Annotated in this window: 48 protein-coding genes and 2 tRNA genes (2 of these 50 running past the window's edge); 29 read left to right on the top strand and 21 right to left on the bottom strand. The window is 72.5% G+C overall.

Annotation, left to right across the window (positions count from 1 at the left end; genetic code table 11):
• From ACIQZN_RS25845 to ACIQZN_RS25830, 4 genes are all read right to left on the bottom strand, one after another.
• On the bottom strand, positions 1–199 hold the 5' portion of the coding sequence (locus ACIQZN_RS25845; protein ID WP_391259297.1) for a hypothetical protein. 71 nt of this gene lie to the left of the window's left edge; only the first 199 of its 270 coding nucleotides appear in the window; the start codon lies at positions 197–199; the stop codon falls past the left edge of the window.
• 190 nt (positions 200–389) lie between these two features.
• Positions 390–617: a DUF3107 domain-containing protein gene (locus tag ACIQZN_RS25840; protein ID WP_328902193.1), complete on the bottom strand. Its 228-nt coding sequence runs from the start codon at positions 615–617 to the stop codon at positions 390–392.
• Between the two features lie 131 nt (positions 618–748).
• On the bottom strand, positions 749–1,390 hold the full coding sequence (locus ACIQZN_RS25835; protein WP_018105511.1) for a TetR/AcrR family transcriptional regulator: 642 nt from the start codon (positions 1,388–1,390) through the stop codon (positions 749–751).
• A gap of 168 nt (positions 1,391–1,558) precedes the next feature.
• Positions 1,559–1,774, bottom strand: coding sequence for a hypothetical protein (locus ACIQZN_RS25830; RefSeq protein WP_403998348.1), 216 nt, complete (start codon positions 1,772–1,774; stop codon positions 1,559–1,561).
• A 110-nt stretch (positions 1,775–1,884) separates the two neighbouring features.
• Here ACIQZN_RS25830 and ACIQZN_RS25825 point away from each other — a divergent pair, with 110 nt between their 5' ends.
• From ACIQZN_RS25825 to moeZ, 7 genes are all read left to right on the top strand, one after another.
• The gene (locus tag ACIQZN_RS25825) at positions 1,885–2,850 is read left to right on the top strand and encodes an alpha/beta fold hydrolase (RefSeq protein WP_403998345.1); all 966 of its coding nucleotides are present in this window, start codon (positions 1,885–1,887) and stop codon (positions 2,848–2,850) included.
• Complete coding sequence (locus tag ACIQZN_RS25820) at positions 2,835–4,160, top strand: DUF3152 domain-containing protein (protein WP_403998342.1); 1,326 nt, start codon at positions 2,835–2,837, stop codon at positions 4,158–4,160. The genes ACIQZN_RS25825 and ACIQZN_RS25820 overlap by 16 nt, the downstream gene beginning before the upstream one ends.
• A 180-nt stretch (positions 4,161–4,340) precedes the next feature.
• Entirely contained in the window at positions 4,341–6,080 is a 1,740-nt protein-coding gene (locus ACIQZN_RS25815) for a glycosyltransferase (RefSeq protein WP_403998339.1), read from the top strand.
• Complete coding sequence (locus tag ACIQZN_RS25810) at positions 6,073–7,353, top strand: hypothetical protein (RefSeq protein WP_403998336.1); 1,281 nt, start codon at positions 6,073–6,075, stop codon at positions 7,351–7,353. The genes ACIQZN_RS25815 and ACIQZN_RS25810 overlap by 8 nt, the downstream gene beginning before the upstream one ends.
• A 161-nt stretch (positions 7,354–7,514) precedes the next feature.
• Positions 7,515–8,480: an NAD(P)-dependent oxidoreductase gene (locus tag ACIQZN_RS25805; protein WP_073964087.1), complete on the top strand. Its 966-nt coding sequence runs from the start codon at positions 7,515–7,517 to the stop codon at positions 8,478–8,480.
• Complete coding sequence (locus ACIQZN_RS25800; protein ID WP_403998333.1) at positions 8,468–9,304, top strand: spherulation-specific family 4 protein; 837 nt, start codon at positions 8,468–8,470, stop codon at positions 9,302–9,304. Before ACIQZN_RS25805 ends, ACIQZN_RS25800 begins: the two co-directional genes overlap by 13 nt.
• A gap of 85 nt (positions 9,305–9,389) precedes the next feature.
• On the top strand, positions 9,390–10,568 hold the full coding sequence (gene moeZ / locus ACIQZN_RS25795) for an adenylyltransferase/sulfurtransferase MoeZ (RefSeq protein ID WP_403998330.1): 1,179 nt from the start codon (positions 9,390–9,392) through the stop codon (positions 10,566–10,568).
• A 65-nt stretch (positions 10,569–10,633) separates the two neighbouring features.
• On the opposite strand, the gene ACIQZN_RS25790 is transcribed toward moeZ, so the two are convergent.
• The 3 genes from ACIQZN_RS25790 to ACIQZN_RS25780 form a co-directional block, all read right to left on the bottom strand.
• Positions 10,634–12,160 (bottom strand): alpha/beta hydrolase, encoded by a 1,527-nt coding sequence (locus ACIQZN_RS25790; protein ID WP_403998328.1) that lies wholly within the window; start codon positions 12,158–12,160, stop codon positions 10,634–10,636.
• Positions 12,161–12,233: 73 nt separating this feature from the next.
• Complete coding sequence (locus tag ACIQZN_RS25785; protein WP_403998325.1) at positions 12,234–13,835, bottom strand: alpha/beta hydrolase; 1,602 nt, start codon at positions 13,833–13,835, stop codon at positions 12,234–12,236.
• 116 nt (positions 13,836–13,951) lie between these two features.
• Positions 13,952–16,666 carry a lysylphosphatidylglycerol synthase domain-containing protein gene (locus ACIQZN_RS25780; RefSeq protein WP_403998322.1) on the bottom strand — a complete coding sequence of 905 codons (2,715 nt, stop codon included), beginning with the start codon at positions 16,664–16,666 and terminating at the stop codon, positions 13,952–13,954.
• Positions 16,667–16,897: 231 nt separating this feature from the next.
• Between ACIQZN_RS25780 and ACIQZN_RS25775 the strand changes: the two genes are divergently transcribed.
• Both ACIQZN_RS25775 and ACIQZN_RS25770 read left to right on the top strand, forming a co-directional pair.
• Positions 16,898–17,284 (top strand): MGMT family protein, encoded by a 387-nt coding sequence (locus ACIQZN_RS25775; protein ID WP_403998319.1) that lies wholly within the window; start codon positions 16,898–16,900, stop codon positions 17,282–17,284.
• Between the two features lie 276 nt (positions 17,285–17,560).
• A complete protein-coding gene (locus tag ACIQZN_RS25770) occupies positions 17,561–20,914 on the top strand; it encodes an ATP-dependent helicase (protein WP_403998316.1) in 3,354 nt (1,117 codons plus the stop codon).
• Here ACIQZN_RS25770 and ACIQZN_RS25765 read toward each other — a convergent pair whose 3' ends face one another.
• Complete coding sequence (locus ACIQZN_RS25765; protein WP_403998313.1) at positions 20,915–21,820, bottom strand: SAM-dependent methyltransferase; 906 nt, start codon at positions 21,818–21,820, stop codon at positions 20,915–20,917. It abuts the gene before it with no gap.
• 142 nt (positions 21,821–21,962) lie between these two features.
• On the opposite strand from ACIQZN_RS25765, the gene ACIQZN_RS25760 reads away from it, so the two are divergent.
• Genes ACIQZN_RS25760 through nudC form a run of 3 tightly spaced genes read left to right on the top strand, consistent with a single transcriptional unit; the run spans position 21,963 to position 27,632 of the window.
• Positions 21,963–25,235 carry an ATP-dependent helicase gene (locus tag ACIQZN_RS25760; RefSeq protein ID WP_403998310.1) on the top strand — a complete coding sequence of 1,091 codons (3,273 nt, stop codon included), beginning with the start codon at positions 21,963–21,965 and terminating at the stop codon, positions 25,233–25,235.
• Positions 25,236–25,245: 10 nt separating this feature from the next.
• On the top strand, positions 25,246–26,640 hold the full coding sequence (locus ACIQZN_RS25755) for a dipeptidase (protein WP_403998307.1): 1,395 nt from the start codon (positions 25,246–25,248) through the stop codon (positions 26,638–26,640).
• A gap of 44 nt (positions 26,641–26,684) precedes the next feature.
• Positions 26,685–27,632: an NAD(+) diphosphatase gene (nudC, locus tag ACIQZN_RS25750; protein WP_403998304.1), complete on the top strand. Its 948-nt coding sequence runs from the start codon at positions 26,685–26,687 to the stop codon at positions 27,630–27,632.
• Positions 27,633–27,695: 63 nt separating this feature from the next.
• Here nudC and ACIQZN_RS25745 read toward each other — a convergent pair whose 3' ends face one another.
• Entirely contained in the window at positions 27,696–27,953 is a 258-nt protein-coding gene (locus ACIQZN_RS25745; protein ID WP_403998301.1) for a mycoredoxin, read from the bottom strand.
• Between the two features lie 270 nt (positions 27,954–28,223).
• Here ACIQZN_RS25745 and ACIQZN_RS25740 point away from each other — a divergent pair, with 270 nt between their 5' ends.
• The 4 genes from ACIQZN_RS25740 to ACIQZN_RS25725 all read left to right on the top strand — a co-directional run bounded on the left by ACIQZN_RS25740 (position 28,224) and on the right by ACIQZN_RS25725 (position 31,874).
• Entirely contained in the window at positions 28,224–30,470 is a 2,247-nt protein-coding gene (locus tag ACIQZN_RS25740; RefSeq protein ID WP_403998298.1) for an ATP-dependent DNA helicase UvrD2, read from the top strand.
• Positions 30,471–30,635: 165 nt separating this feature from the next.
• Positions 30,636–30,974 (top strand): hypothetical protein, encoded by a 339-nt coding sequence (locus tag ACIQZN_RS25735; RefSeq protein ID WP_018105531.1) that lies wholly within the window; start codon positions 30,636–30,638, stop codon positions 30,972–30,974.
• Between the two features lie 172 nt (positions 30,975–31,146).
• Entirely contained in the window at positions 31,147–31,515 is a 369-nt protein-coding gene (locus ACIQZN_RS25730) for a WhiB family transcriptional regulator (protein ID WP_018105532.1), read from the top strand.
• A gap of 29 nt (positions 31,516–31,544) precedes the next feature.
• Complete coding sequence (locus ACIQZN_RS25725) at positions 31,545–31,874, top strand: hypothetical protein (protein ID WP_073964864.1); 330 nt, start codon at positions 31,545–31,547, stop codon at positions 31,872–31,874.
• Between the two features lie 176 nt (positions 31,875–32,050).
• On the opposite strand, the gene ACIQZN_RS25720 is transcribed toward ACIQZN_RS25725, so the two are convergent.
• Both ACIQZN_RS25720 and ACIQZN_RS25715 read right to left on the bottom strand, forming a co-directional pair.
• The gene (locus ACIQZN_RS25720) at positions 32,051–33,574 is read right to left on the bottom strand and encodes an ABC1 kinase family protein (protein WP_403998294.1); all 1,524 of its coding nucleotides are present in this window, start codon (positions 33,572–33,574) and stop codon (positions 32,051–32,053) included.
• A 41-nt stretch (positions 33,575–33,615) separates the two neighbouring features.
• Positions 33,616–34,764, bottom strand: a complete 1,149-nt coding sequence (locus ACIQZN_RS25715) for a ThiF family adenylyltransferase (RefSeq protein ID WP_403998291.1) — start codon at positions 34,762–34,764, stop codon at positions 33,616–33,618.
• A 210-nt stretch (positions 34,765–34,974) separates the two neighbouring features.
• Between ACIQZN_RS25715 and ACIQZN_RS25710 the strand changes: the two genes are divergently transcribed.
• The 4 genes from ACIQZN_RS25710 to ACIQZN_RS25695 all read left to right on the top strand — a co-directional run bounded on the left by ACIQZN_RS25710 (position 34,975) and on the right by ACIQZN_RS25695 (position 38,831).
• Positions 34,975–35,595 carry a M48 family metallopeptidase gene (locus ACIQZN_RS25710; protein ID WP_073862912.1) on the top strand — a complete coding sequence of 207 codons (621 nt, stop codon included), beginning with the start codon at positions 34,975–34,977 and terminating at the stop codon, positions 35,593–35,595.
• Positions 35,596–35,726: 131 nt separating this feature from the next.
• Complete coding sequence (locus ACIQZN_RS25705; protein ID WP_403998287.1) at positions 35,727–37,364, top strand: TerD family protein; 1,638 nt, start codon at positions 35,727–35,729, stop codon at positions 37,362–37,364.
• Between the two features lie 11 nt (positions 37,365–37,375).
• Positions 37,376–38,056 (top strand): AIM24 family protein, encoded by a 681-nt coding sequence (locus ACIQZN_RS25700; RefSeq protein WP_018105538.1) that lies wholly within the window; start codon positions 37,376–37,378, stop codon positions 38,054–38,056.
• A gap of 19 nt (positions 38,057–38,075) precedes the next feature.
• Positions 38,076–38,831 (top strand): AIM24 family protein, encoded by a 756-nt coding sequence (locus ACIQZN_RS25695; RefSeq protein ID WP_403998284.1) that lies wholly within the window; start codon positions 38,076–38,078, stop codon positions 38,829–38,831.
• Positions 38,832–38,900: 69 nt separating this feature from the next.
• Here the strand turns inward: ACIQZN_RS25695 and ACIQZN_RS25690 are convergent, their stop codons facing one another.
• Together ACIQZN_RS25690 and ACIQZN_RS25685 are read right to left on the bottom strand one after the other, a co-directional pair.
• Positions 38,901–39,449, bottom strand: coding sequence for an NUDIX hydrolase (locus ACIQZN_RS25690; protein WP_403998281.1), 549 nt, complete (start codon positions 39,447–39,449; stop codon positions 38,901–38,903).
• Entirely contained in the window at positions 39,446–40,909 is a 1,464-nt protein-coding gene (locus ACIQZN_RS25685) for a zinc-dependent metalloprotease (protein ID WP_403998278.1), read from the bottom strand. Before ACIQZN_RS25685 ends, ACIQZN_RS25690 begins: the two co-directional genes overlap by 4 nt.
• A 189-nt stretch (positions 40,910–41,098) precedes the next feature.
• On the opposite strand from ACIQZN_RS25685, the gene ACIQZN_RS25680 reads away from it, so the two are divergent.
• From ACIQZN_RS25680 to ACIQZN_RS25665, 4 genes are all read left to right on the top strand, one after another.
• On the top strand, positions 41,099–42,241 hold the full coding sequence (locus ACIQZN_RS25680) for an SDR family oxidoreductase (protein WP_403998275.1): 1,143 nt from the start codon (positions 41,099–41,101) through the stop codon (positions 42,239–42,241).
• Positions 42,242–42,330: 89 nt separating this feature from the next.
• Positions 42,331–42,792 (top strand): molybdenum cofactor biosynthesis protein MoaE, encoded by a 462-nt coding sequence (locus tag ACIQZN_RS25675; protein WP_403998272.1) that lies wholly within the window; start codon positions 42,331–42,333, stop codon positions 42,790–42,792.
• A 127-nt stretch (positions 42,793–42,919) separates the two neighbouring features.
• Positions 42,920–43,108, top strand: coding sequence for a hypothetical protein (locus ACIQZN_RS25670; protein ID WP_073964066.1), 189 nt, complete (start codon positions 42,920–42,922; stop codon positions 43,106–43,108).
• Positions 43,109–43,201: 93 nt separating this feature from the next.
• The gene (locus ACIQZN_RS25665; protein WP_403998269.1) at positions 43,202–44,290 is read left to right on the top strand and encodes a PDZ domain-containing protein; all 1,089 of its coding nucleotides are present in this window, start codon (positions 43,202–43,204) and stop codon (positions 44,288–44,290) included.
• 27 nt (positions 44,291–44,317) lie between these two features.
• On the opposite strand, the gene ACIQZN_RS25660 is transcribed toward ACIQZN_RS25665, so the two are convergent.
• On the bottom strand, positions 44,318–44,887 hold the full coding sequence (locus ACIQZN_RS25660; protein ID WP_403998266.1) for a PPA1309 family protein: 570 nt from the start codon (positions 44,885–44,887) through the stop codon (positions 44,318–44,320).
• 128 nt (positions 44,888–45,015) lie between these two features.
• Here ACIQZN_RS25660 and ACIQZN_RS25655 point away from each other — a divergent pair, with 128 nt between their 5' ends.
• The 4 genes from ACIQZN_RS25655 (at position 45,016) to ACIQZN_RS25640 (ending at position 50,634) form a co-directional block, all read left to right on the top strand.
• Positions 45,016–47,994, top strand: coding sequence for a UPF0182 family protein (locus tag ACIQZN_RS25655; protein ID WP_403998520.1), 2,979 nt, complete (start codon positions 45,016–45,018; stop codon positions 47,992–47,994).
• A gap of 52 nt (positions 47,995–48,046) precedes the next feature.
• Positions 48,047–48,120 (top strand) — tRNA-Met (locus ACIQZN_RS25650).
• A gap of 292 nt (positions 48,121–48,412) precedes the next feature.
• Positions 48,413–50,413, top strand: a complete 2,001-nt coding sequence (locus tag ACIQZN_RS25645) for a sel1 repeat family protein (RefSeq protein WP_403998263.1) — start codon at positions 48,413–48,415, stop codon at positions 50,411–50,413.
• Between the two features lie 147 nt (positions 50,414–50,560).
• Positions 50,561–50,634: transfer RNA gene (locus ACIQZN_RS25640), tRNA-Met, on the top strand.
• Between the two features lie 100 nt (positions 50,635–50,734).
• Here ACIQZN_RS25640 and ACIQZN_RS25635 read toward each other — a convergent pair.
• Positions 50,735–51,154: a Fur family transcriptional regulator gene (locus ACIQZN_RS25635; RefSeq protein WP_026171852.1), complete on the bottom strand. Its 420-nt coding sequence runs from the start codon at positions 51,152–51,154 to the stop codon at positions 50,735–50,737.
• A gap of 175 nt (positions 51,155–51,329) precedes the next feature.
• On the opposite strand from ACIQZN_RS25635, the gene ACIQZN_RS25630 reads away from it, so the two are divergent.
• Positions 51,330–52,781 carry a catalase gene (locus tag ACIQZN_RS25630; protein WP_403998260.1) on the top strand — a complete coding sequence of 484 codons (1,452 nt, stop codon included), beginning with the start codon at positions 51,330–51,332 and terminating at the stop codon, positions 52,779–52,781.
• A 64-nt stretch (positions 52,782–52,845) separates the two neighbouring features.
• On the opposite strand, the gene ACIQZN_RS25625 is transcribed toward ACIQZN_RS25630, so the two are convergent.
• The 6 genes from ACIQZN_RS25625 to ACIQZN_RS25600 all read right to left on the bottom strand — a co-directional run.
• Positions 52,846–53,247, bottom strand: coding sequence for a cyclic nucleotide-binding/CBS domain-containing protein (locus ACIQZN_RS25625; RefSeq protein WP_018105551.1), 402 nt, complete (start codon positions 53,245–53,247; stop codon positions 52,846–52,848).
• 185 nt (positions 53,248–53,432) lie between these two features.
• The gene (gene hisN, locus ACIQZN_RS25620; RefSeq protein WP_403998257.1) at positions 53,433–54,233 is read right to left on the bottom strand and encodes a histidinol-phosphatase; all 801 of its coding nucleotides are present in this window, start codon (positions 54,231–54,233) and stop codon (positions 53,433–53,435) included.
• Between the two features lie 52 nt (positions 54,234–54,285).
• Complete coding sequence (locus ACIQZN_RS25615; protein WP_403998255.1) at positions 54,286–54,609, bottom strand: DMT family transporter; 324 nt, start codon at positions 54,607–54,609, stop codon at positions 54,286–54,288.
• 111 nt (positions 54,610–54,720) lie between these two features.
• Positions 54,721–55,737 carry a ribosome small subunit-dependent GTPase A gene (gene rsgA, locus ACIQZN_RS25610; protein ID WP_403998253.1) on the bottom strand — a complete coding sequence of 339 codons (1,017 nt, stop codon included), beginning with the start codon at positions 55,735–55,737 and terminating at the stop codon, positions 54,721–54,723.
• Positions 55,738–55,740: 3 nt separating this feature from the next.
• The gene (gene aroA / locus ACIQZN_RS25605; RefSeq protein ID WP_403998251.1) at positions 55,741–57,090 is read right to left on the bottom strand and encodes a 3-phosphoshikimate 1-carboxyvinyltransferase; all 1,350 of its coding nucleotides are present in this window, start codon (positions 57,088–57,090) and stop codon (positions 55,741–55,743) included.
• 46 nt (positions 57,091–57,136) lie between these two features.
• Positions 57,137–57,267: the 3' portion of a M50 family metallopeptidase gene (locus ACIQZN_RS25600; protein ID WP_018105556.1), read on the bottom strand. The gene runs 583 nt beyond the window's last position; only the last 131 of its 714 coding nucleotides appear in the window; its start codon lies off the right edge, out of view; its stop codon occupies positions 57,137–57,139.

The raw sequence follows: 57,267 nt of genomic DNA, 5'->3' as shown, positions 1-57,267 counted from the left end.
TCAGCACGGCGCCCACGATGACGGCCGCCGTGTGGTCCCCGCCGAGCACCGAGTGCATCAGGGACGCGCCGAACAGGCCGCCGAGGGCTCCCGTGCCGAACACGGTCCGGCGGGCCGGGAGCCGGCCGGGGAGCGAGCGCAGCGCCGCCCAGGAGAGGGCCACTCCGAGCACGACGGCGCTCACGGTTTCCAGGATCACGGACGATCACCTCGCAGCTATGCGGAACGGGTCCTTCGGTGATGCTGGTACTACCCGTGAGCGACCGCTCACAACCCTCCCGCGCACAGGCTTCGCCCAGCCGCCGCACAGCCGGCCCCGGGTGCGGGCACCGAAACGAGGAGCGGCCCGGTGGGAAGTCCCACCGGGCCGCTCCTCGCGTTCGTACGCTCTACAGCGCGCCGAACCCCACCCGTCGGGTGCTGGGCTCGCCGATCTCCACGTAGGCGATCCGGTCGGCCGGCACCAGGACCTTGCGGCCCTTCTCGTCCGTGAGGCTGAGCAGCTGCGCCTTGCCGGCGAGAGCCTCGGACACCGCGCTCTCGACCTCTTCGGCGGAAAGCCCGCTCTCCAGAACGATCTCCCGGGGCGAGTGCTGCACCCCGATCTTGACCTCCACGGCTATGTCCCTCCGACGGTCAGTCCCTGCGCGGCGAACCGCGCCGTACGCAGCACACATTAGCCCGCTGAAGGGACTCGTCAGGGCGCCCCCGGCCACGCCCGCAGCGAACACGGGCGGCCGCCGGGCGGTCAGTGCTGATCGATGCCGTGCAGGGGGAAGCCGGCGATACCGCGCCAGGCCAGCGAGGTGAGCAGCTGGACCGCGGTGTCACGCGGAATGGCCGACCGGCTCGACAGCCAGTAGCGGGCGACCACCTGGGACACCCCGCCGAGGCCCACCGCGAGGAGCATGGACTCGTCCTTGGACAGGCCCGTGTCGCCCGCGATCACGTCGGAGATCGCCTCGGCGCACTGGAGCGAGACCCGGTCCACGCGCTCGCGCACGGCGGGCTCGTTGGTCAGGTCGGACTCGAAGACCAGTCGGAAGGCGCCGCCCTCGTCCTCCACGTACGCGAAGTACGCGTCCATCGTCGCGGCCACGCGGAGCTTGTTGTCCGTGGTCGACGCCAGCGCCGTGCGCACCGCCTGGAGCAGTGACTCGCAGTGCTGGTCGAGAAGGGCCAGGTAGAGCTCCAGCTTGCCCGGGAAGTGCTGGTAGAGCACCGGCTTGCTGACTCCGGCGCGCTCCGCGATGTCGTCCATCGCCGCGGAGTGGTAGCCCTGCGCGACGAAGACCTCCTGCGCGGCTCCCAGCAGCTGGTTGCGTCGGGCGCGGCGGGGCAGGCGAGTGCCCCGCGGGCGCGCCGCCTCGGTCTGCTCGATGGCTGTCACGCCGCCTCCCAAATTCGTGGTCCGACACAGCCGTTCCGTACGTGCCGCGCCATACCGACATCGTACTTTTGGGTAACCCCGGTATGCGCGGCGCGGACGCAGAATTTCACGGACCGGACGGCTGCGGAAGCCGCAGACGGTCCGCTTCCGTGCGCAGAGCGGGACGTATCAGCGGTAATCGTCCTCATCCTGTGGAACCACGCGGGCCTGGTCCGCCGCGTCCGCCTCGCTGGCGCCGCTGCGGTCGAGGTCCGTGAGCGGTTCGTCGCCCTCCGGACGGAGGTCGGTGTGCTGCTCGGCGGCGTCCGCCTCGGGCGTCTCCTGGTCGGGTTCGTCCGGCTGGACGTCCTCGAAGGTCTCCGGGTCCCTCGGGTCGACCGTCATGGTGACTCCCTTCCTCGGTTCGAGCCTATGAGGTACCCCGTGAAGCCGCTATGCGATCGTGTGACGGCGAACACATGAACCCCGGTGTGATCATCTCGTAACATTGCCGCATGTCTTCGACCGAGCTGCCGGGAGTCCGCGCCGCCGCCGCGGCGGTGTCACCCACGGTGAGCGCCGTCAGGGTCGCGGAGGGGGAGCGGTTGCGCTCCGTCGAGCTGCCCGGGCTGACGCTCACCGTCCGTTCGCGGCCGTCCCGGGGCCCCGGGCTGCCCGCCGCCCTCTTCGTGCACGGCCTCGGCGGCTCCTCGCAGAACTGGTCGGCCCTGATGCCGCTCCTGGAGGACCTGGCCGACTGCGAGGCGGTCGACCTGCCCGGATTCGGCGACTCACCGCCCCCGGACGACGGCAACTACTCGGTCACCGGGCACGCCCGCGCGGTCATCCGCCTGCTGGACGCCCAGGAGCGCGGCCCCGTCCACCTGTTCGGCAACTCGATGGGCGGCGCGGTGGCCACCCGGGTCGCCGCGGTCCGTCCCGACCTGGTGCGTACGCTCACGCTGATCTCGCCCGCGCTCCCGGAGATCCGGGTCCAGCGCACGGCCGCCCCGACCGCCCTGCTCGCACTGCCGGGCGTCGCCTCCCTGTTCGCCCGGCTGTCCCGGGACTGGACCGCGGAGGAACGCACCCGCGGAGTCATGGCACTCTGTTACGGCGATCCGGCACGGGTCTCCGAGGTGGGCTTCCGCGATGCGGTGGCCGAAATGGAGCGCCGGCTGGAACTGCCGTACTTCTGGGACGCCATGGCGCGTTCCGCCCGTGGCATCGTCGACGCGTACACCCTGGGCGGACAGCACGGGCTGTGGCGCCAGGCCGAGCGGGTGCTCGCGCCGACCCAGCTGGTGTACGGCGGACGGGACCGGCTCGTCTCGTTCCGGATGGCCCGCAGGGCGTCCGCGGCCTTCCGCGACGCGCGCCTGCTGACACTGCCCGATGCCGGGCACGTGGCGATGATGGAGTACCCGGAGACGGTCGCCCAGGCGTTCCGGGAATTGCTCGACGAATGCGGCGGGAGCTGATCCAGGGCGTGGGACGACACAGCCGGAAGGGCCCTGCGCCCAGCGCGCCCGCAACCGGGCAGGCGGAGCCGGACGGAGCGGGGCGCGAGGCCGCCCGGCCCGTCACCGGCACCGGTCGGCGCAGACGGCAGGCGGAACCCGCCCCCTTCGCGGGGGCGCCCGAGGTGCGCGGCGGCCACCCCGAACAGCGTGAACCGGGCGGCGGTTGGGGCGCGGGCCCCATGCGCGCCCCTTCCCGCCCGGGCCTCCAGGCGCCCGCGCCCGGCGCGCGCCCCGGCGCCCCGCGCCCCCCGCACCACCAGCAGGCCACCGGCACCCGGCCGCTGATACCGGGCCCCCGGCGCGAGTTCGTCGAAGCCTTCGACAGCCCGTCCGCGCCGACCGCCCCGCGCCGTCGCGGCCCGGTGGCCGAGGACCCGTACCGCTCCGTCACCGACGGGGAGACCCGCGAGCCGGAGACCCGGCGCGAAGAGGCCGCCGCCTCCGCGCGGGAGGCCAAGGGCGGCAAGGGCCGTACGTTCACCGGGATCGCGGCCGCCGCGGTGACCACCGTGCTCGCGGTCGTCGTGGCCGGTCAGGTCGCCCACGACAGCACCTCCGGGAGCGGCGCCGCGCAGGCCGCGGGGGTGGACCGGGACGACGCGGGCGACGCTTCCCGTTCGGACAGCCGGACGACGCCCTCGCCCAAGGCGGCCGTCAAGCCCCTCACGTACGCACAGAAGATGGCCAAGCCCTATCCGCTCTCGCCGGCGCTGACGGGCTCGGGGAAGTTCGAGACCGTGCCCGGCTCCGCCGAGGCGCCCGGCAAGGGGACGGTCCACCGCTACCGGATCGACGTGGAGAAGGGGCTCGGGCTCGACGCCCAGCTGTTCGCGCAGGCCGTGCAGAAGACCCTCAACGACGACCGGAGCTGGGCGCACGACGGCGATATGACCTTCGAACGGGTCTCCGAGGGCAAGCCGGACTTCGTCATCACGCTGGCCAGCCCCGGCACCACCGGCAAGTGGTGCGCCAAGTCCGGCCTGGACACCATGGAGGACAACGTCTCCTGCGACTCGGCCGCCACCGAACGCGTGATGATCAACGCGTATCGCTGGGCGCAGGGTTCGGCCACCTTCGGACCGGACAAGCTGTACTCGTACCGGCAGATGCTCATCAACCACGAGGTCGGCCATCGGCTCGGCCACAACCATGTGAGCTGCCGGACGGAGGGCGCGCTCGCGCCGGTCATGCAGCAGCAGACCAAGACGCTGGACCTCGACGGCATCAAGTGCCGCCCCAACCCGTGGGTCTACCCCACCGCTGAGTAACCCTCAGTTTCTATAGCGCGACAGAACGCTATTCCGCCGGGAAAGTTACGCCGGTTCACCCCTTTCGGTGGCGCGACGGACAACCGTCCGTCGCGCCACCGGCGTATCCGCTTACGGTCGTCCCGCCGCGAGTCGCCGAAGGAACGGCGGCCGCTCACAAGGGAGATCGGGGGTGCGCTCGTGCGGATCGGACTGCTCACCGACGGTGGTTATCCGTACGCGACCGGTGAGTCCAGGCTCTGGTGCGACCGGCTCGTACGCGGGCTCGCACAGCACGAGTTCGACCTCTTCGCGCTCAGCCGCTCCGCCGAACAGGAGGCGGCCGGCTGGGTCCGGCTCCCGGCCCAGGTCGCCGGCGTGCGCACCGCGCCCCTGTGGACCGCCGACGAGGACACCCTCGGCCTGCACGCCCCCCGGGGGCCGCTGGCCCGGCTGCTGACCGGCGGGGGCGCACGGACGTACGCCCGGCGCGAACGGCGGCGCTTCGCCGCGCACTTCGCGGACCTCGCGGCCTCCGTCTGCGCCGCCGCGGGCCCGGAGCGGGGCCGCGCGGACGCGGGCCGCGCGGAAGGCGGCGCCGAATCCCGCCTCGCGGACGAGCGGTTCACCCTCGGGCTCTACGGCCTCGCCGAACTCGCCTGGGAACACGGCGGACTGCCCGCCGCCCTGCGCTCCGAGACGGCTGTGCGCATCCTGGAGGCCGCCTGCCGCGCCCCCGGCACCGGACGCACCGTGCAGACCGCCACCGTCACCGACCTGCTCGCCTTCACCGCCGAGCTGGACCGGGTGCTGCGCCCCCTCTCCCTCGACTGGTACGAGGAGGACGGCCTCGGTGCCGTGGACCTCTGCCACGCGACGGCGGGCGGTGCCGCCGCGCTCCCGGGGCTGCTGGCCAAACGCTTCTTCGGGGTGCCGCTGCTGGTCACCGAGCACGCCGTCCGGGTGCGGGCGCACTACCTCGCCTCGGGCGGTGCGCCGGTCAGTGCGCCGGTGCGCGCCCTCCTCGCCCATCTGCACGGACGGCTCGCCACCGAGGTGTACCGGCAGGCCGCGCTCATCACCCCCGGCAACACCCACGCCCGCCGCTGGCAGGAGCGCTGCGGGGCCGACCCCGCGAAGGTGCGGACCGTGTACCCGGGCATGGAGGCGTCCCGGTTCGCCGCGCTCGGTGAGAGCGAGGACGACGGCGGGCCCGACACGCTCGTCTGGGTCGGCCGCATCGAGCCCGCCAAGGACCTGATCGGCCTCCTGCACGCCTTCGCCGAGGTGCGCCTGGCCGAGCCGGACGCCCGGCTGCGAATCATCGGCGCCCCGGCCCCGGGCCCGGCGGGCGCCGCCTATCTCGCCCGCTGCCGCGACCTGGCCGCCCAGCTCTTCCCCGAGGAGGAGGCGGTCGGCTTCGAGGAGATCGGCGGGCCCGAGGTCCCGGAGCTGGCCCAGGCGTACGCGGCGGGCGGGGTCGTGGTGCTCTCCAGTGTGGTCGAGGGCTTCCCGATCAGCCTGGTCGAGGCGATGTTCTGCGGCCGGGCCACGGTCTCCACGGACGTCGGCGCGGTGGTCGAGGTCATCGGCGGTACGGGGCTCGTGGTCCCGCCGCGCAACCCCCGGGCGCTCGCGGACGCCTGCCTTGCGCTCCTGCGCGACCCCGAGCGCCGTGCACGCCTGGGTGCGGCGGCGCGCGCCCGGGCGCTCGAACTCTTCACCGTCGAACAGAATCTCGCCGCCTTCCACGGCATCTACCTGGAGCTGATCGCCCGGGCGCCGGTACGCGAGAGGCCGCATCCCGCCCCGCACGACGGCCCGCGCCCCTTCGCCACCCCGCCCGAGGCCCACGTCCTGGACCACTGGCCGGAACCGCCCGGCCGGGAGCGCGCCGACCGCACCCCCAGCTGGGCGGGCGCGGGGAGCGGCGATGCGTAGCCACGAGACGGCCGCCCCCGCACCGGGCGAACAGCACCACGGAGGAACGACGATGAGCCGCGAGGGCCACCAGGGGGACGCCGCACCGGCGGGGGAGCTCGCGCCCGAGGACGCGCGCGCCCCCGAAGTGGCGCACGCGCACCCCGCGTCCGCCGTCCGCAAGGCCGCCGTCGGGCGCCGGGGGACCGCCGACCCGGTGCGGGCGCTCATGCACCGTCACCGGGAGCTGTGCGAACGGGCCGTCGACCCGCTGGAGATCGCCGCCGGCCTGGAGGCCCACGGGGTCACCGACCGCACCGCCGCCCGCTACCGGCACCGCGACGTGTTCTCGCTCGCCGAGGAGCTCTTCGCCCGGGTCCCCGCCGTCGCGGGGGAGCCCGCCGCGACGGGCCCCGCGCCCGGCTCCGCGACCGGCCCCGCTCCGGCGCGCGACGTCACCACGCGCGCCGCCTGGTCCCTGCGCGCGCTGCTCCCCGGCGCCGCCTGCCTCGCCACCCTCGTCGCGCTCGGGCTGACCGACGGGGTGCTCGGCGGCGACGCCCGCCTCGCCATCGGCTCCGCCGGGGCGCTCCTCGCGCTCACCGGCCTCGCCCTCGCCCTGCGCACCGGCCCGCTGAGCGCCCGGCAGGGGGCGGGCTCGTCCGGCGCCGCCGCGCTCGGCGCCTGCTGGCTGATCGGCTACGTCCTGTACGGCGACGACCTGCTCCACCAAGTCCTAAGCGGCGGCCCCGAGGGCCCCTGGACGCTGACCCCGGCACCCCTGCTGGGGCTCGCCGTCGCGGTGGCCCCGGCCGCCTGGTGCGCGCACCTCTTCGCCCTCCACGCGCACCGCCGGCTGCACGGCAGCCATGCGCTGGACGAGTTCGGGGCGGGGGCGCGCCCCCTGCTCTTCGGCGTCGTCGCGCTCTTCGTCTGCGCCCTCGCTGCACTGCTGTACCTGGCCCGGCTCGGCTTCGGCGCCGGCGGCTCACCGGCCGGGGCCGCCGCCCTCGGGGTGCTGCTCCTGCTGGCCCGCCTGCTGACCGTCCACGGTTTCCCCGAACCCGCCGCCACCGGACTCGCCGCCGCCTGCGCGATGGAGGCCGCCGCCCCCGCCCTGCTCCTGGCCGGACGACTGCCCGGGCTCCACGCGGTCGCCCGCCCCGTCGACGCCCTCATCGAGGCCGCCGGCCCCGGGGTCGTGCCCGTACTGGCCTGCGGCACCGCCGCGTTCGGCCTGCTGATCACCGCCGTTCTCGCCCTCTCCCGGGCATCCGCCCACGCCGCCCCCTGAGGCGGCCCCAGAGCCCCCCACCCGCGGAGCCGACGCCGCGGGCCGTACCCGAACCGTACGCACCGAAACGTACGGAACAGCCCTCAAGGAGACACCGACATGACCCGCCAATCCCCCGCACCGGCAGCCCGCCGTCGGCCCTCAGGCCGGGGCGGTGCGCGATGAGGGTGCTGCTGCTCGGAGCCAACGGATTCATCGGCCGGTTCGTGGCCGACCGGCTGCTCGCCGACCCCGCCGTCCACCTCACGGCCCTCGGCCGCGGCGACGACGCCGACGTCCGGTTCGACCTCGCGACCGGCAGCCCCGGAGCGCTCACCCGCTTCCTGGACGCCGTCCACCCCGGGGTCGTCGTCAACTGCGCCGGCGCGACCCGGGGCGGCGCGCGCGACCTCACCCGGCACAACACCGTCGCCGTCGCCACCGTCTGCGAGGCGATGCGGCGCAGCCGCTGCACCGCCCGCCTGGTCCAGGTCGGCTGCGCGTCGGAGTACGGGCCCTCCCAGCCCGGCTCCTCCACCGCCGAGGACGCCATCCCGCGCCCCGGCGGCCCGTACGGCGTCAGCAAGCTCGCCGCCACCGAGCTCGTCCTCGGCTCCGGGCTCGACGCGGTCGTCCTGCGGGTCTTCTCACCGGTCGGCCCCGGTACCCCGGCCGGTTCCCCGCTCGGCCGGCTCGCCGAGGCGATGCGCCGCACGATGCAGGCCGGCGACGGCGAGCTGAAGCTCAGCGGCCTCGGCGTGCAGCGGGACTTCGTGGACGTACGCGATGTGGCGCGGGCCGTCCACGCCGCCTCGCTCTCCGCCGCCCAGGGCGTCGTCAACATCGGCACCGGCCGGGCCGTCCGGCTGCGCGACGCGGCGGCCGTCCTCGCCAAGGTCGCCGGATACGCCGGCGCGCTCCATGAGCTGGACACGCCCCCCGCCCGCCTCCCCATCGGCGCCCCCCGCACCTCCACCGAGTCGGTCATCGAGCACCTCTCGGCCACCCCGTCCCCGTACCCGGACGGCTGCGGCGCCTGGCAGCAGGCCGACGTCCGCACCGCGCGGGACCGGCTCGGCTGGCGCCCCCGGATCAACCTGGAGGAATCGCTCGCCGACATCTGGATGGAGGCGGCGTGCCGTATCTGACGAGCACCGGCACCGCCCGGCGCACCAGCGGCGCCGACCGGCTCGGCTTCGGCGTCCCCGGCTACGCCCATCCGCTGCTCGCCCCCGCCGAGTGGGCCGAGCTGACCCGCCCCGGCACCCCGCTGCACTGGGCCGTCCTCAACATCGACAACGGCCCCGGCAGCAGGCCCGACCCGCACTGCCTGGAGGCGGCCGGCCGACTCCGCAACGCCCGCGCCCGCGCGCTGCGGGACGGGGACCCGCTCGACGCCGTCCGGGCGTCCGGCGGCAGGCTGCTCGGACAGCTCGACCTCGCCCACGGCACCCGCCCGTTCGGGGAGCTGCTCGCCGACGCCCGGTCGTACCTGGACTGGTACCGGGTGGACGGCTTCTATCTGGACCGCTGTCCGGCCGGGCGCGCAGAGCTGCCCGTCGTCCGCCGGCTCACCGGCACCCTGCGGGCCTTCCTGGGGAAGGACGACGGCCACCTCGTGCTGGGGCACGACACCCACCCGTATCCCGGTTACGCGGAGACGGGGGACCAGCTCGTCACGTTCCGGGGGGCGTGGAGCGACTACCGCTGGTCGCAGGTGGCGGAGTGGACCGCGGCCTACCCGCCCGGCCGCTTCGCACACTTCGTGCACGGCGTTCCGCGCACGAATCTGGAGGAGGCGATGCGCATCGCCCGCTGGCAGGGCGCCGGGACGATCTTCTTCACCGACCGCGGCGGACGGTCCGGTCCGGGGAACGGCCGGAACGGTCGCGGACAAAGCGACCCATTCGCGGCACTGCCCAGGTACTGGGACGAAATCGTCTCGCGGATCGGACCCGGTATCTCGGAATGAGAGGGGGCGTGGCAGTGTTACCGGAAGAACAACCGTACGTAGTCGAAGTACGTAGAAACCGACCACCTGCATTGTTGAGGTTCCTGTGTCGCTGCCACCCCTGGTCGAGCCAGCTGCTGAGCTCACCGTCGACGAGGTCCGCAGGTACTCCCGCCACCTGATCATCCCGGATGTCGGGATGGACGGGCAGAAGCGGCTGAAGAACGCGAAGGTGCTCGTCGTGGGCGCCGGCGGCCTCGGTTCGCCGGCCCTGATGTACCTGGCCGCAGCCGGTGTCGGCACGCTCGGCATCGTGGAGTTCGACGAGGTCGACGAGTCGAACCTGCAGCGCCAGATCATCCACAGCCAGTCCGACATCGGCAAGTCCAAGGCCCTGTCGGCCAAGGAGACCGTCGAGGGCATCAACCCCCTGGTCAACGTGGTCCTTCACGAGGAGCGGCTCGAAGCCGAGAACGTGAAGGAGATCTTCGCCGCGTACGACCTGATCGTGGACGGCACGGACAACTTCGCCACCCGCTATCTCGTCAACGACGCCGCGGTCCTGCTGAACAAGCCCTACGTCTGGGGCTCGATCTACCGCTTCGACGGCCAGGCGTCCGTGTTCTGGTCCGAGCACGGTCCCTGCTACCGCTGCCTCTACCCGGAGCCGCCCCCGCCGGGCATGGTTCCGTCCTGCGCCGAGGGCGGCGTCCTCGGCGTGCTCTGCGCCTCCATCGGCTCGATCCAGGTCAACGAGGCCATCAAGCTGCTCGCCGGCATCGGCGACCCGCTGGTCGGCCGGCTGATGATCTACGACGCCCTGGAGATGCAGTACCGCCAGGTCAAGGTCCGCAAGGACCCCGACTGCGCGGTCTGCGGCGAGAACCCCACCGTCACCGAGCTCATCGACTACGAGGCGTTCTGCGGCGTCGTGTCGGAGGAGGCCCAGGAGGCGGCGGCCGGTTCGACCATCACTCCGAAGCAGCTCAAGGAGTGGATCGACGCCGACGAGAAGATCGAGATCATCGACGTCCGCGAGCCGAACGAGTACGAGATCGTCTCGATCCCGGGCTCCCGGCTGGTCCCGAAGAACGAGTTCCTGATGGGCAGCGCCCTCCAGGACCTCCCGCAGGACAGGCGCATCGTCCTGAACTGCAAGACGGGTGTCCGCAGTGCGGAAGTCCTCGCGGTCCTCAAGTCGGCGGGCTTCGCCGACGCGGTCCACGTGGGCGGCGGCGTGATCGGCTGGGTCAACCAGATCGAGCCCGAGAAGCCGGTGTACTAGGAGAAGACCTCGAAGGGGCCGGTCCGCATCGCGCGGGCCGGCCCCTTCGGCGTTCGCGGGCGCCGCTACGAGCAGGTCTTGCCGTCCGCCGGGACCTCCCCGTCCAGGAAGTACGAGTCCACGGTCGATGTCACACAGCTGTTGCCGCCGTACGCGCCGTGCCCCTCGCCCTCGTTGGAGAGCAGCACACCGACGCCCTCGCCCAGCTCGTCCGCCATCCGGCGGGCGCCCTCGTACGGCGTGGCCGGGTCGCCCGTCGTCCCCACGACCAGGATCGGACCGGCGCCCGGAGCGCTCGCCTCCGGATCGTCGTGCTCGCCCGCCACCGGCCAGCCGGAGCACCAGCCCGCCGTGTCCCAGGCCAGGAACGGGCCGAAGACCGGGGACAGCTTCTCGAACTCGGGCAGCAGCGCCTTCGCCTCGGCCGCCGTGGGCCGCGCCTTGCCGTCCGCGCAGGAGATGGCCCGCTGGGAGTGGTTCTGGGTGTCGTAGTGGCCGTTCTCGTCCCGGCCGTTGTACGAGTCGGCGAGCTGGAGCAGCAGCGCGCCGCTGCCGTCCTCGGCCTCGTCCAGGGCGCGGGTGAGGGTGGGCCAGCTGTCCTTGGAGTAGAGGGGGGTGACGATGCCGGTGATCGCCAGCGATTCGTTGAGCGCGCGGTCCGTGCCGGTGGGCAGCGGCTCGGCGTCGATCCGCTTCAGCAGCGCCGCGATCCGCCGGGTGCCCGCCTCCGGGTCCTGTCCGCGGTCCTTGAGGTAGTTCTCCAGGGCCCGCTGGAAGCCGGTCGCCTGGTTGCGCGCGTGCCCGGTGGCGTCCGCGGTCGGGTCCACGACCGCGTCGAGGACCGTGCGCCCCACGTTCTTCGGGAAGAGGTGGGCGTACGTGCCGCCCAGTTCGGTGCCGTACGACATTCCGAAGTACGTCAGCTTCTCGTCGCCGAGGACGTGGCGGATCAGGTCCATGTCGCGGGCGGCGTTCGTCGTGCCGACGTACGGGAGGACCTTCCCGGACAGGCGTGCGCAGCCGGCCCCGAAGTCGGCGCCGTCCTTCATGAACGCCGCTTCCTCGGCCGCGGTGTCCGGCGTCATGTCCACATGCTGGTACGCCTTCTCCTGCGCCTTGTCGTCGCGGCACCGCACCCCGGTGCTTCGTGCCACCCCGCGCGGGTCGAAGCCCACCAGGTCGTAACGGGTGTTGAGGGTGGTGTACCCGGCGGCGGCGCGCGGCAGGATCGAGACGCCGGAGCCGCCGGGCCCGCCGAAGTTGAAGAGCATCGAGCCCAGGCGCTTGGACGTGTCCGTCGCCTTCTTGCGGATCAGGGCGATGCCGATCGTGTCGCCCTTCGGCTTCGCGTAGTCCAGCGGCACCTTCACCGTCGCGCAGCGCCACTCGGAGCCCGGCGTCTCACCGCCCTCGGGGGCCTCGCAGCGGGTCCAGTCCAGGCGCTGCGAGGCGAGCGGGGCGGACGAGGAGGCGGTGCTCCCGTCCGCCCGCCCGCCCGGCTTGTCGTCCGTACCGTCCTCGCAGCCCGCGAGCACCCCTGTCAGCAGCAGTGCGGCGGTGGCCAGTACCCCGGCCCGTGCGTGTGCGACCACGTGTGGGTTTCCTCCCCGTCGAGCGCTGCCCGTACGGCAGTTCGCCCATCGTAGGGGGCAGCCCCGCGGGCGCTCAGCCGCAGACCGTGCCGGCCTCCGGGGCCTTGCCGTCGAGCAGATAGCCGCCGACCGCCTTCTGCACGCAGGCGTCGCCGCTGTTGTACGCGCCGTGGCCCTGGCCCTTGTACGTCATCTGCACGCCGACGTCCTCGCCCAGTTCCTCGGCCATCGCCTTGGCGCCCGCGTACGGGGTCGCCGGGTCGCCGGTGTTGCCGATGACGAGGATGGGGGCGGAGCCGGGGGCGCTGACGTCGGGGGTCTTCCAGGTGCCCTTGACCGGCCAGTCGGTGCAGCCCATCAGCCCCCAGCCCAGATAGTTGCCGAAGACCGCCGAGGCGTCGCGGAATTCGGGCAGCTTCGCCCTCGTCTGCTCCAGCGTGAACCGCTCGCGCGAGTCGGCGCAGCTGATCGCGGAGTAGGCGGCGGCGGAGTTGTCGTAGCGCCCGTCGTCGGAGCGGCCGTTGAGGGAGTCGGCGAGCGCCAGGAGCAGGGAGCCGTTCCCGCCGTCGGCCTCGTCCACACCCTGTTCCAGGAGCGGCCAGGTCTCCTTGGAGTAGAGGGCCGCCGCGATGCCGGTGGTGGCCTGGGTCTCGGTCAGCTTGCGGGCGCCGATGCCCTTGACGGGCTTCTTCTCCAGCTGGTCCAGCAGGGAGGCGATGCCCTTCTCGATCTCCTCGGCGTCGGAGCCGGGCAGCTTGCAGGCGTCGCCCCGGCCCGCGCAGTCCTTGGTGAAGTTCTCCAGGGCGAGCTGGAAGCCCTTGGCCTGGTTCAGCGAGGACTGCTCGGCGTCCTCGGTGGGGTCGACCACCGCGTCCAGGACCGCCCGGCCGACCTTCTTCGGGAAGAGGTGCGCGTAGACGCCGCCCAGCTCGGTGCCGTACGAGATGCCGAAGTAGTACAGCTTGTCGTCGCCGAGGACCTGGCGCATCAGGTCCATGTCGCGGGCGGCGTTGGTGGTGCCGACGTACGGGAGCTGCTCGCCGGACCGCTTCTCGCAGGCGGCGGCGAACCTCTTGGTGTCCTGGACGAACGCCTTCTCCTCCGCCGCGTCGTCCGGGGTGCCGTCCTCCTGGTAGCGGGCGTCCAGCTGCTTGTCGGTCTCGCACTCGACGCCGTCGCTGTTCCCCACTCCGCGCGGGTCGAAGCTCACCAGGTCGTACCGGGCACGCAGTTTGTCGTACGCCGTACCGAATGCGGGGAGGGTGGCGACGCCCGAGCCGCCGGGGCCGCCGAAGTTGAAGATGAGCGAGCCGATCCGCTTCTTCGGGCTGATCGCCTTCGCGCGGATGAGCGCCAGCTCGATGGTGTCCCCGTCGGGCTTCGCGTAATCGAGGGGGGCCTTCATGGAGGCGCACTCCCAGTTCGCCCCGCCGGGCAGCGGGGACGGCGGTTTTCCGCCGCCCTGGGCCTGGGAGGGCGCGGGGCACTTCTTCCACGTCAGCTTCTGGGAGGCGAGGCCGGACGACGGGCTGCCGGTGGTGGCGTTCGCCGCGCGGGCCTGGCTCGTCGGGCCGGCGGCTTCCTGGTCACCGCCGTCCGCACAGCCGGCGAGGGGGAGCAGCACGGTCACGGTGGCGGCGAGGGCCGCGGCGCGCAGGGCAGGGGAGGTCCTCATCGCTCCATGCTGCGGTGGCGCCGGGGCGCGCGCACGGGGTGCCGGTCCAAGTGGGTGGCCGGTGCACGCAGGTCCTCCCGCGCTCCCGGGCCCGCCCGTTCAGCGCCCGCGCGCCTTCACAGCTGCCCCTTGCGCGTGAGGTGGTTGAAGCACAGCCAGCCGGGAAGGACCGGCAGCCACAGGGTCATCAGCCGGAACAGCAGCACGGCCGGGGCGGCGACCTCCTTCGGCAGCCCGACCGCGATCAGACCCAGCGTCAGCGCGCCCTCGACGGCGCCCATGCCGCCCGGCGTCGGCGCGGCCGAGCCGAGCGCGTTGCCGGCGAGGAAGACCACCGCGATGCTCGCGTAGCTGAGGTGCGGGGTGTCCGGTCCGCTGAACGCCCGGACCGAGGCGTCCAGGCACATCACGAAGAGACCGGTCAGCAGCAGCATCCCGCCGATCCCGGTGAGCAGCTTCTGCGGGCGCTGCACCACGTCGAGCATGCGGGGCACGACCCCGGCGAACAGCGACCGCACCCGGGTCACCACGAACTTCCGCAGGAACGGGATGGCGGTGACCACGAGGACCAGCACGGCGACCGTCAGCAGCCCGGCGATCACGGTCCTGGACGGGGTGAGCGAGGACGGCGTCTTCTCGGTGCCGGTCAGATAGCCGAAGGCGCCCAGCAGCAGGATGTGGCAGCCCAGGCCGAACAGCTGGGACGCGCCCACGCTGGCGACCGCGAGACCGGGCCGGACCCCGGAACGCTGGAGGAACCGGGTGTTCAGCGCGACCCCGCCGACCGCCGCCGGCGCCACGATCTTCACGAACGACCCGGCGACCTGCGCGAGGACGGTCCGCCCGAACGACACCCGCTCGGGCACGAAGCCCAGCAGGCTCATCGCGGCGGCCACGTAACTCAGCGCCGAGAAGCCGAGCGCGGCGGCCACCCAGCCCCACTCCGCCTGCTCCACGACCGCCCCGAAGTCGGCCTCGGTGACCTGCGAGATCAGGAAGTACGCGGCGATGGCACCGGCGATGAAGCTGAACAGGGTGCGCGGCTTGATGCGTTCCAGGCGGACCGGCTCGACCGGCGCCTGCGGCCGGATCAGCAGGACCTCCCGGCGGATCTGGGAGAGCAGGTCCTCCTCGCGGGCCTCATCGAGGGCGTCGTCCATGGCCCGCTTCTCGGCCTGCTTCTCGGTGCGCAGCGACTTGCGGGCGGTCTTGCGGTCGCCGTTCCTGGCAAGCTCCGCGTCCTCGGCCCGGGCGCGCTTGGCCGCGTCCGACGCGTCGAGGACCGCCTCGCGCTCGCGCTGCGAGCGTTCCCGGGCGAGCCTGCGCAGCTGCGCCCGGGTGGAACGGCTGAGCGCGATCGGCTGGAGGAGGGGGAGGCAGTCGGCGACCGCGTCGGGGCCGAGCACGGCGAGGGCGGCGGCCACGGCCCGCTCCGGGCCCACCCGCAGACCGGTGGTGGTGAGCAGCTGCGCGACGTCCATCCGCAGGACCAGGTCGCCGGCCGCGATCTCGCCGCCGCGCAGGTCGGTGACGAACACCGTGCCGAAACGATCCACCAGCAGGGCGTCGCCGGTGAGCCTGCGGTGCGCGATCCGGCGCGACTGGAGGGCCTTGACCTGTTCCCACGCCCCGCGCACCAGATCGTCGGTGATCTCGGAGTCCTCCAGGGCGTCCAGGGACCGGCCGCCGATGTGCTCGTAGACCAGCATCACGGCGTCCGGGCCGAGCTCGGAGGTGGCGATGAGCTTGGGCGCGTTGGCGCCGGCGGCGATCGCCGCGTACGCGAGCAGCGCCTCCTGCTCCAGCGCCTGGCGCAGCGACTGGATGGACCGCCGCTGGGTGATGCCGCGCAGGGTGAGCCTGCGCCACACCCGGTAGAAGAACCCCTGGGCCTGTTGCTCGCGGTCCACGACGGTCACGTCGAGCGGTGGCCCGTCCTCCAGGGAGACCAGATAGCGGCGCCCCCGGTCGCTCTGGTCGCCCGCTTCGGGCCCGTCCTCGGCGCGCATCGCGGTGACCGGCCGGAAGCCGACGTGCCGCAGACCGGCCATCAGGTGCTGGCCGGTCGGGCGGACGTTCGGCGAGCCGACCGCGTACAGCGTGCCGTACGCCACCGTCCAGCCGATCAGCACCGTGAGGACGATGGAGAACGGGGTCGTGTAGCCGCCGACCAGCATCGCGAAGGCGTCGAGCAGCAGCACCACCCACAGCACGACCCGCCAGCGCGGCCGTCTCGCCATGCCGACGGCGGTCATGTACGCGATCACCGGCGCGAGGTAGCCGTGCACGGGATCGGTGACCGCGTCGCCGGGCTGCGGCTGGGTCAGCGCGTCCTGGAGGGTGCCGGAGGCGGACTTGGCGACCCACAGGTCCGTGGCCAGCGTCACCCCGTGCGCCAGCACCGCGGCCAGCACCCCGTCGGCGATCCGCAGCCCGTCGCGTTTGATCAGCCGCTCGATGGCGAAGGCGACCGGCACGAGCAGCACGGCGATGCTGGAGACCAGCCCGGCGAGCTTGATCAGCAGGTCGGGGGCCTGTCCGGTGCCCTTGTTGATGTCCTGTTCGAGGCCGGTGGTCGTGCCGTGGGCGAAGGCGGCGACGGAGAACAGGACGACGACCGCCAGCACTCCGATGAGGAGGCGCATCAGGTCGGAGGGGCGGTGCACCCGGGCGGGCAGCAGGGGTTCGTCCCCGGAGACGCGTTCGGTCAGCGCCTCGTCGGAGGTGGCGAGCGTCGAGCCTGCCGGGTACTCCGCGTCCCTCTCCGGCTCCCGCCGGTCACTGTCCGGACGCGGCTCGGCATCGGAGGCGTCGTCGGCCGCCTTCTGCACGCCCTGCTCCTTCGTCGCCTCTGATTGGTCTTCGTGTTCTCGTATCACCGGTCACCGCCCGCATGATGGTGGCACGGCCGCTGGGCGCGAGGGGGCATCAGGGTGCGATGCGGGGGCGTGCGATGCGCAACATACGCTCCTTTCCCGCCGCGTGCACGCTGCGTGTGCGCGCGGACACGGGACCGGCCGTGAGGGGCTGTGCTGTCGGTGGTGTGCGGCAGGATGGGGCGGATGAGCGAACACCCGACGGGCGACGCGCTGCCGGAGTACGCGGAGCGCGTGCTCGACGTCGCCGACCTGATCCCGCCCGGCCGTGTCATGACGTACGGCGATGTCGCGGAGTGGCTGGACGAGGGCGGCCCGCGCCAGGTCGGCCGGGTCATGGCGCTGTACGGGAGCGCGGCGCCGTGGTGGCGCGTGGTGCGCTCCGACGGCAGGCTGCTGCCCGGCCACGAGCTGCGCGCCCTGGACCACTACCGCGCGGAGAGCACCCCGCTGCGCGAGGCCCCCGCGAGCGCGGAGGGCCACCTCCCGCGCCTGGACATGCGGCGCGCGCGATGGGACGGCGTGACGGGCGGCCCGGCGGCGGCCGGCGGCGGTGGGGGAGCTCACACCTGACAGCTTCGGCCATGGGACGGCGGAACGGGCGGATCCGCGTCCGTACGGTGCGTGCGGGGCGGGCGGGCCGTCCGGCGGTGTGCGGCCGGGAGAGCGTGCGCCTGGGGCGCGGCCGGGAGAGGGGGCGCGCGGGGCGCGGCCGGCAGAACCGGAAGAACGTGACGAGCCCCGCAGCCGTCCCGCCGCATTCGAGGGGCACGCCGGAGTAGCGTCTTCAGTTCGCGGCCGGCGCCGCGTCCTCACCACCCGTACACCCACCAGGACCGGCGAACCCACGTGAGCACCTCCTCCACCACCCGGCACAGTCCCCACCGTCACGCACGGCCGGGGACCACGGGCCCGTACCGGCTGGTGCGCACCCTGCCGGGTTCGGTGGAGCCCCCTCTCCTGGACGCGGCGCAGCGCGCGGTGGTCGACCACCCCGGCGGCCCGCTCCTGGTCCTCGCCGGACCCGGTACGGGCAAGACGACGACGCTCGTAGAAGCCGTCGCCGCGCGCATCGCCCGGGGCGCCGACCCGGCCCGCCTGCTGGTCCTCACCTTCAGCCGCAAGGCCGCCGTCGAACTGCGCGACCGGATGGCCGCCCGGCTCGGCGCCGCCCGGGGGCCGCAGGCCACCACCTTCCACTCCTTCTGTTACGCCCTCGTCCGCGCTCACCAGGACGCCGACCTCTTCGCGGACCCGCTGCGGCTGCTGTCCGGCCCGGAGCAGGACGTGACCGTCCGCGACCTCTTGGCCGGCCAGCTCGAACTGGAGAAGGAGGGGCGCCCGCACATCAGCTGGCCCGACGAGCTGCGCGCCTGCCTGACCACGCGCGGCTTCGCCGACGAGGTACGCGCGGTGCTCGCCCGCAGCCGTGAGCTGGGCCTCGGCGCGGACGCCCTCGCCGCCTTCGCCGACCGCACCGGCCGGCCCGACTGGGGCGCCGCCGCCCGCTTCCTCGCCGAATACCTCGACGTGCTGGACGCCCAGGGCGTGCTGGACTACGCGGAGCTGGTGCACCGCGCGGTGCTGCTCGCGGAGCGCCCCGAGGTCTCGGCGCAGCTCGCCGGGACGTACGACGCGGTCTTCGTGGACGAGTACCAGGACACGGACCCCGCCCAGGTGCGGCTGCTGCACGCGCTGGCCGGCAACCGGGGCAGCGCACCGGGCGGCGGGGGCGGGCGCGATCTGATCGCCTTCGGTGACCCGGACCAGTCGATCTACGCGTTCCGGGGCGCCGACGTCAACGGCATCCTCGACTTCCCGGAGATGTTCCGGCGGGCGGACGGCGCCCCGGCCCCGGTCGGCGTCCTCACCACCTCGCGCCGCTCCGGGGACCGGCTGCTCGCCGCCACCCGGCTGCTCACCCGGCGGATGCCGCTCACCCGGCTGCCGTCGGCGAAGGTCCGGGCCCACCGCGAACTGGGCGCGGTCCGCGAGGGCGGCAGTGTCGAGGCGTACACCTACCCGACCGCCTCCACGGAGCTGGAGAACATCGCGGACCTGCTGCGCCGGGCGCACCTGGAGGACGGGGTCCCGTGGTCCGAGATGGCGGTGCTCGTCCGGGCCGGCGGCCGCACGCTGCCCTCCCTGCGCCGGGCCCTGACCTCGGCGGGCGTCCCCCTGGAGGTCGACGGCGACGACCTGGCCCTGCGCCACGAACCGGCGGTGGGCCCGCTCCTGACGGCCCTGCGCGCGGTGGCGGAGGCGGCGGTGCGGGGCGGGGCGGCGGAAGCGGCCGAGGTGCCTGAGGCCCGTGAGGCCCCAGAGGCCCCCTGGCTCGACACCGAGACCGCGCTCGCCCTGCTCGCCTCGCCCCTCGGCGCGATGGACGCCGCCGATCTGCGCCGCCTCGGCCGCGCCCTGCGGGACGAGGAGCGCGCCGCCGGCAACAAGGTGCCCGCGCCCTCCGGCGCACTGCTGGCCCGCGCGCTCGCCGAGCCGGAGCGCCTGGTCACGCACGATCCGGCGTACGCCCGGGGCGCGCAACGCCTCGGCGCGCTCCTGCGTACCGCCCGCGAGCTCCTGGAGGCGGGCGGCACCGCTGAGGAGGCCCTGTGGGCGCTGTGGTCCGGCACCCCGTGGCCCGGCAGGCTGGAGCGGGCGGCCCTGCGCGGAGGCACCGCGGGGCGCAACGCCGACCGCGATCTCGACGCGGTGTGCGCGCTGTTCGAGACCGCCGCCCGCGCCGAGGAACGCACCGGCGGCCGGGGCGCGCTGAACTTCCTGGAGGAGGTGGACGCCCAGGACATCGCGGCCGACACCCTCTCCCGGCGCGCGGTCCGCCCCGACGCCGTCCGGCTGATGACCGCTCACCGCTCCAAGGGCCTGGAGTGGCGCCTCGTCGTCGTCGCGGGCGTCCAGGAAGGGCTCTGGCCGGACCTGCGCCGCCGGGGCTCGCTCCTCGAAGCGGACCGGATCGGCCGCGACGGGCTTGCCGAGCCGCTGACGCCCGGCGCCCTCCTCGCGGAGGAGCGGCGGCTGTTCTACGTGGCGGTGACCCGGGCCCGCGAGCGCCTGGTCGTCACGGCGGTCAAGGCCCCCGCCGACGACGGCGACCAGCCCTCCCGCTTCCTCGCCGAGCTGGGCGTCGAACCCCGCGACATCACCGGCCGCCCGCGCCGCCCGCTGTCCGTCGCCGCGCTCGTCGCGGAGCTGCGCGCCACCACCGTCGACCCGGCCGCGTCGGACGCGCTGCGCGAGGAGGCCGCCCGCCGCCTCGCCCGGCTCGCGGCGCTCACCGACGACGACGGCCAGCCGCTCGTACCGTCCGCGCACCCGTACCGCTGGTGGGGCCTGTACGAGCCGACCCGCTCGGCGGTGCCGCTGCGCGACCGGGACCAGCCGGTCACCCTCTCCGGCAGCGCGCTCGACCAGCTCGCGAACACCTGCGCGCTCCAGTGGTTCCTGGGCCGCGAGGTGAAGGCCGACGCGCCCGCGACCGCCGCCCAGGGGTTCGGGAACGTCGTCCACGTCCTGGCCGACGAGGTGGCCTCCGGCCGTACGCCCGCCGATCTGGCCGTCCTCATGGAACGGCTCGACTCGGTCTGGGACGGGCTCGTCTTCGACGCCCCCTGGAAGTCGCGCCAGGAGAAGGAGCAGGCCCGCGCCGCACTCGAACGCTTCCTGCGCTGGCACGTCATGGACCGGGCCGGCCGCACCCCCGTCGCCAGTGAGCACGACTTCGACGTGACGCTGGAGGCGGGGGAGTACGAGGTGCGCATCCGGGGTTCCATGGACCGCGTCGAACGGGACGCCGACGGCCGGGCCTACGTGGTCGACTTCAAGACCGGCAAGCAGTCCCCGACGAAGGACGAGGTCCACCGCCACCCCCAGCTCGCCGTGTACCAGCTGGCGGTAGGGGAAGGCGCGGTCGACGACGCCTTCGGCGGTACGCGGCCGGAGCCGGGCGGCGCCGAACTCGTACAGCTGCGGCAGCCCGCCCCCAAGAAGGAGGGCGGCGACGCAGCGCCCAAGGTGCAGGCGCAGGCGCCGCCGGACGGCGAGTGGGTCTCCGACCTGCTGGCGACCGCCGCGGGCCGGGTGCTGGACGAACGGTTCACACCGACGACCGGCCAGCACTGCGGCCACTGCTCCTTCAAGGCGTCGTGCAGCGCGCAGCCGGAGGGCCGGCACGTCCTGGAGTGATCAGTGCTTGCGGGCCACCAGTCCGTACACACTGACGTCGGCGTCGGTGACGTCGTTGATGTCCTGGTAGCGCGTACGGTCCAGCTCGTCCAGGCCCGCCACGAACTCGGGGTCCGGGTCCCGGGCCTCCGGCAGGTCCACGACCCGCTCGGGACGCCAGCGGTGCACGGGGACGATGCCGGGTTCGAGGAGCTCCAGGCCGTTGTCGGTGACGAATCGTTCCATCTGGGCGTAGGACCGGCGCACCATGGCGAAGCCGCGCTCCTTGAAGCCCTTGGTGATGCTGCCGACCTGCTCCGGGTTGAGGTCCGAGCTGACATTGCTCAGGACGAGGAAGCTGCCGGGGGCCAGCACGTCCACCAGCTGCTTCACGACCGGGTAGGCCGTCTCGTCCTCGATGAAGTGGGTCACGGCCGCGAGGACCAGGGTGACCGGGAGGTCGAAGTCCAGCGTGCGGCGGGCGGCCTCCAGGATCCGGTCAGGGTCGCGCAGATCCGCTTCGATGTAGTCGGTGCGCCCCTCGGGACCGCTGGTGAGCAGGGCCTGCGCGTGCACGAGGACCACCGGGTCGTTGTCCACGTAGACCACGCGCGACTCGGGCGCGACGGCTTGGGCGATCTGGTGCACGTTCGCTTGCGTGGGCAGCCCGGTGCCGACGTCCAGGAACTGCCGGATGCCGTCGTTCGCGGCGAGGGTGACCGCCCGCCGCATGAAGTCCCGGTTGTGCCGCACGGTGAGGTAGCCGCGCGGATTTGCGGCCAGCGCCATGGCCGCGGCCTCGCGGTCGGCCGGGTAGTTGTCCTTGCCGCCCAGGAAGACGTCGTACACCCGCGCGGGATGCGCCTTCGTCGTGTCGATGCGCTTCCTGAGCTCGGTGGCGTCAGGGGCGGGTGCGTCGGCGCTCATATGACCGTCCTCGTAAGGCTGTTGGTGCGACAAGCAGATAATCTAGACCCGCTGAGGTGTGACGGAGGCCACCGGGAGGCGGAGATGTGAGCCGCCTCCACGACTTCGCCGGTTGTCGGTGGCGCCGGTTAGCCTCTGTGGAGTGTCCCCGCGCCTCACCGATCCCGAGCAGCTCAAGGAGCTGCTGGGCATCCCCTTCACCCCGGAGCAGACGGCCTGCATCACCGCGCCGCCCGCCCCGCAGGTGATCGTGGCCGGAGCCGGGTCGGGGAAGACCACGGTGATGGCCGCCCGCGTGGTCTGGCTGGTCGGCACCGGCCAGGTCGCCCCCGAGCAGGTCCTCGGGCTCACCTTCACCAACAAGGCCGCCGGTGAGCTCGCCGAGCGCGTACGCAAGGCACTCGTCGCCGCAGGCATCACCGACCCGGACGTGATCGACCCGGACAACCCCCCGGGCGAACCCGGCATCTCCACGTACCACGCCTTCGCCGGGCGGCTGCTCACCGAACACGGGCTGCGCATCGGGCTCGAATCGGGCACCCGCCTCCTCGCCGACGCCACCCGCTACCAGCTCGCCGCTCGGGTGCTGCGCGAGGCCCCCGGCCCCTACCCGGCCCTGACCAGGTCCTTCCCCACCCTCGTCAGCGATCTGCTGGCCCTCGACGCCGAGCTGGCCGAACACCTCGTACGCCCCGAACAGCTCGACGCGTACGACACCGAACTGCTGAGCGCGCTGGAGACCGCCAGGCTCAGCAACGCCGAACTGCGCAAGATCCCCGAGACCGCCGAGGCCCGCCGCGAACTGCTCGCGCTGACCCGGCGCTACCGCGACGCGAAGCGGAGCCGCGACCTCCTCGACTTCGGCGACCAGATCGCCCTCTCCGCCGAGCTGGCCCTCACCCGCCCCGAGGTCGGCGCGATCCTCCGCGCCGAATACCGGGTCGTCCTGCTCGACGAATACCAGGACACCTCCGTCGCCCAGCGCCTCCTGCTCTCGGCCCTCTTCGGCAGCGGCCCCGGCACGGACGAGCCGACCGGGCACGCCGTCACCGCCGTCGGCGACCCCTGCCAGGCCATCTACGGCTGGCGCGGCGCCTCCGTCGCCAACCTGGACGACTTCCCGAGCCACTTCCCGCACGCCGACGGCACCCCCGCGACCCGCTACGCCCTCAGTGAGAACCGCCGCAGCGGCGGCCGCCTCCTCCACCTCGCCAACGGACTCGCCGCACCCCTGCGCGCCATGCACGAGGGCGTCGAGGCCCTGCGCCCCGCCCCCGGCGCCGAGCGCGACGGCCTCGTCCGCTGCGCCCTGCTGCCCACCCACACCGAGGAGATCGCCTGGCTCGCGGACTCCCTCGCCCACCTCGTGCGCACCGGCAAGGCGCCCGGCGAGATCGCCGTCCTGTGCCGCACCGCCGGTGACTTCCCGGAGATCCAGGCCGCACTGGTGGCCCGCGACATCCCGGTCGAGGTCGTCGGCCTCTCCGGGCTGCTCCACCTCCCCGAGGTCGCGGACCTCGTCGCGGTCTGCGAGGTCCTCCAGGACCCGGGCGCCAACGCCTCGCTGGTCCGCCTCCTCACCGGACCCCGCTGGCGGATCGGCCCGCGCGACCTGGCCCTGCTCGGCCGCCGGGCCCGCCTCCTGGTGCACCGCGCCGCCCACGGCGACGACGAGGACTTCGACCCCGACCGCAGGCTCGCCGAGGCCGTCGAGGGGATCGACCCGGCCGAGGTGATCTCCCTCGCCGACGCCCTGGACACCTTCCTGGACGGGGGCGGCGAGGAGGACGACCGGCTTCCGTTCTCCGCCGAGGCACGCGTCCGCTTCGCCCGCCTCGCCGCCGAACTGCGCGACCTGCGCCGCTCGCTCGCCGACCCCCTGATGGACGTCCTGCACCGGGTCCTGGCCACCACCGGCCTGGAGGTCGAGCTCTCCGCGTCCCCGCAGGCCCTGGCCGCCCGCCGCCGCGAGACCCTGGGCAACTTCCTCGACGTCGCCGCCCGCTTCGCCGCCGTCGACAACGAGGCCACGCTGCTCGCCTTCCTCGGCTTCCTGCACACCGCCGTCCAGTACGAGAAGGGCCTCGACAACGCGCTGCCCGGCGGCGAGAACACCGTCAAGGTCCTCACCGCCCACAAGTCCAAGGGGCTGGAGTGGGACGTCGTCGCCGTGCCCGGCCTGGTCACCGGCCAGTTCCCCAGCGGCCAGTCCCGGGATGCCTGGACCTCCCAGGCCAAGGTCCTCCCGCACGCCCTGCGCGGCGACACGGCCACCCTGCCCGCGCTCCACAGCTACGACGCCAAGGGCCTCAAGGGCTTCAAGGAGGAGATGAAGGAGCACCAGCACACGGAGGAGCTGCGCCTCGGTTACGTCACCTTCACGCGCCCCCGCACGCTGCTGCTCGGCTCCGGCCACTGGTGGGGCCCCACCCAGAAGAAGCCGCGCGGCCCGTCCCCCTTCCTGCACGCGCTGTACGAGCACTGCGCCGCCGGGTACGGCGAGATCGAGGTGTGGGCGGACGCCCCGGCCGAGACCGACGAGAACCCGGCCCTGGCCGAGGCGTCCGCCGACCACGCCTGGCCGCTCCCGCTGGACGACACCGCCCTGGCCCGCCGTAGGGCCGCCGCGGACACGGTCATGGAGCTGCTGGCCCGGCCGGAGGTCCCGGACGGCGACGACGGCGCGCACACCCCCCAGCTTCCGGCCCCCCGCCTCACCCCCGAGGAGACGCGCACCCTCGCCTCCTGGGACCGGGACCTCGACGCGCTGGCCGGGGAGCTGCGCCGGGCCCGCGCCACCGTGCGCGACGTCCTCGTCCCCGCCTCGCTCTCCGCCACCCAGCTGCTGCGCCTCGCCGACGACCCCGACGCCTTCGCCAGGGAGCTGGCCCGGCCCATGCCCCGCCCGCCGCAGCCCGCCGCCCGCCGGGGCACCCGCTTCCACGCCTGGGTGGAGTCCCGGTTCGAGGAGCTGCCGCTGCCCATGCTCGGCCCCGACGAGCTGCCCGGGGGCGACGGGAGCGACGCCGACATCGCAGACGAGCGTGACCTCGACGACCTGAAGGAAGCCTTCGAGCGCACCCCGTACGCCCGCCGCACCCCGTACCGCGTGGAGACGCCCTTCCAGATCACCCTGGCCGGCCGGATCATCCGGGGCCGTATCGACGCCGTGTACCGCACGGGGGACACGTACGAGATCGTGGACTGGAAGACCGGCCGGACCCACACCGCCGACCCGCTCCAGCTCGCCGTGTACCGGCTGGCCTGGGCCGAGCTGCACGGACTCCCGCTCACCGACGTCACGGCCACCTTCCTCTTCGTCCGCAGCGGAGAGGCCGTCCGCCCGGCCTCCCTGCCGGGCCGTCCGGAGCTGGAGCGCATCCTTCTGGACGAGCCACTTCCGTCGGACGGATAAGCTGAAGGTCATGAGCGACACCCCGGACAGCGCCGTCCGCACGTACACCGAGCAGCACCGCGCGGCCTTCCTCGACGACCTCGCCGCGTGGCTGCGCATCCCCTCCGTATCCGCTCAGCCGGAGCACGAGGGCGACGTACGGCGCAGCGCCGAGTGGCTGTCGGCCAAGCTGAAGGAGACCGGATTCCCGGTCACCGAGGTCTGGGAGACCGACGGCGCACCCGCCGTCTTCGCCGAGTGGCCCTCCGACGACCCGTCGGCGCCCACGGTCCTGGTGTACGGACACCACGACGTCCAGCCCGCCGCCCGCGAGGACGGCTGGAGCACCGAGCCGTTCGAGCCGGTGATCCGGGACGGCCGGATGTACGGACGCGGCGCGGCCGACGACAAGGGGCAGGTGTTCTTCCACACCCTCGGCGTCCGGGCCCATCTCGCCGCCACCGGCCGCACCGCCCCCGCCGTGCACCTGAAGCTGATCGTGGAGGGCGAGGAGGAGTCCGGCTCCCCGCACTTCCGGGACCTGGTCGAGCGGCACGCCGGCCGCCTCGCCGCCGACGCGGTGATCGTCTCGGACACCGGCATGTGGAACGAGACCACGCCGACCGTCTGCACCGGCATGCGTGGCCTCGCCGAGTGCGAGATCGAGTTCCACGGCCCCGGCCAGGACATCCACTCCGGCTCCTTCGGCGGCGCCGTCCCCAACCCGGCCACCGAGATCGCCCGCCTGGTCGCCGCGCTCCACGACGCGGACGGGAAGGTCGCGGTCCCCGGCTTCTACGACGGCGTGGCCGAGCTCACCGCGACGGAGCGCGCTCTCTTCGCCGAGCTGCCGTTCGACGAGGCCGACTGGCTGCACACCGCCAGGTCCCGGGCCGCCTCCGGAGAGGCCGGGTATTCGACGCTGGAGCGGATCTGGGCCCGCCCGACCGCCGAGGTCAACGGCATCGGCGGCGGCTATCAAGGCGCCGGAAGCAAGACGATCATCCCCTCGTCCGCCCGCGCGAAGATCAGCTTCCGCCTGGTGGCGGGCCAGGACCCCGAGCACGTCGAGAAGGCCGTACGGGTCTGGGCCGAGGCCCGCGTCCCGGCCGGGATCGGCCACCGGATCACCTTCCTCCCCGCCACCCGGCCCTGCCTGACGCCCCTGGACCACCCGGCGCTCCAGGCCGTGGCCCGCGCCATGGGCCGGGCCTTCGGCCAAAAGGTCCTCTTCACCCGCGAAGGGGGCTCGGGACCCGCCGCCGACCTCCAGGACGTGCTCGGCGCGCCCGTCCTCTTCCTCGGCATCTCCGTACCGTCCGACGGCTGGCACGCCCCCGACGAGAAGGTCGAACTGGACCTCCTCCTCAAGGGCGTCGAGACCGCCGCCCACCTCTGGAGCGACCTGGCGGCCGCCCTCCGCTGAATTCTCTGAACGCCCGATCCATCCCGGGGGAGTAGGAAGCACCTGTGAGCACCTTCGACAACGCCACCACGGACCGGCCCATCGGTCTGACCGCGCCCAGCGGCATCGACCGCGCCGCGCACCACCGCCTTGACGAGGCGTGGCTGTCCGCCGCGTGGAGCCACCCGACGACCCGGGTCTTCGTCGTCTCCGGGGGCCAGGTGCTGATCGACGACACCGACGACGGCACCGAACTCGTGATGACGCCCGCCTTCGAGGCACCCGTCACCGAGACCCACCGCTACTTCCTGGGCACCGACGCGGACGGCGTCAGCTACTTCGCCCTCCAGAAGGACACCCTGCCCGGCCGCATGGACCAGTCGGCCCGTCCGGCGGGGCTGCGCGAGGCGGGGATGCTGCTCGGCCCGCGCGACGCCGCCCTGATGGTGCACGCGGTGGCCCTGGAGAACTGGCAGCGGCTGCACCGTTTCTGCTCCCGCTGCGGCGAGCGCACGGTGATCGCGGCGGCCGGCCACATCCGCCGCTGCCAGGCGTGCGGCGCCGAGCACTACCCGCGCACCGACCCGGCGGTCATCATGCTCGTCACGGACGACCAGGACCGGGCGCTGCTCGGCCGCCAGGTGCACTGGCCCGAGGGCCGCTTCTCGACGCTCGCCGGGTTCGTGGAGCCGGGCGAGTCGATCGAGCAGTCCGTGGCCCGCGAGGTCTTCGAGGAGGCCGGCATCACGGTCGGCGAGGTCGAGTACGTCGCCAGCCAGCCCTGGCCGTTCCCGTCCAGCCTGATGCTGGGCTTCATGGCCCGCGCCACGACGTTCGACATCAACGTGGACGGCGAGGAGATCGAGGAGGCGCGCTGGTTCTCCCGCGAGGAGCTGACCGCCGCCTTCGAGTCGGGCGAGATCCTGCCCCCGTTCGGCATCTCGATCGCCTCCCGGCTGATCGAGCTCTGGTACGGCAAGCCGCTCCCGAAGCCGGTGCGCGCGGGCGTCTGACCGGGCCCGGACACGACACCGCCCCCGCCGGTACGGGACCGGAGGGGGCGGCGAGTCCGGGGATCAGGAGCCGAGGGCCTGCTTGACCTGGGCCAGGCTCGGGTTCGTCATCACGACGTCCCCGCCGCCGTTCTCGGGGACCACGAGCACGGTCGGGACCGTCTGGTTTCCGCCATTGGCCTTCTCGACGAAGGCGGCCGACTCCGGGTCCTGCTCGATGTTGATCTCGGTGTAGGCGATGCCCTCGCGGTCCATCTGCCCCTTCAGCCGACGGCAGTAGCCGCACCAGGTGGTGCTGTACATCGTCACAGTGCCCGGCATGTCTTCGCGCTCCTCTTGTCTCTTCGGTCCCGGCACATCCCGTCACGCCAGGACGGGCGCCCACGCGTCTGGTACGTCACACGGGGCCGGGGTGTGCGTTGCCGCACGCCAGGTGAACGTATGCGACCCGGCCGCCATTCCCACCCCCGGGGCCCTTGCGGGGGCGGGCACCGGACCTCTGCGCGGACCGCTGCCGCGTTAGTACGACGGATACCTCACCCCTGTGGACAACCACCGCACGCGTCCCGTGCGACCTGGCAGCATGGCGGGGTGACATCAGCAACGCACTCCACCCTCTTCCCCCGGGTCCCGGACACCGCGGACGCCGTCCTCGAAGGGCTCGACCCCGAGCAGCGCGAGGTGGCCATGGCCCTGCGGGGCCCGGTGTGCGTGCTGGCCGGAGCCGGTACGGGCAAGACGCGGGCCATCACGCACCGCATCGCCTACGGGGTGCGCGCGGGGATACTCCAGCCGTCGAGCGTCCTGGCCGTCACCTTCACCAACCGGGCGGCGGGCGAGATGCGCGGCCGGCTCCGCCAGCTGGGCGCGGGCGGGGTGCAGGCGCGCACGTTCCACTCGGCGGCCCTGCGCCAGCTCCAGTACTTCTGGCCGAAAGCAGTCGGTGGCGAGCTGCCCCGGCTCCTTGAGCGCAAGGTCCAGTTGGTGGCCGAGGCGGCGGCCCGCAGCGGCCTGCGGCTCGACCGCAACGAGCTGCGCGACGTCACGAGCGAGATCGAGTGGGCCAAGGTCACCCAGACCGTCCCCGCGGACTACCCGGCGGTGGTCGCCAAGGCCCAGCGCGACGCCCCGCGCGACCCGGCCGAGATCGCCAAGGTCTACGAGACCTACGAGGAGCTGAAGCGCGAGCGCACGGTGATCGACTTCGAGGACGTGCTGCTCCTCACCGTCGGCATCCTCCAGGACCGGCACGACATCGCCTCCCACGTCCGCCGCCAGTACCAGCACTTCGTCGTGGACGAGTACCAGGACGTGAGCCCGCTCCAGCAGCGGCTGCTCGACCTCTGGCTGGGCGACCGGGACAGCCTCTGCGTCGTCGGCGACGCCGGGCAGACGATCTACTCGTTCACCGGGGCCACCCCGGACCACCTGCTCAACTTCCGCACCCGCCACCCCGGCGCGACCGTCGTCAAGCTGGTCCGGGACTACCGCTCCACCCCACAGGTGGTCCATCTGGCCAACGGGCTGCTCTCGCAGGCCACCGGCCGGGCCGCCGAGAGCCGCCTCGACCTGATCTCGCAGCGGGAGCGCGGCCCCGAGCCCGCCTTCGTGGAGTACGCGGACGAGCCCGCCGAGGCCGAGGGCACCGCCCGCCGCATCCGCGACCTGATCGCGGCGGGCGTCCCGGCCGGCGAGATCGCGGTGCTCTACCGGGTGAACGCCCAGTCCGAGGTGTACGAGCAGGCCCTCGCGGACGCGGGCGTGCCCTACCAGCTCCGGGGCGCCGAGCGGTTCTTCGAGCGCGCGGAGGTCCGCGAGGCGGGCGTGGCCCTGCGCGGGGCGGCCCGTGCGGGGGGCAACGACTCGCTCCTGGACCACGCGGACGACCTGCCCGCCGAGGTGCGCGCGGTGCTCTCGACCAAGGGCTGGCGCAGCGAGCCGCCCGCCGGGTCCGGCGCGGCGCGCGACCGCTGGGAGTCCCTGGCCGCCCTCGTCCGGCTCGCCGAGGACTTCGAGCGGGCCCACCCGGGGGCGACGCTCTCCGACCTGGTCGCGGAGCTGGACGAGCGGGCCGCCGCCCAGCACGCGCCCACGGTCCAAGGCGTCACCCTGGCCTCGCTGCACTCCGCGAAGGGCCTGGAGTGGGACGCGGTGTTCCTGGTCGGGCTGACCGAGGGCATGATGCCGATCACCTACGCCAAGACGCCGGAGCAGATCGAGGAGGAGCGCCGGCTGCTGTACGTCGGCGTCACCCGGGCCCGCTTCCACCTCGCCCTGTCCTGGTCGCTCTCCCGGTCGCCCGGTGGCCGGCCCGGACGCCGGCCGACCCGCTTCCTGAACGGACTCCGCCCCGGCTCCACGGGCCCCGGCGCCCGGAGCGCGGCGGCGGCCGGCCCGGGCGGCGTCTGGGCCGGCGACGGCTTCCGGAGCGGCGCGGGCGGGGCGGGCGGCTCCGGCGGCGAGGGGCGGCCGGCGGCCAGGCGGAAGGCCCGGACGCCGGCCCGGTGCCGGGTCTGCGGCAAGACCCTGACGGACGCCGGCGAGATGAAGCTGATGCGTTGCGACGACTGCCCGTCCGACATGGACGAGGCGCTGTACGAGCGGCTGCACGACTGGCGGGCGGGCCGGGCGCGGGAGATCGGCCAGCCCGCCTACTGCGTGTTCACCGACCGGACGCTGATGGCCATCGCGGAGGCGGTGCCCGGCACCGAGGGCGAACTGGCCGGGATCCCAGGGGTCGGCGCGCGGAAGCTGGGCCGCTTCGGCGCCGCCGTTCTGGACATCTGCGCAGGTGGCGACGGGTCCGAGGGCGAGGCGGAGGGCGCCGGCGAGATGTGAGAAAAACTCGTCGCAAAAATAGTTTGCGCCCGCCCCAGTCATCACCATAGGTTCTTAACCACGGAAACAGCGGCTTCTCTGAAGCCCTGGCTCCGTGCTGTACTTATCCGAATACGCAGGACCGGCCCGCCGGTCCCCCCGAGACGCCGAGAGGAGGCGATTGAAGTGATCAGCATCATCGAGACCAACAAAATGACCGATCTCTCGGTCGTCTCCGCCTGCTCGCTCGGCCTTCTCGCCCGTGCCCCGAAGTCCTCCCTGCGCGCCACCGGTGTGTCCGGCGTCTCCGCCGTCATTCCGATGTCCCTGGCCGGCCTTCCCGTGCGGGAGCGCAATGAGCGACCGACCCAGGCACCGGCAGCAGCAGTAGCGAAGGGACAGGCCCCGGCCTATGCCTTTGCGGCCGTCGGTGCGGGAGCGGAAGCCGGCGTCACCGAGCAGACGAAGCACCACCACACGATGTGGGCCTTCCGTGGGCCTGAACCCTGGAGTGATCCAGCCTGATCCAGCATCAGGCCGGCGCCTTCAGGGCCGCGGAACCCCACTCGGGATCCGCGGCCCTTTTGTTTTGCCTCCACGGGCGAGACAAGGAGAAGGGGCCTCGGGACAAGCAGGACCTGGTACCAGCCGCCCCCGGCCAACAGGCCGGAAACGACCAGACGAGGACACCACCACCGTGCAACTCGAAGCGCACGCCCCGTCCGTACCGCCTTCCGACACGATCTCCCCGCCCGGCCTCACGGAGGACTCCACCTTGACCCCCCTCACCGCGCTCACCGCGCTCGACGACGCCATCGAGAACCTCGGCGTACCCGTCCCCTGCCGCGCCTACGACCCGGAGGTCTTCTTCGCCGAGTCGCCGGCCGACGTCGAGTACGCGAAGTCCCTCTGCCGCACCTGCCCGCTGGTCGAGGCGTGTCTCGCCGGCGCCAAGGAGCGCCGCGAGCCGTGGGGCGTCTGGGGTGGCGAGCTCTTCATCCAGGGCGTCGTCGTCGCCCGGAAGCGGCCGCGTGGCCGCCCGCGCAAGAACCCGGTCGCAGCGTGACCGCCGTGGGGTTCCCGGCCCCCAAGCCCATGAAGCGCATCGGAACCATCGACCGTCCCCTGACCCACGATCCCCGAAACCAGGCTCCAATGACCATCCCCACCCCCACGTCCGAGCCCGCCGGCTCCGCGACCCCAGACGTCACGATCATCGGCGCGAACGACTCGCGTCAGAACAGGACCCGCGAAATGCAACTCATCCCAGAAGCCCTGGCCCGTGCGCATATGCACGACCGCCTGCGCGAAGCCGACGCGGACCGTCAGGCCGTGCGCCTGATCTCCGCCCGGCGGATGCAGCGCCGCGCCGAGCGCGCCTCGATGCGCGCCCGTCGCGCGCTGGCCATGGCCGTCATGCACTGACCGGCCCCGGCCGGCCACGGAGGCCCCGCCCGGACGCAGCCGCTCTCTGCGCCCGGCGGCCCGCGCCTCCCGGCGCCACCCGCGCAGCAGCACCCCACCCCGGGGCCGATCCGTCCAACGGACCGGCCCCGGGGGCGTTTCGGGGTCGGGGCGGGGGCGGGCCCGCCCCCGCCCGGCTAGCCGGCGTCCACCGTCTCGGCGGACCTCGGCGCCGGCGGCACGTGCTCAGCGTCCTGGCCCTCGGAGTCCAGGACCTCCACGTCCTCCGGGACCTCCGGGTCTTCCAAGTACTCCACGTCCTCCAAGTCCTCCACGCCCTCCACGCCCTCCACGTCTTCCACCGGCAGGAACCCCGGGAGCCAGGATTCGAGTTCGTCGCGGAGGCGGACCGTGGCGCCGAGCTGGCACAGCACCCCGATCGTGCTCAGCGTTACCCGGTGTATCAGCAAGTACGACGGCGGCAGATTCAACTGCTTGCCCAACTGATGGGCCGGGGAGCGCGGATCCGCTATCCGGGCCGCCTGATGACGCATCCAGCTCCGGCTGAACGTGAACTCCTCCACCTCGGCCGGCTCGATGATCGGCAGCAGGTAGTCCAGCACCGCGTCCGGCTCCAGGTCGATCGAGTCCTTGACGAACCCCTCCGCCCGCAGCATCTCGTAGACCGCGTCCGCGTCGCCCCCCAGCGTCAGCCGCAACGCGTCCCCGATGGTCTGCGGCAGCCCGCCCGGCAGCCGGTCCACCGTCCCGAAGTCCAGCACCCCCAGCCGCCATGGGGCTGCGTCCGCACCCTCGTCACCCTCCTCGCCGGTCGCGCCCGGGTCCGGGGGCAGCAGCCGGAAGTTGCCCGGGTGCGGGTCGGCGTGGAGCAGGCCCGTGCGCGCGGGACCCGAGAAGAGGAACCTCGCGAGCAGCTGGCCGGCCCGGTCGCGCTGCCCGGCCGTGCCATCGGCGATCACCTCGGCCAGCGGAACACCGTCCATCCACTCGGTGACCAGCACCTGCGCCGACTGGTGGACCACCTCCGGGACCACGACATCGGGATCGTCCGCGAACTCCTCGGCATGCGCCTGCTGGGACCGCGCCTCCTGCTCGTAGTCCAGCTCCTCGGAGACCCGGTCGCGCATCTCCGTGATCAGCGGCTTGATGTCCATGCCCGGAACCAGCGGGCCCAGCAGCCGCGCGAACCGGCTGAGCTGGGTCAGGTCCGAGAGCAGCGCCTCGCCCGCGCCCGGGTACTGCACCTTCACGGCCACGTCCCGGCCGTCGTGCCACACCGCCCGGTGCACCTGGCCGATCGACGCCGCGGCCGCCGGCTTGTCCTCGAACGTCAGGAACAGCTCCCGCCAGTCCTCGCCGAGCCGCTCCGCCAGGACCGCGTGCACCGTGCCGCTCGGCATGGGCGGGGCGGCCTCCTGGAGTTTGGTGAGCGCCGCGCGATACGGCCCCGCGACCTCCTCGGGCAGCGCGGACTCGAAGACGGACAGGGCCTGGCCGAGCTTCATCGCCCCGCCCTTCAGCTCCCCGAGGACCTTGAAGAGCTGGTCGGCGGTGCGCTGCTGGACCTCGCGAGCCACCAGCTCCGCCGACTTCCCGCCGATGCGCTTGCCCAGCCCCCACGTCGCACGGCCGGCGAAACCCAACGGCAGCGCGGCCAGCTTGGCGGTACGGGTGACCGCCTTCCGGGGAAGATCAGACATATGCCCCTCCAATTCCCAGACTGCCGCGCTGCGGGCGGCGGCTACCCGGCCATTGTGTCGTGCGCCGTGCCGGCTCCGGAGGCGCGGACCCCCTCAGTGTGACCGGCGGCGCCACAGGAACAGTCGAGGTGCGCCCCGATCCGTTCCGACCTCCAGTCCAACAGCGGCAGCGCCGCCTCCCACCGCGCACCGGTGCTCACGGGCAGCTCGCCGTCCAGGAAGGCCAGCGCATGCGCCGCCGCGAGCCCCGCCACCGCCGTCGCCAGGCCCAGGTCGCACGCCTGCGCGGCGCCGCGCCGCCCGGACTGCCACTGCGCCAGCATGCGCGGCCACTGCGGATCCCGGTCCCGCCGGTGCAGCTGGAGGCAGCCTGCGCAGGCCGTGCCGCCGGGCAGGACCAGGGGCCCGACGAACCCGGTGGCCTCCATCACCCCCGCGTACAGGTGAGGTGTCCCCGAGGAGATCCACGGCTCGGCGGTGCCCGGATCGGGGACGTACGCCGAGAGTCCGTCGCGCGGGGCGACCACGATGAGGGACAGCCCCGGCTCACGCCCGGCCGGACCGCAGCCCGCCGCCCCGGGCGCCCGGGGCCCCGGGCCGGGAGCGGAGCGGCGGACCAGCTGCCGGGCCGCCATGTCCCTGCGCTCCCCGACGGCGGAGGCGGGCAGCCCGCCCGGGGACACGTCGCCCGGCTCCGTGCACCCGCCGTCCATGACCTCCACCCGGCCGACCCCCGCTCCGGAGAGCACCGCCGCGACGGTCGCGCCGACCCTGCCCGCGCCCCGGACCTGCACACGCATCGAGCGGCGGGCCGCGAGTCTGCGCATCCCTCCGCCGGGCTCGGGATGCACGACGGAGAGCGAGGCCAGGTCGGGGCGGTGCCGCTCCAGGACCTCGGACCTGGTCCGCAGAGCGTCCGCCGCCGGGCCGCCCGCCCGTACGTCGTCCACGAGTCCGGCGTCCACCAATCGCGTCACCAGGGTGTCCACATGGCGCTCGTTCAAGTCCATCGCCCTGGCCTGTTCGCGGAGGAGCGGCATGCCTCTGGTGCCGTCGAGCAGTTCCATGAAACAGCCCGTCGCGATATCCATCGGGCCGACCTTCACGGCATGTGCGGGTGTCACTCCGAATTGCACGGTGTCCCCGCCCCGCCAAGCGCGGCGCAGTGCTGGCTTCAACATCGGATGCACGGCTTCCCCCGGTCTGTGTGTCCACGGCTGTGTGTCTGTGACTTCGCTGTGCGTGTTCCTTTGCCAGAATGCAGCGGACCGCCGAGACGTGCGGAAAGTTATCCACAGGCGTGGGTATTAGTCGTTCAAATGGTGCAAGGCGTGGAGCCGATCATGGAGAACCGTTCCGGAGGCGGGACTTCCCCCGCACACAGCGGGTAACGTCGAGCCGTGCCCGCCGACCCGTCGCCCGGCTCCGCCGGGGAGCCTGCCGTGCCCGGCGCCGGACCCCGCCGGCGCGGTGCGAACCCTGCCCGCCGGGCCCCGGCCACGAGCGCCGTCGAGGTCCGCAGAAGCGCCCGCCGCAGCAGAACGGTCTCCGCCTACCGCGAGGGCGACCGCACGATCGTGCTCATCCCCGCCCGGATGTCCGAGGCCGAGGAGCGGCGCTGGGTGGACGTGATGCTCGACAAGCTCGCCGCCCAGGAGAGCAGGCGCGTCCTCGGCGACACCGAGCTCGCCGAGCGGGCGGAGCGCCTGTCCGCCCAGTACTTCGAGGGCCGGGCCAGGCCCGCCTCCGTGCGGTGGGTGACCAACCAGAACACCCGATGGGGCTCGTGCACTCCGTCCGAGGGCAGCATCCGGCTGTCGCACCGGTTGCAGGGCATGCCGGAGTACGTCGTGGACTATGTGCTCGTCCACGAGCTCGCCCACCTCCTGGTGCCCGGGCACGGGCCGCGGTTCTGGCGGCTGTTGGACGCCTATCCCCGTACCGAGCGGGCCCGCGGCTATCTGGAGGGTGTGGTGGCCGCCGACCGGCTGCCGCATCTGCCCGCCGCACGCGGCGAGTGACTGGTGGTGGCGCCGGGTGAGCGGGGTCGGGTGTTTCTGTACCGGGTCTGTACCGGCTTCGCCCAATGCCGGAGTTTGCGGATAGCCTGACGCGACGCATTCACCTTCCGGATGGGGGACGGTCGTTACGCATGGCCAGGGAATTCCAACGCGGTCACAAGGCCAAGATCAGCGATCTCACGCCGGGGACGGACCTGTACGTAGGGGTGCAGATCGCCGGCCCGGGGCTGAGCTTTGACATCAGCTGCTTCGGCCTCGATGCCAATGAGCAGCTCTCCGACGACCGGTATTTCATCTTCTTCAATCAGCCGAAATCCCCCGAGGAGTCCATTCAGCTCCTCGGAGCCCAGTCCGGTGACACCGAGTCGTTCCGCGTCACCCTGGACCGCATTCCGGCGAACATCCACAAGCTGTCGTTCACCGCGACCGTGGACGGTGCCGGGCAGATGTCGCAGGTCGGTCCCGGATACATCCGGATCGTCGCGGGCGGCGAGGAAGTCGTCAGGTACGCGTTCAACGGCTCGGAATTCAGCACCGAGCGCGCCGTCATGCTGGGCGACTTCTACCTCAAGGACGTCTGGCGCTTCGCCGCGGTCGGCCAGGGCTTCGACGGCGGCCTGGAGGCGCTGCTGAAGAACTTCGGCGGCGAGGTCGCCGAGGAGACGCCCGCCGCCGCGCCGCCGCAGGGCGCCGCCCCGTCGTTCGCCCCGCCCGCGCAGGCCGCCCCGGCCTTCGGCGCCCCGGCAGCCCCGCAGGCACCCCAGGCCCCGCAGCCCGCGCCGTCCTTCGGGACCCCGCCGCCCGCCCCCGGCCCGGCGCCGACCCCGCAGCAGCAGATGCACGCCGCACCGACGATCGTCGCCCCGATGACCCCGCCCGGCGGCACCGTGCCCCCGCCGCCCGCGCCGGCCCCGTACGGGCAGCCCGGCCAGGCGCCGCAGCAGCACTTCGGGCAGCAGCCGCACCAGCCCCAGCAGCAGTTCGGGCAGGTCCCCGGCCAGGCGCCCGCGCCCTACGGACAGCAGGCCCCGTCCCCGTACGGGCAGCAGCCTCCCGGCATGCCGCCGGGCGGGCAGGGCATGCCCGGCGGTGTTCCGCAGGCCGCCGGAGCCGGTCTTCAGGCCGCGCTCCAGCCCTACAAGGAGACCGCGACCGGACAGCGCTGGACCCCGCAGAACCAGCAGCTCATGCGGGTCGACCTGACCATGGGCGGTACGGGAGTGCTCGCCCGGCAGGGCAGCATGGTGATGTACCAGGGCAAGGTCGACTTCAGTTACAAGGGCGCGGGTTTCGCCGGCCGCATGGTGGGGAACGCCACCGGCCAGGAGATGCAGCTCATGCGCTGTACCGGCCGCGGCCAGGTCTTCCTGGCCGAGGAAGGCGCCCATCTGCACTCCATCGAGCTCCAGGGCGACGGTGTCTGCGTCTCCGCCGAGAACGTGCTCGCCTTCGACGAGTCGCTCCAGTACGAGGTCCGCCGCATCGAGGGCCACGGCATCCCCGGCGGTGCCCTGTTCACCATGCAGTTCCAGGGCACCGGCACGCTCGTCGTCAAGACGCACGGTGTTCCCGTCGTCCTGCCGGTCACCCCGACCACCTTCGCCGACTGCAACGCCGTGGTGGCGTGGTCGTCCGCCTCCCAGGTGATCATCTCCAGCCAGGTCCGGCTGCGCCGCAACGCGTACCCCGGACACAGCGGCGAGACCGTGAACCTCCAGTTCCGGGGCGCGCCCGGCAACTTCATCGTCGTCCAGCCCTACGAGGTCTGAGGGAGCCCGTCATGAACCAGCAACTCGCGGGCTACGCCCCGACCCCCGTCACGGCACGGATGGAGAACCACGGCCATTCCATGCTGAAGGTCGCCATGGCGACCGGCCAGGACCTCTACGCGCGCACCGGATCGATGGTCGCGTACGAGGGCTTCATCCAGTACGAGCCCAATCCGCCCGCCGTCCGCCAGATCGCCTCGCAGTGGATCACCGGCGAGGGCGCGCCGCTCATGAAGTGCACCGGCGACGGGCTGCTCTACCTCGCCGACTACGGCGCAGACGTCGTCGTCATCAACCTCAACAACGACTCGATCTCGGTCAACGGCACCAATGTGCTCGCCTTCGACGGCCACCTCACCTGGGGCGTCGAGCGGGTCAAGGGCCTCGCGAAGTTCGCCGGCCAGGGGCTGTGGAACGTCTGTATCTCGGGCACCGGCTGGGTCGCGATCACCTCGCGCGGCACGCCGCTCGTGGTCGACTGCGGACGCGGCGAGGACGAGACGTACGTCGACCCGGACGCGCTGGTCGCCTGGTCCCCGAACCTCAAGGTGAAGGGCAAGCGCAGCTTCAAGGCGTCCTCGCTCATCGGGCGGGGCAGCGGCGAGGCGTTCCAGATGGCCTTCTCCGGACAGGGGATCGTCGTCGTCCAGCCGAGCGAGGACAGCACCGACCGGCTGCGCGTCCGGCACTGACGGGGAGGGAGAACACACCATGCAGAGTTCGCTTTTCGGCCTGACGGAACAGCAGTCCCAGGACCGCTACACCATCCAGAACCCGCAGCTGCTGCGGGTCGCGCTGACCGGCCACGACGACGTCCTCGCCCGCAAGGGCGCCATGGTCGCCTACCAGGGACTGATGGAGTTCGACGGCGAGTACCAGTCGAACGCCCAGCGCCGTTCCCGCGCCCACACCGGTGAGGGCCTGGACCTGATGCGCTGCTCCGGGCAGGGCACCGTCTACCTCGCCAACCTGGCGCAGTACATCCACGTCGTGGACGTCGACCGCGACGGCCTGACGGTGGACAGCTCGTACGTCCTGGCGCTGGACTCCTCGCTGCACACCGAGGTCATCGCGGTGGACAGCCAGTACGGCATCTCGGGGACCGGCAAGTACCAGCTCAACATCTCCGGCACCGGCAAGGTCGCCCTGATGACGTCCGGCCAGCCGCTGATGATGCAGGTCACACCCGACAAGTACGTCAGTGCGGACGCCGACGCGATCGTCGCCTGGTCGACCTCGCTGCGGGTGCAGATGCAGGCCCAGACGCACTCCTCGGGCGTCTTCCGCCGACGCGGCAACACCGGCGAGGGCTGGGAGCTCAGCTTCCTCGGACAGGGCTTCGCCCTGGTCCAGCCGAGCGAGCTGATGCCGCCGCAGAACGCCCAGATCGGCCAGGGCCTCGCCGCCCAGTACGGCATGGGCCAGCACGGCGCGCACAGCCAGAACCAGAACAACGCCTGGAACTGAACCACACAGCAACGGTAAGGGGCGGCCTCCGGGAGGCCGCCCCTTACCGTTGCCACGTCGTACGGGCGGCTACCGGCCGCCGTCGAGTGCCGCGCGCGTACGCTCCACCAGCCGGATCACCGAGGCGTCGGCGACCTCGGCCACCTCCTCGTACGTGAACCAGCGCAGGTCGAGCGACTCGTCGCTGATGTTCTCCGTCGCGTCCGCCGGCGCCACCGCCGCGTACTGCACATCGAGGTGCCAGTGGCACGGCGCGGGGATCGGATGCCGGTCCAGGACCACCGGCCCGCCCGGCAGCAGCGTGAGACCGGCGATCCCGGACTCCTCCGTGGCCTCCCGCAGCGCGGCCGCCGCGAGCGTGGCGTCACCGGGCTCGCAGTGGCCGCCCATCTGCAGCCACATCCGCAGCTTCCGGTGCAGCGTGAGCAGCACCCGGCCGCGCTCCGGGTCCACGACCAGGGCGCTGGCCGTCAGATGCCCGGCCCCGCAGGACTTCCACATGCCGTCCGGATGGCGCGCCAGGTGCTCCAGATAGGCGTCGCGCAGCTCCTTCTGGGCGGCGCCGGCCCCCGCCCCGTACCCCTTGAGTACGAAGACGGCGTCATCGTGCAGGCTCACTTGTCGGTGTCGTCCTTGCCGTCGCCGTCGCCGTCGCCCTCGTCCGTGGCCTCGTCCTTGGTGTCCTTGGCGTCCGCCCCCGCCTCGGGCTTCTTCGGGCCGTTCGCCGCTTCGCCGAGCATCTTGTCCAGCTCCGAGAAGTCCAGCTGCTCGTGGTGGACGAAGCCGTCCGGATCGTCCAGGTCGTGAGCGGTCGGGAGCATGTCGGGGTGCTCCCACAGCGCGTCGCGCCCCTCAAGACCACGGGCGTCCGTGAGCGAGGCCCACAGCCGCGAGGCGTCCCGCAGCCGGCGCGGACGCAGCTGGAGGCCGATGAGCGTGGCGAAGGTCTGCTCGGCGGGGCCGCCCGACGCACGGCGCCGGCGCATCGTCTCGCGCAGCGCGTCGGCCGAGGTCAGCCGGGACTTCGCGGCGGCGTGCACCACCGCGTCCACCCAGCCCTCGACCAGCGCGAGGGCCGTCTCCAGGCGGGCCAGGGCCGCCTTCTGCTCCGGCGTCTCCTCCGGCTGGAACATGCCCTGCTGAAGGGCCTCCTGCAGCTGCTCGGGCTGCGAGGGGTCGAACTGGCCGACCACGTCCTCCAGCTTGCTGGTGTCGACCTTGATGCCGCGCGCGTAACCCTCGACGGCGCCGAACAGGTGCGAGCGGAGCCACGGGACATGGGCGAAGAGCCGCTGGTGGGCGGCCTCGCGCAGCGCCAGATACAGCCGCACCTCGTCCTGCGGGACCGACAGGTCCTTGCCGAACCGCTCCACGTTCAGCGGAAGGAGCGCGGCCCGGCCCGCCGGGCCCAGCGGCAGCCCGATGTCGGTCGAGCCGACCACCTCGCCCGCCAGCACGCCGACGGCCTGCCCGATCTGCTGACCGAACATGGCGCCGCCCATCGACCGCATCATGCCGATCAGCGGGCCCGCCATCGCCTGCATCTCCTCGGGCAGCACATCGCCCATGGCGAGGCCCACCCGCTCGGCGACCGGGTCCACCAGCTGCTGCCACGCCGGGAGCGTCGCCTCGACCCACTCCGCGCGGCTCCACGCCACGCTGGAGATGGCACCGGACGGCATCGACGTCACCCCGTCCAGCCAGAGGTCGGCCAGGCGCAGCGCCTCGTCGACCGCCGAGCGCTCGGCGGGGCCGACGCTCGCGTCCTTGGAGCCGTCCGGGGTGCCCTGCGACACCGTCTGGCGGGCGATCTGCTTGGCCATGTCCCAGTTGACCGGCCCGCCCTCGTAGCTCAGCATCTGGCCGAGCTGCTGGAAGGCCGCGCCCAGGTCGTTCGGGTTCATCGAGCCGAACATGGCGGCGAAGGGGTTGTCACCGCCCGCGCCCGGGCCGAAGCCGAACGGGTTCGCCGGACCGCCCGAACCCTGCCCACCTCCGGTGGGGTCGTTCTTCTTGCCCTTGTCGCCGTCGTCCGGCTCCTCCGGCGGAAGGCCGAATCCGAATGGGGTGTCACTCACGGGTTTCCTCGGCTCGTAGGGCCGCCGGGGGAACCGACGGCGACTGCCCGACATCACCATCCAGCGTAGACACCAAGTCCGCTCAGGGCCTCAGTGCTCCGCCCGGTCCGGCCCTGCGGCAGGATGGACGCCACCTGGTACGTACGTGTCACGCGGGTACGTACTGAAGACAACCGCTGGAGACGCCCGGTGAGTTCCCCAGATCCGCAGGTTCGCGCAGCGCGAAACCTGGCCGACCCGTCACCCGAGAAGAAATCCGACCCGGGCCGCCCCGGAGGCCGCGGCCCGGTCGTGGCCGTCACCGGAGCCGCGACGGGGGTCGGTGAGCTGCTCACCGCACGCCTCGCCGCCTCCGAGGAGATCAAGCAGGTCATCGCCATCGACGAGCGCCGGGGCGAGGTGTCCGACGCGACCTGGCACCTCCTGGACGTCCGCGACCCCGCCATCGCCGACAAGCTGCGCGGCGCGGACGTCGTCGTCCACCTGGCGCTCGACCTCGACCTGGAGACCGACCCCGCCGCGCGCACCGCCTACAACGTGCGCGGCACCCAGACCGTGCTGACCGCCGCCGCGGCCGCCGGGGTGCACCGCGTCGTCCTGTGCACCTCCGCCATGGTCTACGGCGCGCTCCCCGACAACGACCTCCCGCTCGCCGAGGACGCCGAGCTGCGGGCCACCGCCGAGGCCACCGGTGTCGGCGACCTGCTGGAGATCGAACGGCTCGGCCGCCGCGCCCCGCGCGCCCACCCCGGGCTGCACGTCACCGTCGTACGCCCCGCCGTGCTCGTCGGCGGCACGGACACCGCGCTGACCCGCTACTTCGAGTCGCCCCGGCTGCTCGTCGTCGCCGGTTCCCGGCCCGCCTGGCAGTTCTGCCACGTCGAGGACCTGGTCACGGCGCTGGAGTACGCCGCCCTGGAGAAGATCGACGGGGAGTTCGCGGTCGGCTGCGACGGCTGGCTGGAGCAGGAGGAGGTCGAGGAGCTGAGCGGGGTGCGCCGGATGGAGCTGCCCTCCGCCGTCGCGCTGGGCGCCGCCGCCCGGCTGCACCGGATCGGCCTCACCCCCTCGCCCGCGGGCGACCTCGCCTACACCATGCACCCCTGGGTGGTCAGCGTGAGCCGGCTGCACGACGCGGGCTGGCGCCCGTCCTGGACCAACGAGGAGGTGCTCGCCGCGCTCTTGGAAGAGGTCGAGGGACGCCACACCCTCGCCGGCCGCCGCCTCGGCCGCAAGGACGCCACCGCCGCCGGAGCCGCCGGGGCGACCGTCGCCCTGCTGGGCACCGCTGCCCTGGTGCGCCGCGCCCGCAAGGCCCGCCGCCGCATCTGAGCACCCTGTAGGAGGCTCCAAGACGGGGCGCGGCCCGCCGGGTGAATCGGCAATTCCGTGTTGTCGGCGCGGTACGGCACGATGGGGGCATGGCACTCACGTACGACCACCCCGGCGAGCACACGGCGCAGGACCCCATCCGGCTCCTGGACATCCGTGACACGCCGCTGTCGGTGGACGAGGTCTTCCGAGCGGTCGGTGACGGCGCCGCGGGCGGCACCACCCTCTTCGTCGGCACCGTGCGTGACCACGACGGCGGACAGGACGTCGACGGCCTTGGCTATTCGTGCCACCCCTCGGCCGCCGAGGAACTGCGCCGGGTGGCGGAGAAGGTCGTCGCCGACTTTCCGGTCCGGGCGCTGGCCGCCGTCCACCGAGTGGGTGAACTGCGGGTGGGTGACATCGCGGTCGTGGTGGCGGTCTCCTGCCCCCACCGCGCGGAGGCGTTCGCGGCCTCCCGCAAGCTCATCGACGACCTCAAGCACGAGGTTCCGATCTGGAAGCACCAGCACTTCTCGGACGGCACCGAGGAGTGGGTCGGCGCCTGCTGAACGCAAACCGGAACAGCGGGCATCCGCCCCGATTTGCGTAACCGCACCCCTGCCACGAGCGTTGGTTTTCCAGATGGTTAATCTGCTGATCGGCCAGTCGGCCGCATCAGGGGGTAGGGAGGTCGGCATGGCAGCGCTCGCCTGGTTGTTGATTCCGGTTTTCGCCGCGTTCGGCGCTGCGATATGGGGAGGCTGGGCGGCCCGCAACCGCACCACCGGTGACGTCACCGAGCTCGCCGGGTATGCGAAGTTCCGCGAAGCCATGGAGAAGTCGCACTCCGGTTCGGAACCGGTGGAGCAGATATCGAACGCCTGAGGCCGCGTCCGGCGTCCTCACTCCGCCCGCCCCTGGCCCCGTACGGACCGGCCCCGGCGGTGCACTGACAGACCCTTCCCGTACTGTCGTTCCATGCCACGCCGCACCGCGACGATGCTCGCCTCCACGCTGATCCTGATCGCGCTGCTCTGCGCAGGCGTGCTGATCAAAGTGCCGTACGCGGAGATGTCTCCCGGTCCGACGGTGAACACGCTCGGTGACGTCGAGGGCGACCCCGTCCTGCGGATCACCGGCCACAAGACGTACAAGACGTCCGGCAACCTCAACATGACGACCGTCCGCGTCACCGGTGCCGACTACAGCATGAATCTGGTCGAGGCCGTCTCCGGATGGCTGGGCCACGACAGCGTCGTCGTACCGCACGACACCCTCTACCCGGACGGCAAGACCGAGGAGGAGTCGACGCAGGAGAACGCCGAGGAGTTCAGCCAGTCCCAGGAGAGCGCCAAGGTCGCGGCCCTCAAGGAACTGAACATCCCGGTCACCTCGCGCGTCGTGGTCTCCAGCGTCGTCAAGGACAGCCCCTCCCAGGGCAAGCTGCACGCGGGCGACGTCATCAAGTACGTCGACGGCACCGCGGTCGAGAAGCCCGAGGACGTCGCGAAGCTGGTCACCAAGCGCAAGCCCGGCCAGGACGTCACCTTCACCGTGATCCCGGCCAAGACCGCGGCGGCGGCGGAGAAGGCGGGCAAGGAGCCCGAGGGCACCGAGAAGGTCACGCTCACCACCGTGAAGGCCCCGGACGAGGACCGCGCGATCGTCGGCATCCAGGCGGGGACCGACCACACCTTCCCCTTCGACATCGACATCAAGCTCGCCGACGTGGGCGGTCCGAGCGCGGGGCTGATGTTCTCGCTGGGCATCGTCGACAAGCTGACCCCGGGACAGCTGACGGGCGGCAAGTTCATCGCCGGCACCGGCACCATCGACGACGACGGCAAGGTCGGCCCGATCGGCGGGATCACCATGAAGCTGGTCGGCGCGCGCGACGCGGGCGCACGCTACTTCCTGACCCCCGACGAGAACTGCGAGTCCGCCGCGGAGGACACCCCCGACGGGCTCACCCTGATCCGCGTCAAGAACATCGACGACGCCAAGAAGTCCCTGGACAAGCTCCGTGCGGGGGACACGGCCGGACTGCCGAGCTGCTCGGCGGGCTGACCGCGCCCCCACGGCACACGGCGGCGGTCAGGACTCGAAGGTGGCCGCCAGCGCCTCGGCCAGCCCCGGCACGAGACCGGCACCGGTCAGCACCTCGCTCGCCGAGTCCTTCTCACGCAGGCGTACGGCGGACTCGCGCGCCCCGTCCCGCAGAACGGCCACAGTCATCCGGACCTCCTGCCGGTCGGGGTGCTCGGCGACCCACTTGGTCAGCCGCTTGTCGTCCAGCCCGTCCGGCACGGACGCCTCGGCGGACGGCGGCAGCATCAGGCGCTCCACCGTCATCGCGCATCCGGCGACCGCGTCGGGCCAGGCGATCGTGGCGAGGAACTCGTCCAGCGCCGTGCCCGGGGGCAGCTCCTCCTGCTCCACGGGGGTCAGCGCGGCGGCCTTCCTCCCGTCGTCGTCAAGGCCGAGCTGGGCGGCGATGCCCGGTTCCTGGGCCCGCAGCCGCGCGGTGTCGACCAGGGCGAAGAGGCGGGCCGGCTGGTCCCAGCCGAGGGTGGAGACGTACTCGTCGATTTCGAGCACCGCGACGGTGAGCGGGCTCGCGGCCATCGGAGGGCCTGAGGGGGAAACGTTGGACATGGGCAACATCCTGCCTCCTTCCGCCCCCGGAACGGGAACTAGGTAAAGCATCAGTAAGTTGAAGGGATGGGCTCTACGATCGCTGGGCCCGCTCCACACGACCCGCGAACTTCGAGGTGCGCACGTTGGCTTTCCAGATGCCGGACCGCGGCGGAGGCCCGACCGGGCCACGGATCAGAGTCGGCCGCCCGTCCCGGCGCGCCCGAACCCTGCTCATGACTCTGGGCGTCCTGGCGATTCTCGCCATGGCGTTCGTCATGTTCGCCGGGTTCTGGACGGACTGGCTCTGGTATCGGTCGGTCGCGTATTCGTCCGTCTTCACCACCACCCTGTGGACCAAGATCGGGCTGTTCCTCGTCTTCGGACTGCTGATGGCCCTGGCCGTCGGCCTGAACATCTGGCTCGCGCACCGGCTCCGGCCGCCGCTGAGCGCGATGTCGCTGGAGCAGCAGAGCCTGGACCGCTACCGGATGGGCCTCGCGCCGTACAAGAAGTGGGTGCTGCTCGCGGTCACCGCGCTGGTCGGTCTGATCGCCGGCGCCTCCGCCTCGGGTCAGTGGCGGACGTGGCTGATGTACGTGAACGGCGTGTCGTTCGGCCAGAAGGACCCCCAGTTCCATCTGGACGTGTCGTTCTACGCCTTCGACCTGCCCTGGTACCGCTTCCTGCTGGGCTTCGGCTTCGCGGCCACGGTGCTCTCGCTGATCGCCGCCGCGCTGACCCACTACCTGTACGGCGGGCTGCGTGTCACCAGCCCCGGCGCGCGGGCCACGGGCGCGGCCACCGGCCATCTGTCGGTGCTGCTCGGCGTCTTCGTCGCGCTGAAGGCCGTGGCGTACTGGCTCGACCGGTACGGCCTGGCGGTGAAGTCCAGTGACTTCAAGGCCACGGACAACTGGACGGGTCTGCGGTACGTCGACGCCAACGCGTACCTCCCGGCGAAGACGATCCTGTTCTGCATCGCCGCGATCTGCGCCGTGCTGTTCTTCGCGACGCTCTGGCGGCGCACCTGGCAGCTGCCGGTCATCGGCTTCGGTCTCATGGTCCTCTCGGCCATCCTGATCGGCGGCCTCTACCCGGCGATCGTGCAGAAGTTCCAGGTCCAGCCGAACGAGCAGGCCAAGGAAGCGCCGTTCATCCGGAAGAACATCGAGGCCACGCGCAACGCGTACGACATCAACGACGCGCAGGTCTCGGACTACACCGGCAAGTCCACCGAGGACGACGACGCCAAGCTCCGGGCCGCGGCGAACGACGCGGCCAGCTACCGGGTGATGGACCCGAACGTCGTCTCGCCCGCCTTCCAGCAGCTCCAGCAGAAGAGGAACTACTACCAGTTCCCCAAGACGCTGGACGTCGACCGCTACAAGGACGACGCCGGCAAGGAGCAGGACACGGTCATCGGTCTGCGCGAGCTCAACATCCAGGGCATCCCCAAGCGCAACTGGATCAACGACCACTTCACCTACACCCACGGCTACGGCGCCATCGCCGCCCGGGGGACCACGACCGGTAAGAACCCGAAGGGATCTCCCGACTTCACCGAGTCCGGACTGCCGACCACCGGCGACCTGGGCACGTACAAGCAGGAGATCTACTACGGCGAGAAGACCGAGCAGTACTCCATCGTCGGCGGGCCCCAGAAGGAGCTCGACTACGAGGAGGACGGCGAGAAGACCACCAGCTACAAGGGCGACAGCGGGGTCAGCCTCTCCAACACGTTCAACCGCGCCGCGTACGCCGTGGCGTTCAGCGAGCCGCAGATCCTGTACTCGGGCGCCATCGGCGACGGTTCGCGGATCCTCTACAACCGCACGCCCAAGGAGCGCGTCGAGGCGGTGGCCCCCTGGCTCACCATCGACGGCGACGCCTACCCGGCCGTGGTCAACAAGCGCATCCAGTGGGTGGTCGACGCCTACACGACGACCAACGGCTACCCGTACGCCTCGCGCACCACGCTCGGCGACACCACGGCCGACTCGCTGACCACCAACCAGCGCGCGGTCGTCGCCCAGCAGAACCAGGTCAACTACATCCGCAACTCGGTGAAGGCCACCGTCGACGCGTACGACGGCACGGTCACGCTGTACGAGTGGGACACCGAGGACCCGGTCCTGAAGACCTGGCGCAAGGCGTTCCCCGGGACCGTGAAGCCCAAGGCGGACATCCCGCAGGACCTCATGGACCACCTGCGCTACCCGCAGGACCTGTTCAAGGTGCAGCGCGAGCTGCTGACCCGCTACCACGTCACCAGCCCCGCCCAGTTCTACAGCGGCAGTGACGCCTGGCAGGTCCCGGACGACCCGACCAACAAGGAGTCCGGCTCCGTCCCGCCGTACTACCTGAGCATAAAGATGCCGGGTCAGACGGCTCAGAAGTTCTCGCTGACCACGACGTTCACCCCGAAGGGGCGGCCCGACCTCGGGGCGTTCATGGCGGTGGACGCCGATGCGGCCAGCAAGGACTACGGCACCATAAGGCTCCTGAGAGTCACCGGTGCGGTGAAGGGCCCCGGACAGGTACAGAGTGAGCTCAACGGCAACGACGACGTCGCCGAGTTCGTGAGAAACCTCAAGGGCACCGACTCCGACATCGAGTACGGCAACCTGCTGACGGTGCCGCTCGAAGGGGGCTTCCTCTACATCGAGCCCGTCTACACGCGCGGTGGCACGCAGAACTACCCGCTGCTGCGCAAGGTCGCCGCCTCGTACGGTTCGAAGATCGTCTTCGAGAACAGCCTCGGCGAGGCCCTGAACGCCGTGTTCGGCGCCGAGGGTTCCGATACGAGCGAGCCGCCGGGCGACACCACCGAGCCGCCGGACACCAGTCAGCCGCCGGCCACCGGTGACGCCGCGCTCAAGAAGGCCATCGCCGACGCCCAGAAGGCGTACACGGAGGGCGAGGCGGCCCTGAAGAAGCAGGACTGGACGGCCTATGGCAAGGCGCAGACCGACCTCCAGGACGCGCTGGAGCGGGCGGCGGCGGCGCAGTCCAAGGCGGACAGCGACGGCAAGGCCGACAAGTCCGATGACGGCAAGGCCGACAAGACCGACAAGGGTGACAAGGCCGGCCAGGCCAGCGCTTCGGACAAAGCCGGCGATGCGGGCGGAGGCTGAGTAACCCGGTAAAGCTCCACCTCCGCGTCGTGGTACGGTTTGAACACAACGACGCGGGGTGGAGCAGCTCGGTAGCTCGCTGGGCTCATAACCCAGAGGTCGCAGGTTCAAATCCTGTCCCCGCTACTGAAAGACGAAGGCCCGGATCCTCCAGGGGATCCGGGCCTTCGTCATGCCGTGGTGGCCTGTTTCGCAAGGTGAGCGTGAAGTGCGGTTCGAGGGGCACGAGTTGACCGGGGACGTGTTTGACTTGTCTCTCTGTGGGCATGTCGACAAAACGCTGAAGTGACGTCACTGACCGCGATATACCAGGTGTACGCGGGTTACAGGTGGTGCGACGATGGTATTTATGGGGGACAGGTCAACTCTGTTGAAGACAGGGCGGTTTGCGCGGGGTCACGTCCATCCGGCGGAAAAGATGGCGGATGTGGTGTTTGCCGCTGCCGCCGCGCAGTACAAAGACACCATCGAGAGCCCCGAGACCGCTCAGACCGCCCAGACTTCCGAGAACGCTGAGAACGCGGAGAGTGCCGCGACCGCCGAGACCGCAGAGACCATCGAGACCGCCGACGGCGTGGAGAACGCCGAGCGGGCGGAGACCGAGGCGAGCGCGGACGGCGCGGAGACCGAGGCCCGCCACCGCCGCGCGGCCGACGCCGGTGACACCGCGTCGATGAGCGTGCTCGGCGCGCTGCTCCTGCGCCGGGGCGACCTCGCCGGCGCCGAACCCTATCTGCGGGGCGCCACCGCCGACGGAGACCGGGCCGCCGCCAACAACCTGGGCGTCCTGCTGCACCAGCGCGGCTACCCCGACGAGGCGGCCGGCTGGTGGCGTACCGCCGCCGTGGCCGGCTCCGCCGCGGCCGCGCACGCCCTGGGCCGGCACTTCCGCGAGCGCGGCGACGAGCCCGCAGCCGAGTACTGGCTGCGCCAGTCCGCCGAGCAGGGCCACGCGCTCGGCGCCTACGCCCTCGCCGACCTCCTGGAGCACCGCAGCGACGTCGGCGCCGAGCGCTGGCTGCGCGCCGCCGCCGAACAGGGCCACCGCGAGGCCGCCTACCGGCTGGCGCGCCTCCTGGAGCGCAACGCCGCCGACGCCGCCCACGAGGTGTTCGGCCGCCCCGGCCTGGGCCCGCGCACCGGCGCGGAGCCCGCCGCGCCCCGCCGCACCGCCGAGGCCGACGGCCCGGTCGCAGGCCCCGACCGCGCGCGCGGCGGCGAGGCCGAGCAGTGGTACCGGCAGGCCGCCGCGCGCGGTCACCGGCGCGCCGCCCTGCACCTCGGCGCGATCCTCGAACAGCGCGGCGAGCTCAAGGAGGCCGGGCGCTGGTACCTGATGTCGGCCAAGGCGGGCGAGGCCCGGGCCGCTTGCGCGCTCGGCTTCCTGCTGCGCGACGCGGGCGACCGGGAGAGCGCCGCCGTGTGGTGGCTGCGCGCCGCCCAGGACGGCGACGGCAACGCCGCGAACGCCCTCGGCGCGCTCCACGCGGCCCGGGGCGAGCAGCAGACCGCCGAACGCTGGTACCGGGCGGCGATGGACGCGGGCGACGTCAACGGCGCGTACAACCTCGGGCTGCTCTGCGCCGCCCAGGACCGCACCGCCCAGGCCGAGCAGTGGTACCGCCGCGCCGCCTACGCGGGCCACCGCGAGGCCGCCAACGCGCTCGCCGTGCTCCTGCTCCAGGCCGGCGACCCGGCCGGCGCCGAGCCCTGGTTCTCCAAGGCGGCCGAGGCGGGCAGCGTCGACGCCGCCTTCAACCTCGGCATCCTCTACGCCGGGCGCGACGAGGACCGCACCGCCCTCCTCTGGTACGAGCGGGCCGCCGCGGCCGGGCACACCGAGGCGGCGCTCCAGGTCGGCATGGCGCTCCTGCACCACGGCGAGGAGCAGGAGGCCGAGCGCCATCTGCGCTGCGCGGCCGGCGGGGGCAGCGCGGAGGCGGCCTTCCGGCTGGCCGGGCTGCTCGACGCGCGGCAGCCGCCGCCCGGGCCGCCCGCGCTGGGCGAGCCGCTGCCCGAGAAGACCGAGTGCGAGGAGTGGTACGAGCGGGCCGCCGAGCAGGGGCACCGCCGCGCCCAGGTCCGCGTCGGCATGCTTGCCGCCTCCCGGGGCGATGTGGAGAGCGCCGGCCACTGGTACCGGGAGGCGGCCGAGTCCGGCAGCCGCAACGGGGCGTTCAACCTCGGCCTCCTCCTCGCCCGCGAGGGCAGTGAGCGCGAGGCCGCCCTGTGGTGGACCCGGGCCGCCGCCGACGGCCACGGACGGGCCGCGCTGCGCCTCGCCCTGCTCGCCGCGCGCCGCGGTGAGCTGGCGGAGGGGCAGCGCTGGTGCGCCCGGGCGGTCGAGCTCGGGCCCGCGGAGGTCGCGGAGCGCGCGGCCCGTCTGCGCGAGGCCCTGCACCAGGAACTGACGGCGTGAGCCCGGGGGCGGCCGGGCCGCCCCGCGTCGGGCGGCCGCACAACGAAGCCGCACAAACGAAGCCGCACAAACGAAGCCGCACAAACGAAGCCGCACAAACGAATTTGCACTGGTCCGAGCCGTCCCGTAGGGTTGTGAACACAACGACGCGGGGTGGAGCAGCTCGGTAGCTCGCTGGGCTCATAACCCAGAGGTCGCAGGTTCAAATCCTGTCCCCGCTACTGAAGACAGAGGGTCGGATCTTTTCGAAGATCCGGCCCTCTGTCGTATGCGCGCGCACGCGAAAACCGCCCCCGGCGGGGGCGGTCCGGCGCTCGGTGTTCAGGCCGCCGCGGCGCAGTCCGGGCAGATGCCCCGGTAGGTCAGTTCGACGCCCGAGATGGTGAAGCCGAAGCGCTCGCCGGCCGGCAGGTCCGCCAGCGGGTCGCCCGACGGGTGCACATCGCGGATGGCACCGCACTGCGCGCACACCAGGTGGTGGTGCGCGCGGTGCGCGTTGGGGTCGTAGCGCTTGGCGCGGCGGTCGGTGGAGACCTCGATGACCTCGCCGAGGCTCACCATCTCGCCCAGCGTGTTGTAGACGGTGGCGCGGGAGATCTCGGGCAGCTTGGCCACCGCACGGGCATGGACCTCGTCGGCGGTCAGGTGCACATGGTCCCCGTCGAGGACCTCGGCCACGACGCGCCGCTGCGCGGTCATGCGCCAGCCGCGTCCTCGAAGTCGTTCCAGCAGGTCACTCATGGGCGCCATTCTAGCAGCGCGAGGGCCATGTCTTGAATAGGTGCGACTTTGGATGCTCAGTTGACTTGGACTTTGTCCAATGTAGGATCGGCTACGGCGTCGGCCGGAGGACAGGAAGGCCGGACGCGGGCACGGCATGAAGGCATGACGTGCGGAAACGACGCAGGAGGCGCACGTGACGCAGGGACCGCTCACCACGGAGGCAGGCGCACCGGTCGCCGACAACCAGAACAGCGAGACCGCCGGAGTCGGCGGCCCGGTCCTGGTGCAGGACCAGCTGCTGATGGAGAAGCTCGCGCACTTCAACCGCGAGCGCATTCCGGAGCGCGTGGTGCACGCCCGCGGCGCCGGCGCGTACGGGACGTTCACGCTGACCCGCGACGTGTCGCGGTGGACGCGGGCGAAGTTCCTCTCGGAGGTCGGCAAGCAGACCGAGACGTTCCTGCGCTTCTCCACCGTCGCCGGAAACCTCGGCTCGGCCGACGCAGCCCGCGACCCGCGCGGCTTCGCGCTGAAGTTCTACACCGAGGACGGCAACTACGACCTCGTCGGCAACAACACCCCGGTGTTCTTCATCCGGGACGCCATCAAGTTCCCCGACTTCATCCACACCCAGAAGCGCGACCCGTACACCGGCTCCCAGGAGGCGGACAACGTCTGGGACTTCTGGGGCCTGTCGCCGGAGTCCACCCACCAGGTGACCTGGCTCTTCGGCGACCGCGGCATCCCCGCTTCGTACCGGCACATGGACGGCTTCGGCTCGCACACCTACCAGTGGCAGAACGAGGCGGGCGAGGTCTTCTGGGTCAAGTACCACTTCAAGACCGACCAGGGCATCAAGACCCTCACCACCGAGGAGGCCGTCCGCCTCTCCGGCGTGGACCCCGACAGCCACCAGCGGGACCTGCGCGAGTCCATCGAGCGCGGCGACTTCCCGTCCTGGTCGGTGCAGGTGCAGATCATGCCGGCGGCCGAGGCGGCGACGTACCGCTTCAATCCGTTCGACCTGACCAAGGTGTGGCCGCACGCGGACTACCCGCCGGTCGAGATCGGCAAGCTGGAGCTCAACCGCAACCCGGAGAACATCTTCGCCGAGGTCGAGCAGTCGATCTTCAGCCCGGCGCACTTCGTGCCCGGCATCGGCCCGTCCCCGGACAAGATGCTCCAGGGCCGGCTCTTCGCATACGGCGACGCGCACCGCTACCGCGTCGGCATCAACGCCGACCACCTCCCGGTGAACCGCCCGCACGCCACCGAGGCGCGGACCAACAGCCGGGACGGCTACCTGTACGACGGCCGCCACAAGGGCGCGAAGAACTACGAGCCCAACAGCTTCGGCGGCCCCGCCGAGACGGGCCGGCCGCTCTCGGGCGCCACCCCGGTCGCGGGCGCCACGGGCAACCACGAGGCCCCTCGCCACACCGAGGACGACGACTTCGTGCAGGCCGGGAACCTCTACCGGCTCATGACCGAGGACGAGAAGGCCCGGCTGGTCGACAACCTGTCCGGCTTCATCGCGAAGGTCTCGCGCGACGACATCGCCGAGCGCGCGATCGGCAACTTCCGCCGTGCCGACGAGGACTTCGGCAAGCGGCTGGAGGCGGCCGTGCAGGCGCTGCGCGCCTGAGTCCGCTCGGTCGTACGACCGGCCCCGCACCCGGGGGCCGGGCCGGTCGCATGTGCGGGTGCGGTCAGCCGACCAGTTCGGCCGGGCGGGGGCGGGACGGGGACCAGCAGCGGATGATGTCGCGGACCGAGACGACACCGACCGGGCCGCCCTCGTCGAGGACGATCAGGTGGCGGAAGCCGCCGTGCGTCATGGCCGCCGCGGCCTCTTCGAGTGTCCAGCCGGGGGCGGCGAAGACCACGTCGGTGGTGGTGTGGGCGGAGGCCGTCTCGGTGTCGGGGTCCTGGCCCGCGCCGACGGCGTTGAGGATGTCGCGCTCGGTGAGGATACCGAGCCCGCAGGTATCGGGGTCGTGGACGACGGCCGCCCCGATCCGGCGGGCCGACATCAGCCGGGCGGCCTGGCGCAGCGTATGGGCCGGACCGATGGTGAGGACCATCGTGCTCATGGCGTCACGGACGAGCATGAAGAGTGCCACCTCCTCGGTGAAGCGACTGCGTGAGCCGATTCACAAGTTCACAAGTGGGGGAATGCTCAGAGTTGCACCGATGCGGGAGGACGACAAGGGGTCGCGAAGATCGCAAAAGGGGCGCGCGGCCTCGCCGCACGCCCCTCACATGCTCGTTACGCCGCCCTGCGGGCGGAGCGCGCTCAGTAACGCTGGTTCAGGTACCCCAGCAGCTCGCGGTGGAGCGCCCCGTTCGACGCCGCGCCGTTCCCGCCGCCCGGCCCGTCCACACCGTCCAGACTGGTGAACCGGCCGCCCGCCTCCTGGACGACGATCGCGTTCGCCGCCATGTCCCAGAGCGAGAGCTCCGGCTCAGCGCAGATGTCCACGGACCCCTCGGCGACCATCATGTACGGCCAGAAGTCCCCGTAACCCCGGGTGCGCCAGCAGGCCCGGGTCAGGTCCAGGAAGCCGTCGAGCCGGCCCTGCTCCTCCCAGCCGGTCAGCGAGGAGTACGCGAACGAGGCGTCCGCGATCCGCTCCACGCTGGAGACCTTGAGCCGGGTCGCGGAGGTCAGACTGCGGCCGGTGTACGCGCCCGAGCCCTTCGCCGCCCACCAGCGCCGGCTCAGCGCGGGCGCCGAGACCACGCCCACGACGGGCTGGAAACCGTTCTCGCCCGCTTCCATGAGCGAGATGAGCGTGGCCCAGACCGGCACGCCCCGTACGTAGTTCTTGGTGCCGTCGATCGGGTCGATCACCCAGCGCCGCGGGCCCGTGCCCTCGATGCCGTACTCCTCGCCCAGGATCGCGTCGCGCGGGCGCGCCCGGTGCAGATGGCCCCGGATCAACTCCTCGGCGGCCTTGTCGGCCTCGCTCACCGGCGTCATGTCCGGCTTGGTCTCGACCTTGAGGTCCAGAGCCTTGAACCGGTCCATCGTCACCGCGTCGGCGGCGTCCGCCAGTACGTGGGCCAGGCGCAGATCATCGTGGTAATCGGGCATGCCGTCACAGTATCGACCCGCCGGTGAGCCGGGCCACACGGGCCCTGTGGGGTCAGTGCGCGGAGCCGGAGAGCTGGAGGCCGATCACGCCGAGGATCACCAGCGAGATCGACACCAGCTTGAGCGTGGAGACGATGTCACCGAGGAAGATCATGCCGTAGATGGCCGTCCCCGCCGCGCCGATGCCGGTCCACACCGCGTACGCGGGCCCGACGTCGAGCTTCTTCAGCGACATGGTGAGCAGACCGAAGCTGCCGAGCGCGAAGACACAGAACGCGACGGTCGGCCACAGCCGGGTGAAGCCGTGCGAGAGCTTCAGGCAGACCGCGAACCCGGTCTCCAGAAGTCCCGCGACCACGACCAGCAGCCATGCCATCGTCCGCACCCTCCCGCATCGCCGACCGCCCCGCACCGGCCGGTGCCGCTGGGCGTGATTATGCACTTACCGGAAGCGAGTGATCGCAAACGTGCCCGGCCCGGTCGCCGCTCAGTCTCCCTCGCGCCTGTTCCGGGTCGAGAGCAGCCGGCGCAGCGAGTCCAGCCGCGCCGGGTCCGCGTGCCCCGCCGCCACCCAGGCGTCCAGCGCGCATTCCGGTTCGTGGCTGTCGTGGGTGCAGCCGCGCGGGCACTCCTCCGTGCCGGGCTGGAGGTCCGGGAAGGCGTTGATGACCCGCGAGGGGTCGATGTGGTTCAGGCCGAATGAGCGCACCCCGGGGGTGTCGATCACCCAGCCCCGGTAGCCCGGCAGCGGCAGCGCCAGGGCGGACGTGGTGGTGTGCCGGCCCCGGCCGGTCACCGCGTTCACGACCCCCGTGGTGCGCCGCCTCTCCTTCGGCACCAGCGCGTTGACCAGCGTGGTCTTGCCGACGCCCGAGTGCCCGACGAAGGCCGTCACCCGGTCGTTCAGCTGCTCGCGGACCCGGTCGGCCGCGTCCCCGTTCTCCAGCTCCTCGCGGCTGGTGACGACGAACGGCACGCCCAGCGGGGTGTACGCGCTGAGCAGCTGGTCCGGGGACGCCAGGTCGGACTTGGTCAGCACCAGGAGCGGGGAGAGCCCCCCGTCGTACGCGGCGACCAGGCACCGGTCGATCATGCGCGGACGCGGTTCCGGATCGGCCAGCGCGGTCACGATCGCCAGCTGGTCCGCGTTGGCCACGACCACCCGCTCGAACGGGTCGTCGTCGTCCGCCGTCCGGCGCAGCACCGAGCGCCGCTCACCGATCCGGACGATCCGGGCGAGGGTGTCCTTGTCGCCGGACAGGTCACCGACGAGCGAGACGGTGTCGCCGACCACCGCGGCCTTGCGGCCCAGCTCGCGGGCCTTCATCGCGACGATCGTGCGGTCGCCGACCAGGACGGTGAGGCGGCCCCGGTCCACGGTGAGGACCATGCCGTCCTCGGCGTCCTCGTGCTTGGGCCGGATATGGGTGCGCGGGCGGTTGCCCTTGCGGTTGGGGCGGACGCGGATGTCGTCCTCGTCGGGGTTCTTGCCGTAGCGGCGCATGTCTCAGGCCCCGAGCATTCCGGTCCACATCTGCGGGAAGTCCGGCAGGGTCTTGGCGGTCGTCGCCACGTTCTCGATCTCCACTCCGGGGACGGCAAGGCCGATGACGGACCCCGCGGTGGCCATCCGGTGGTCGTCGTACGTATGGAAGGTACCGCCGTGCAGCGGGCGCGGGCGGATGTGCAGGCCGTCGGCGGTCTCGGTGACGTCGCCGCCGAGCTCGTTGATCTCCTTGGTGAGCGCGGCCAGCCGGTCCGTCTCGTGCAGCCGCAGATGGGCGACGCCGCTCAGCGTGGAGGGGGAGTCGGCCAGGGCGGCGACGGCGGCGATGCCCGGGGTCAGCTCGCCGACCTCGGAGAGGTCCACGTCGATGCCGTGGACACGGCCGGAGCCGGTGAAGGTCAGCCCCTGTTCGGTGAGCTCGCAGCTGCCGCCCATCGCGGTGAAGATGTCGCGCAGGGCGTCACCGGGCTGCGTGGTGCGCAGCGGCCAGTCCGGGATGGTCACCCGGCCGCCCGTGACCAGCGCCGCCGCCAGGAACGGCTGGGCGTTGGACAGGTCCGGCTCGATGGTCAGGTCGCGGCCGAGGAGCGCGGAGGGGGAGACCCGCCAGACGTTCGGCTCGCCGCCGGTCTCCGGCTCGTCCACCTGCGCGCCGACGGCCCGGAGCATGTCCACGGTCATCCGGATGTGCGGCATGGAGGGGAGGCGGTCGCCGGTGTGCCGGACCTCCACGCCCTGGTTGAAGCGCGGCGCGGACAGCAGCAGCGCCGAGACGAACTGGGAGGACGAGGAGGCGTCGATCGCGACCGGGCCGCCGTCCAGCGCACCGCCGCCGTGCACGGTCATCGGCAGCGAGCCCCGGGAGTCGTCGTCGATCCGGGCGCCGAGGACCCGCAGCGCGTCGATCACCCCGGTCAGCGGGCGCTCGTAGGAGCGGGGGTCGCCGTCGAAGCGGACCGGGCCTTCGGCGAGCGTGGCCACCGGGGGCAGGAAGCGCATGACCGTACCGGCGTTGCCGACGTCCACGGTGACCGGGCCGTGCAGCGGGGCCGGGATGACCCGCCACGCCTCGCCCGCGGCCTCCGGACCGGCGGCCGCGCCGGTCGCCGCGGAGCTGGACGACACCGTCTCCTCGATGCGTACGCCCATCGCGCGGAGCGCGTCCGCCATCAGCAGGGTGTCCCGGGAACGCAGCGGGCGGCGCAGCCAGCCCGGCTCCGAGGAGAGCGCGGCGAGCACCAGCGCGCGGTTGGTGACCGACTTGGAACCGGGCACCGTCACGGTCGCGTCGACGGCTCCGCTCGCGAGGGGGGCGGGCCAGAGGGCGGGGTGCACGGCGCTTTCGGTCATGCGCTCACTTTAGAGGTTTGAACCGGGGTGAGCCCGGTCACAGCCGTCACAGCCCCAGCAGCCAGCGCCCGCCGCCGATCAGGGAGCACAGCGACACCGCGTGGAAGAGGAACAGCCACAGCGCCGCCGGGACGTCCGTCAGCCGGGACAGCTGGTCCGCGTCCGAGTCCGGCGCCC

Source organism: Streptomyces sp. NPDC097595, assembly GCF_044761525.1.
In the GTDB taxonomy this organism is placed as follows: domain Bacteria; phylum Actinomycetota; class Actinomycetes; order Streptomycetales; family Streptomycetaceae; genus Streptomyces; species Streptomyces drozdowiczii_A.
This window is presented reverse-complemented; position numbering and strand designations above follow the sequence as displayed.

Excerpts from the sequence above, each read along its gene's own strand:
- ACIQZN_RS25670 (WP_073964066.1), top strand. The coding sequence starts at position 42,920 with ATGGCAGCGCTCGCCTGGTTGTTGATTCCGGTTTTCGCCGCGTTCGGC.
- ACIQZN_RS25705 (WP_403998287.1), top strand. The coding sequence starts at position 35,727 with ATGGCCAGGGAATTCCAACGCGGTCACAAGGCCAAGATCAGCGATCTC.
- hisN (WP_403998257.1), bottom strand. The coding sequence starts at position 54,233 with ATGCCCGATTACCACGATGATCTGCGCCTGGCCCACGTACTGGCGGAC.
- ACIQZN_RS25810 (WP_403998336.1), top strand. The coding sequence starts at position 6,073 with ATGCGTAGCCACGAGACGGCCGCCCCCGCACCGGGCGAACAGCACCAC.
- ACIQZN_RS25825 (WP_403998345.1), top strand. The coding sequence starts at position 1,885 with ATGTCTTCGACCGAGCTGCCGGGAGTCCGCGCCGCCGCCGCGGCGGTG.
- ACIQZN_RS25625 (WP_018105551.1), bottom strand. The coding sequence starts at position 53,247 with ATGCTCGTCCGTGACGCCATGAGCACGATGGTCCTCACCATCGGTCCG.
- ACIQZN_RS25785 (WP_403998325.1), bottom strand. The coding sequence starts at position 13,835 with ATGAGGACCTCCCCTGCCCTGCGCGCCGCGGCCCTCGCCGCCACCGTG.
- ACIQZN_RS25700 (WP_018105538.1), top strand. The coding sequence starts at position 37,376 with ATGAACCAGCAACTCGCGGGCTACGCCCCGACCCCCGTCACGGCACGG.
- ACIQZN_RS25805 (WP_073964087.1), top strand. The coding sequence starts at position 7,515 with ATGAGGGTGCTGCTGCTCGGAGCCAACGGATTCATCGGCCGGTTCGTG.
- ACIQZN_RS25655 (WP_403998520.1), top strand. The coding sequence starts at position 45,016 with ATGCCGGACCGCGGCGGAGGCCCGACCGGGCCACGGATCAGAGTCGGC.
- ACIQZN_RS25820 (WP_403998342.1), top strand. The coding sequence starts at position 2,835 with ATGCGGCGGGAGCTGATCCAGGGCGTGGGACGACACAGCCGGAAGGGC.
- ACIQZN_RS25660 (WP_403998266.1), bottom strand. The coding sequence starts at position 44,887 with ATGTTGCCCATGTCCAACGTTTCCCCCTCAGGCCCTCCGATGGCCGCG.
- aroA (WP_403998251.1), bottom strand. The coding sequence starts at position 57,090 with ATGACCGAAAGCGCCGTGCACCCCGCCCTCTGGCCCGCCCCCCTCGCG.
- ACIQZN_RS25615 (WP_403998255.1), bottom strand. The coding sequence starts at position 54,609 with ATGGCATGGCTGCTGGTCGTGGTCGCGGGACTTCTGGAGACCGGGTTC.
- ACIQZN_RS25745 (WP_403998301.1), bottom strand. The coding sequence starts at position 27,953 with ATGCCGGGCACTGTGACGATGTACAGCACCACCTGGTGCGGCTACTGC.
- ACIQZN_RS25665 (WP_403998269.1), top strand. The coding sequence starts at position 43,202 with ATGCCACGCCGCACCGCGACGATGCTCGCCTCCACGCTGATCCTGATC.
- ACIQZN_RS25830 (WP_403998348.1), bottom strand. The coding sequence starts at position 1,774 with ATGACGGTCGACCCGAGGGACCCGGAGACCTTCGAGGACGTCCAGCCG.
- ACIQZN_RS25695 (WP_403998284.1), top strand. The coding sequence starts at position 38,076 with ATGCAGAGTTCGCTTTTCGGCCTGACGGAACAGCAGTCCCAGGACCGC.
- ACIQZN_RS25765 (WP_403998313.1), bottom strand. The coding sequence starts at position 21,820 with ATGAGCGCCGACGCACCCGCCCCTGACGCCACCGAGCTCAGGAAGCGC.
- rsgA (WP_403998253.1), bottom strand. The coding sequence starts at position 55,737 with ATGCGCCGCTACGGCAAGAACCCCGACGAGGACGACATCCGCGTCCGC.
- ACIQZN_RS25645 (WP_403998263.1), top strand. The coding sequence starts at position 48,413 with ATGGCGGATGTGGTGTTTGCCGCTGCCGCCGCGCAGTACAAAGACACC.
- ACIQZN_RS25720 (WP_403998294.1), bottom strand. The coding sequence starts at position 33,574 with ATGTCTGATCTTCCCCGGAAGGCGGTCACCCGTACCGCCAAGCTGGCC.
- ACIQZN_RS25725 (WP_073964864.1), top strand. The coding sequence starts at position 31,545 with ATGAAGCGCATCGGAACCATCGACCGTCCCCTGACCCACGATCCCCGA.
- ACIQZN_RS25635 (WP_026171852.1), bottom strand. The coding sequence starts at position 51,154 with ATGAGTGACCTGCTGGAACGACTTCGAGGACGCGGCTGGCGCATGACC.
- ACIQZN_RS25675 (WP_403998272.1), top strand. The coding sequence starts at position 42,331 with ATGGCACTCACGTACGACCACCCCGGCGAGCACACGGCGCAGGACCCC.
- ACIQZN_RS25755 (WP_403998307.1), top strand. The coding sequence starts at position 25,246 with ATGAGCGACACCCCGGACAGCGCCGTCCGCACGTACACCGAGCAGCAC.
- ACIQZN_RS25775 (WP_403998319.1), top strand. The coding sequence starts at position 16,898 with ATGAGCGAACACCCGACGGGCGACGCGCTGCCGGAGTACGCGGAGCGC.